The sequence below is a fragment of the Xanthomonas sp. NCPPB 1132 genome (assembly GCF_056629235.1).
This window is the reverse complement of the sequence record NZ_CM152819.1, coordinates 2,242,933-2,298,235: the sequence shown is the minus strand read 5'-3', so window position 1 is coordinate 2,298,235 and position 55,303 is coordinate 2,242,933. Positions and strand designations below refer to the sequence as shown.

Sequence of the window (55,303 nt, the reverse complement as noted above, 5' to 3'; positions counted from 1 at the left end):
CCACGCCACGTGCAGGCCGACGTAGCCGCGTGCCGTCTTCACCGGGCCTCGGCAGAGGGGCCACTACCGTCGGGCTGCCCTTCCCTTCGCACCTGCCCCCATGCTTCCTCGACACGTCATGCTGGAATCGACGACGCCCCAGCGCGGCCTTGGCACGTGTTGGCGTGGAGCCTGAGCACGTGCCGACGACCGCCCGGCCACGCCGCTCGACCTCCAACGTCGACCGCAGCGAGGGCGTACTGCCGATCGAGCAGTACGGCGCACTCGGCGAAGGACGCTCGGTCGCCCTGACCGGGACGGACGGATCGATCGATTGGTGGTGCGCACCCAACATGGACAGCGCGCCACTGTTCGACCGGCTGCTGGATGCCGAACAAGGCGGCTACTTTGTCCTCGCCCCGGACCAGCCGTTCCGCACCGAGCGGCGCTATCGGAAAGACAGCAATGTCCTGATCACCACCTTCACCACCGCCTCCGGGCAGGCAACGCTGACCGAGTCGCTCAACAGCGGCCATGCGGGGCGCCTCCCCTGGTGCGAGCTTGCACGCCGCATCGAATGCCAGCGCGGGAAAGTGCGCTTCCGGCTGGAGCTGAAATTCAGCTTGCGGGCGCAGAACGCCAGCCCCTACTGCGCGGCGATCGGCCCGCATACCGTGTTCCATGTCGACCGCCTGCTTGGCGTCATGATCCACGACGACAGACTGCGCTGCGTGTGGTCGGACCATGGCGTTCGCGGCGACATCACCGTCGCGAAGGGACAACGCGCGACGATCGCCCTGGTCGTCGGCGAGGACGAGCCGCTGGTTGCGCCCACCATCGAGGAGATCGACAGCCGCATCGATCTGACCGACAAGGAATGGCGGGCCTGGTCGAAGAACGTGACCTTTCCGCGCGAGGGCCGGGATTTTTTCGTACGCAGCGCGCTTGCGCTCAAGTTGCTGCTCTACTCGCCCTCCGGTGCCATCGCCGCTGCCGCGACGACCTCACTACCCGAACGCATCGGCGGCGACAAGAACTTCGATTATCGCTACGCCTGGGTCCGCGATGCCGGCTACACCATCCAGGCGTTTCTGGCCGCGGGTCTGGAAGCGGAATCGAAGGCCGCGTTCACCTGGCTGATCCGGCAACTGCGCCAGCACGGGCCGAAAGTGGTGTTCACCCTGGATGGCGGACTGGTGCCCGACGTCACCGAACTGGAGGCCGCGGGCTACCGCAACACCGTGCCGGTGGTGCGCGGCAATCTCGCCGGTGGGCAGCACCAGCACGGCATCTACGGCGACATCTTCGAGACCGCCTATTGCTTCGTGAGCCGCGGCAACATCCTGGACGCCGCCAGCGCCGAACTGCTGTCCCGGCTTGCCGACCAATGCGCCGATCACTGGCGCAAGGCCGATTCGGGGATCTGGGAGTTGCCCGAACTGCAGCACTACACCATGTCCAAGGTCAGCTGCTGGCAGGCGCTGGCCAGGGCCGTCGAACTGGCCGACCAGGGACAACTGCCAACAACGTGTCGCGATCGCTGGGAACGCGAGCGCGACAGGATCAAGGACTGGATCGAAGTCCACTGCTGGTCGGATGCGCAGCAGGCCTTCGTGATGTACCCGGGCAGCGACAAGCTGGATGCGTCGGTGGCGCTGGCTGCACGCTTCCGCTTCGACGGCAAGGAACGCCTGCTGGCGACACTGGACGCGATCGACCGCGCATTGGGCGCCGGCGCGTTCCATTACCGCTACTCCGGCATGGCGCAGGAAGAAGGCTGCTTCGTCGCCTGCTCCTACTGGATCGCCGAAGCCTATGCCCGCCTGGGACAGAAAGCCAAAGCCAAAAAACGGCTGACGCAACTCAACGACGCGCTCGATCGCTGCAATGGCCTGTTGAGCGAGATGGTCGATCCGCACTCCGGCGGATTCCTCGGCAACTTTCCGCAAGGACTGAGCCATCTCGCGCAGATCATGGCGATGTCGAGCATCGAGAACACGAAAACCAACCCGGTAAAACTGCAACCACACGCCAAGAAGAGGAAGACGCGATGAACGATCGACTGAAGATGCAGGACCCGCGCGAACAGTACCCCAAGCCGCCTTTCCCGCCGCAGCCGCAACCGGTGCCGGGCAAGGCCTCGGAGATGGACCCGGTGCCAGACCACGGCGAGACCAGCTATCGCGGATCGGGCAAGCTGGCCGGTCGCCGGGCGCTGGTGACCGGCGGCGACAGCGGCATCGGCCGCGCCGCGGCAATCGCGTTTGCGCGCGAGGGCGCCGATGTGGCCATCTCCTTCCTTGACGAGGAAGCGTCGGACGCACAGGAGGTCATCGCCCTCATCGAGGCCGAAGGGCGCAAGGCAATCAGCCTGCCGGGCGACATCACCGATCGGCAGTGGTGCGCGGAATTGGTCGATAAAGCGGTGGCCGGCCTGGGCGGCCTGGACATCCTGGTGATCAACGCGGGGCGGCAGCAATATCGGGAAGAGATCGGCGACGTGAGCGACGAGGATTTCGACAAGACGCTCAAGACCAATCTCTATGCCATGCACTGGATCTGCCGCGCCGCGGTGCCGCACCTGCCGCCGGGCGCGGCGGTGATCACCACCGCGTCGATCCAGGCGTACGATCCGTCGGCGATCCTGCTCGACTACGCGACCACCAAGGCCGGCATCGTCGCCTACACCAAGGCGTTGGCGGCGCAGTTGAGCGAAAAGGGCATCCGGGCGAACGTGGTGGCCCCGGGTCCGTTCTGGACCGCACTGCAGTCCTCCGGCGGCCAACCGATGGAGGCGGTCACCCAGTTCGGCTCGAAGACGCACTTCAAGCGCCCGGGTCAGCCGGTCGAAATCGCGCCGCTGTATGTGCTCCTCGCCAGCCAGGAAGGCAGCTACCTGACCGGCGAAGTGTTCGGCGCGACCGGTGGCGCCGGCGTCGCCTAGCGCCTGGCGGCACCGACGCATCCCCCACGCCATGGCGCGCCTGTACGTGCCATGGCGTGTCCAGCCGCCAATCCCTTCGCGCGCTGCAAAAGCGCGCGACGCAGGCAGCACGCCTTCGCCTGCAATGGCGGCAGCCGATCCACCCGACCCGATGGTCTGCATCTTCGAGGGCGAGGCCGCAAACCACGGCCCTGTCTACGCGCAGCGTGAGGGTTGCCGCCCACCCTGCATTGCAGCAACGCGCTGACGCACAAACACATCGGCAGGCCAGTGGGCCTGCCGATGTGTCGATAAAGTGGTCCAGCCGCGGATGCCTGCATCCTTGAAGCAGCCCCAGGCATCGCCCCGGCCGCACAGCTGGTAGGCGCATCATGCGTGGGGGTCCGTTACGCCGGCGTCCTCGAGGCGTTGCGGAATGATGTCGGCGGCGTCGTGGCGGTGCGACGACAGGCGTGCGGCGGCGTTGGTCCTCGCCGCGATCACGTGCAGCGGCATCGGCGCGACATCCGGCGCCGCGCCGACATGCCCGTCACCCGCGGCCTGTAGGGTGGAATGCCCTTTCCGATCCGAGACGGCACGCCATGCCCCTGACCCAGGAACAACTGCGCATCCTGCAGGACATCCACGCCACCACGCCGGTCAGCGAGGCGGAAGCGAACTGGGCGGTGCGCGAGAATTACGCGGCGCAAGGCGAGGACGGCGATCTTGCGCTCAGCCAGAAAGGGCTGAAGGCCATCGACGGCAGCGAAGCGTAGCCGTCCCTGGCGGGCAGATTGCGCTCATCCCCTCGCTGCTAACGTGACCGGTGCCGGCGTGGCACGCCAGCGCCGCAGCCTGCACCGTCGTGCATGCAATCGACCCCGATGCGACCGCGGCATGCATCCCGGTGCACGCCAGGCTTCGCCCGAACGCTCCACCCGGCGATGCACGGCGCTTCTCACGCGGGAAAAGTTTGGGAAAAAGCACCAGGCGAGCTTGCTTCAGCAACGCTGCCCTGTTCGTCGCGGCCAGACACCGCCTGCCGCGTGACGCAGGGCCATCGGTACGACCCCACTCCCTGAGCCAACGTGACGCCGTTGCGGCGCCCTTGGTGTGGGTACTGTCGCCTTTCCCGGGTCAGCACGGGATACACACCACAAAAGAAATCCAGGCATGGAACTTGCCTCTGGCATTGCAACACTCTTCCGCCATTCTGACGTCGCCATGTTCGTCGCCCGCCCCGCTTCACCCGCCCGCCATGACCGTGCGCCGTGCCGGAGCGCTGCTCCGTGAGCGCGGGCCTGACCCTGCGCCGGCACTTCCGGCTCGGCATCATCAAGGTCCTGGGCCCGTCCACGGCGGCGGTGCTGCTGCTGTTCGCCGTGTACCAGATGGCGATCGGCGCGCCGGCGATCGCCCTGGCCGGCACCGCGCTGGCCGGATTGGCCGCGCTGGCCACCTGGCTGGCACTGCAACGCGGCGATGGCCGCATGGATCCGTTGCTGTCGCTGAGCTGGCTGCTGGGCAGCGCCCTGGCCTGCCATGCGCTGCGCCATGCCGCGGTGCCGTGGCTGTATCTGGTGATGATGAGCAACTTCTTTGCGGTGACGCGCCATGTCGCGCTGGCCTGCAACGCCACCCTGATCGCGGTGCTGCTGGTGGTCACGCCGAGCACGCTCGGCGCCGAGCATTTCTTCTCGATGGTGTCGGTGTCGCTGTTGATCACCGGGCTGGGCTACATGCTGGCGTTACGGGTGGAAGGCGACCGCGTGCAACTGGAACAACTGGCATCGCACGACTCGCTGACCGGGCTGCCGAACCGACGCATGCTCGAGCGTAGCCTGTCGCAGCGGGTGGCCGATCCGCGCCGCGCGACCCGCCGGCATGGGTTGATCGTGCTCGACATCGATCACTTCAAGGAAGTCAACGACCTCTACGGCCATGCCGAGGGCGACCGGGTGCTGGTCGAGCTGGCGGCGCTGCTGCGCGCACAGGTGCGCGCACCGGACGAGGTGTTCCGCTTCGGCGGCGAGGAGTTCGTGGTGGTGGCGCGGCTGCAGTCGGCGACCGAACTGTCGGCCTTCGCCAGGCGCCTGCACGACGCGGCACGCACCACGTTGCAAGGTCCCAATGGCACGATCACCGTGTCGCTGGGCGCGGCCATGCTCTGCGACGAGGCGCAGTGGCACGACTGGTTCTCGCGCGCCGACACCGCGTTGTACCAGGCCAAGAACAACGGACGCGACCGCTACGTGATCGCCGAGGATGTGGCGCAGGATTGAGCGACCGGCATCGGCAGCGATCTGCCGCGTGCCCGGCTGGTCTGCGATCCGGTCGCCGCAATCAGGAGAGCTCTAATGGCAGGAAACCCTCTGTGGGCGTCAACTGTCATGCCGCGCGGAAGTGGAGCGCGTTCCGATGGCGCAATGCGTCGGGACTGAAGTCCCTCCCACAGTGCACACGGAGGGCTCGCCGCAAGCCGTTGGAGTCAACTGTCATGCAACCGCGACGGGCTTCACCGGGAACGCCCGTCGCGGCTGAAGCCGCTCCTACAGGAAACCCGCACCGGCCTGATGCTGACAAAAAGCAGATGAAGTGAGGCGCCGAGAAGGCCGCGGCGCGTGCAGTCGGCCCGCACCGCGGCCTTTGAGTACCCTGCCCGCTCAGCGCGCCTGCACCGCCGATGCCGCCCCCGCGGTGGTCGCGATGTCCCTGCTGCCGGCGTCCGTGCCCGCATCCTGGCCCCAGCCGCCGAGCGCCTTGTACACCCGCACCACGCCGATGTTCACCGCCGCCTCGGCGTCGGCCAGGGCGGCCTCGGCGGTCAGTTGCGTGCGCTGCGCATCGAGCAGGGTCAGGAAATCCTCCGAACCTTCGCGATAGCGGATCTGCGCCAGCGCTTCGGCCCGCTGCGCGGCCTGCGTCTGCTCGGCCACGATCGCCAGCCGCGCCTGCTCGTGGGCGTACGCCGTCAAGGCGTTCTCGGTGTCCTCCAGCGCGCCGAGCACGGTCTTTTCGTAGTCGGCGGCGGCGCCGTCGGCCTGCGCCTCGCTCGCGCGCAGGCGTGCGCGCACGCTGCCCAGGTCGAACGCCGCCCACTGGATCGAGGGCGTCAGCGACCACGCCTTGCTGCGACCGTGCAGCAAGGCGCCGGCATCGCCGGAGAGGAAGCCGACGAAGCCGGACAGGCTGATCCGCGGGAACAGATCGGCGGTGGCCACGCCGACCTGCGCGGTCGCCGCTGCCAGGCGGCGTTCGGCGATGCGCACGTCGGGACGCCGGCGCAGCAACTGCGTGGTGTCGCCCAGCGGCAAGGCCCGCGCATAGGCCGGGGTCGGCTGCGGCGCCAGCAACGGGTCGAGCGTGCCCGGCGGCTTGCCCAGCAGCACCGCCAGCCGGTGTCGCGCCTGCGCGGCATCGACTTCCAGCAACGGGATGTCGGCCTCGATCGCCTTCAGCCGCGCACGACTGCTCTGCACGTCCAGCTCGCTGCCCGCGCCCAGCCGCCAGCGCGTCTCGGTCAGGCGCTGTGTATCGCGCAGGTTGTCCAGCGTGGTGCGCGCCAGGGCGATGCGCTTCTGCGTGCCGCGTAGCGCAAAGTAATTGCGTGCGATCTCCGCGGCCACGGTGACCTGGGCGTCGGCCAGGCCGGCCTGCTCAGCCTCCAGGTTCGCGCGCGCGGCCTCGCTGGCACGGCGCTGGCGCCCGAACAGGTCCAGCTCCCAACCGGCATCGAAGCCGAGCCGGTAGCTCTCGGTGAGCACGCGCGCGCCGCCGGCATCGGCATCCGGGGCCTTGCCGCGGGTGTAGTCGCCGCCGGCGGTGACGTGCGGCGCCTGGTCCAGGCGCTGCTCGGCGAAGACCGCGCGCGCCTCGTGCACGCGCGCCAGGGCGATGCGCAGGTCGAGGTTGGCGACCAGTCCGTCGTGCACCAGTTGTTCCAGCACCGGATCGTCGAACTGCGCCCACCAGGACGCGACCGGCGACTCGGTCGCGAACACCGGCGACGCCGCGCCCTGCAGCGTCACCGGCGGCTGCGCCGGTGCATGGTAGTCGGGGCCGACGCTGGCGCAGGCGCTGAGCAGCGCCAGCGCCAGCGCGCCGAGTGCGGGCCGGATCACCATGGCAGCACCTGTCCGACATGGGTGTAGCTGCCGGTGGGGCCGTCCGCGTCGAGCAACGCCATCATCACGCTGCTGCGGGCGCCGTCGGCCACTTCCAGCTCGCCCTCGCCCGCGTTCATGTCGGTCTTCACGTAGCCGGGGTGGATGGTGTTGACCTTGATCGGGGTCTCGCGCAGTTCGTAGGCCAGCTGGATGGTCCAGGCGTTCACCGCGCTCTTGGACACGTTGTACGCGGGCACCTTGAAGTCGTAGATCGGCGAGCCCGGCTGGCTGTGCAGCGTCAGCGAGCCGAGCAGGCTGGAGACGTTGACGATGCGCGCGGCCGGCGCCTCGCGCAGCAGCGGCAGGAACGCCTGGGTGACGGCGATCAGGCCGAACAGGTTGGTGTCGAAGGTCTCGCGCCAGGACTCCAGCGACTGCTGCGACACGCTCAGGCGCAGGTCGTCGCGCAGGATGCCGGCGTTGTTGACCAGGATGTCCAGCCGCCCGTGGCGTGCGCGCACGGTCTCCACCGCGGCGGCGATGCTGGCGGCGTCGATGACGTCCAGGGTCAGCGGCTCCACCGGCAGGCCCTCGCCCTGCAGTTCCAGCGCCGCGGCGCTGGCACGGGTCGCGTCGCGCCCGGCCAGCAGGGTGTGCACGCCGGCTTCGGCCAGCTGCCGCACGGTGTGCAGGCCGATGCCGCGGGTGGCGCCGGTGACCAGGGCGATCTTGTGTGCTGCGTTCATTGCGAAACTCCTGAGAAGGATGGAAAAGGAATCAGCCGTGCGCCGGCGCGTCGGCGTGGGCCGGCGCATGCGAGACCAGCGGCCGCCCGGCCAGCTTGCGCAGGGCGACATAGAACACGGGGGTAAGGAACAGACCGAACAGGGTCACGCCCAGCATGCCGGCGAACACGGTGATGCCGGTGGCAGAGCGCACTTCCGCGCCGGCGCCATGCGAGAACACCAACGGCACGGTGCCGGCGATGAAGGCGATGGACGTCATCACGATCGGGCGCAGGCGCAGGCGGCAGGCCTGCAGCGCCGATTCGACGATGCCCTTGCCCTGCAGCTCCAGTTCGCGGGCGAACTCGACGATCAGGATCGCGTTCTTGCACGCCAGGCCCATCAGCACCACCAGGCCCACCTGCACGAACACATTGTTGTCGCCGCCGCTCAGCCACACCCCGAACAACGCCGACAGCAGGGTCATCGGCACGATCAGGATCACCGCCAGCGGCAGCGTCCAGCTCTCGTACAGCGCAGCCAGCACCAGGAACGCCAGCAGCACCGCCAGCGGGAACACCACCAGCGCCGCATTGCCCTGGGTCGCCTGCTGGTAGCTCAGGTCGGTCCACTCGATCTCCATGCCGTTGGGCAGCACCTGCTTGGCGATCTGGGTGATCTTGGCCATCGCCTCGGCCGAGGACAGCGCACGCGCATCGGCTTCGCCGGCCAGGTCGGCGGCCGGATAGCCGTTGTAGCGCAGCACCGGATCCGGGCCGTAGGTCTGCTTGATGGTGACCATCGAGCCGATCGGCACCATTTCGCCGTTGGCATTGCGGGTGCGCAGCCGGGCGATGTCCTCCACGCTCTCGCGGAACGGCGCATCGGCCTGGGCGATCACCTGCCAGGTGCGGCCGAACTGGTTGAAGTCGTTGACGTAGGTCGAGCCCAGGTAGGTCTGCAAGGTATCGAACAGATCGGTCAGGGCCACGCCCTGGGCCTTGGCCTTGACCCGGTCGACCTCGGCGTCGAGCTGCGGCACGTTGGCCTGATACGTGCCGATCGGGAAGCTCATGCCCGGGGTCTGCGCCACCGCACCCTGCATCGCGCTGACCGCGTTCTGCAGCGCGCCGTAGCCGAGGTTGGCACGGTCCTCGATGAACAGCTGGTAGCCGTTACCGTTGCCCAGGCCGAGGATCGGCGGCGGCATGAAGGCGAAGGACATGCCCTCGCCCAGCTGCGAGATGCGCTGGTTGATCTCGGCATTGATCTCCAGCGCGCTGCGGTGGCGCTCGGCGAACGGCTTCAGCGGCAGGAACACCACGCCGGTGTTGGGCGTATTGGTGAACTGCAGCGCGTTGAGGCCCGGGAACGAGATCGCGTGGGCCACGCCGTCGGTCTGCATGGCGATGGTGGCGACCTTGCGCAGCATCGCGTCGGTGCGCTCGATCGAGGCGCCTTCCGGCAGCTTCACACCGGCGATCAGGTACATCTTGTCCTGGGTCGGGATGAAGCCGCCCGGCACCGCCTTGAACATCAGCCCGGTGACCAGCAGCAGCACCACGTACACCGCGAACACCGCGCCGCGGCGGCCGAGGATGCGCGACACCGCGCCCTGGTAGCGGTCGGAACTGCGGTGGAAGAAGCGGTTGAACGGGCGGAACAGCCAGTTGCCGAACAGCCGCTCCATGCCGCGCGACAGGCGGTCCTTGGGCGCGTCGTGGCTTTGCAGCAGGCGCGCGGCCAGCGCCGGCGACAGGGTCAGCGAGTTGATCGCCGAGATCACCGTGGAGATGGCGATGGTCACCGCGAACTGCTTGTAGAACTGCCCGGTCACCCCGGACAGGAACGCCATCGGCACGAACACCGCGCACAGCACCAGCGCGATGGCGATGATCGGTCCGGAGACCTCGCGCATGGCTTGGTGCGCCGCCGCCAGCGGGCTCAGCCCCTCCTCGATGTTGCGCTCCACGTTCTCCACCACCACGATCGCATCGTCGACCACGATGCCGATCGCCAGCACCAGCCCGAACAGGGTCAGCGTGTTGATCGAGAAGCCCAGCAGGTACAGCGCGGCGAAGGTGCCGACCACCGACACCGGCACCGCGATCAGCGGAATGATCGAGGCGCGCCAGGTCTGCAGGAACAGGATCACCACCAGCACCACCAGCAGCACCGCCTCCACCAGGGTGTGCACCACCGCGCTGATCGAATCGCGCACGAAGATGGTGGTGTCGTACACCGCCTCGTACTTCACGTCGTCCGGGAACTGCTTGGTCAGCTCGTCCATCTTGGCGATGACCTGGTCGCGGATCTGCAGCGCATTGGCGCCCGGCGCCTGGAAGATGCCGATGCCGACCGCGTTCTTGCCGTCCAGCTGCGCACGCAGGGTGTAGTCGCCGGCGCCCAGTTGCAGACGGGCGACGTCGGACAGGCGCACGGTCTGGCCGTCGGCACCGACCTTGAGCACGATGTCGCCGAACTCCTGCTCGGTGCGCAGGCGGCCCTGCGCGTTGATCAGGGTCAGGAACTTGCTCTGCGGCATCGGCTCGGCGCCGAGCTGGCCGGCGGACACCTGCACGTTCTGCTCGCGCATGGCCGCGACCACGTCGCTGGCGGTGAGGCCGCGTGCGGCCACCCGTTCCGGGTCCAGCCAGGCGCGCATCGCGTAGTCACCGCCGCCGAACACCTGCGCATCGCCCACGCCCTGGATCCGCGCCAGCGCGTCCTTGACGTGCAGGCGCGCGTAGTTGCGCAGGTACAGGCTGTCGTACTTGCCCTTGGGCGAGGTCAGGTGCACCACCATCAGGAAGGTCGGCGACTGCTTCTGCGTGGTCACGCCCTGCCGGCGCACGTCCTCGGGCAGGCGCGCCTGCGCCTGCGCGACGCGGTTCTGCACCTTCACCGCGGCATCGTCCGGATCGGTGCCCGGGCGGAAGGTCACGGTCATCTGCAGCACGCCGTCGGAGCCGGCGACCGACTTGATGTACATCATGTTCTCCACGCCGTTGATCGCTTCCTCCAGCGGCGTGGCGACGGTCTCGGCGATGACCTTGGGGTTGGCGCCCGGATACACCGTGCGCACCACCACCGAGGGCGGCACCACGTCCGGGTATTCGCCGATGGGCAGCAGCGGGATGGCGATCAGGCCCGCGGCGAAGATGACGATCGACAGCACGGCAGCGAAGATCGGCCGGTCGATGAAGAATCTGGAAAAGTCCATGGGTGGTGGTCCTGGAAACGGTTGAAACGGGGGCCGGGCGCGGACGCAGGCATGCCGGTGGCGGCGCCGGGCCATGGCGGACCCGGCGGAGACGGCCGGCACTGGCCAGCCGGTGCTGCGTCGGCGCCCGCGACTCAGTCGAGGGCGACGGCCTGACGCGGTGCGGCCGGGGACGTGGTCTGCAGCGCGATCGGCTTGGCCTGCACCGGCATGCCGGGCATGAACACCTTCTGCACGCCGTCGACGATGACCTTGTCGCCGGCGGACAAGCCGCTCTGCACGATGCGCAGGCCCTCGGCGCTGCGGCCGAGCTGCACGTCGCGCCGCTGCGCCTTGCCGTCCTTGTCGACCACGTAGACGTACTTGCGGTCCTGGTCGGTGAGCACCGCGCGGTCGTCGATCAGCACCGCGTCGAAGCGGCCGCTGCCGAGCAGCCGCACCCGCGCGAACAGGCCCGGGGTGAAGCGGCGGTCGGCGTTGTCCAGCAGCGCACGCACGTGGATGGTGCCGGTGCTGCGCACCAGCTGGTTGTCGAGGAAATCGACCTTGCCGGCATGCGGATAGCCATCCTCGCCGACCAGGCCGACCTGCACCGGCAGGCTGCCGTCGCGTTCGCTCGGGCGCTGGCCGTCGCGCGCCATCTGCGCATAGCGCAGGAAGGTGCCTTCGTCGGCATCGAAGTACACGTGCACCTTGTCCAGCGACACCAGCGTGGTCAGCACGCTGGCGCTGTCGCCGGCGGTGACCAGGTTGCCGGCGGTGACCATTGCGCGGCCGGCGCGGCCGTCGATCGGCGCGCGCACCTGGGTCCATTCCAGGTTCAGGCGTGCGCTGTCCACCGCCGCCTGCGCGGCCAGCACGTCGGCCTGCGCCTGCTCGGCGGCGGCGCGTCGCTGCTCCCAGCTCTCGGTGGAGATGGCCTGCTGCTCGGACAGGGTCCTGGCACGCGCGGCCTCGCTGGCGCTGAGCTTGGCCTGGGTGCGCGCACGCGCCAGATCGGCCTCGGCGCGCGCCAGCTCGGCGCGGTAGCTGCGCGCGTCGATGGTGAACAGCACCTGGCCCTTCTTCACTTCCTGGCCTTCGACGTAGGCGACCTTGTCGATGTAGCCGGACACGCGCGGGCGCAGGTCGACGTGCTCCACCGCCTCGACGCGGCCGCTGAACTCGTCCCACTGGCTGATCTGCTTCTGCAGCGCTGGCGCCACGCCCACGCTCGGCGGCGGCGGCGCGCCCTGTTCGTTGGCCTGGCTGCCGCAGGCGGCCAGCGTGGCGACCAGCAGCGCCACCGCCAGCGGGCGCAGGGCGCCCGGCAGCAGGCGCGACGGCATCGGAATCGGATTCATGGAGAGACCTCGTGGGTGGAGAAGGAAAACGGCAAGGGGGTGAGCAAGGCGCTGCGCGGCTGGGCGAAGTGGCGGCGGTCGATCTCGACCAGCGCACGGTCCGGCCGCTGCGGTTCTGCGAGCAGGTGGACCACGGCGCGGCCGACGCCGAGGGTGGTGAACCACTCCGGGCAATCGTCGATGGCGGCGTCGCTGCGGCACACCGGTTCGGACAGCGACAGCAGATGCACGTGCACGCCGAGCGGCTTGGCTTCCTCGTGCAGCACCTGGGCGAGCATGCGGATCGCCGACGCCGCCACCGAACTGTCGCCATGCCCGGACCAGGCGCGCAGCGCGCAGGGACTGCCCAGCAGCACGTAGCGGGCGCCGCGCTCGTGCTGCGCCAGCAGCGGCACCAGATGCCGGGCGGCAGCCAAGTGCGGCAGCAGGTCGGCATCCAGGCGCTTGCGCAGCGCGCCCAGCGGCCGCTCCAGCAGGCGCCCCGGCCGCAGCGGGCTGCCGAGCGCGGCGACCACCCCGGCCAGCGGCCGCGGCCGCTGCGCGACCTCGGCGACCAGGGCCGCGGCGGCCGCATCGGTGGCGACCGAGCCGGACAGCACGTCCAGGCCGGGTTCGTCGCGGTGGCGTTCGCGCAGCGCGGCCAGACGGGCGCGGTCGCGCGCCACCGCCAGCACCGGGCTGCCCGCTTCCAGCAGCGCCTGCACCACGCCCTGCCCGACCGTGCCGCTGCCGCCGAGGACCAGAACCTCGGGGGCCAACGTCCCGCTCACGGGACTTTTCCTCCCGCGGACGGGACAATCGCGATTCGACCCAGCCGGTCGTTGCCGGACGCGCCCAGGCGCAGGCTGCTGCCGCCCTGCCGCCGCGGCGGCGGCGTGAACTCGCGAAACGCTTTCGGATAAAGGGATTGCGCCGTCGCCACGGACGCGGAACGGCGCCGCAGCTGGCGATCGGGGCAGGCGAAAAACTGGAACAGGGTGCGCATCGACATGGGCAAACACCGTCGGTGATGGCGAATGCGGACAAATTAGGCGCCAAAGCCGCACTTGATTAGTCCGAATTAAGGGGAATAATCGTCCCGCTACCGGTCCAATCGTCTCCACCTCAAGGAACCGCCATGAGCCACGATCTCAACGACACCCTGATCTTCGTCAAGGTGGTCGAGCAAGGCAGCTTCATCGCCGCGGCCAATGCCCTCGGCCTGCCCAAGACCACCGTCAGCCGCAAGGTGCAGGACCTGGAGGCGCGGCTGGGCGCGCGCCTGCTGCACCGGACCACGCGCCGGCTCGGGCTGACCGAGGCCGGCGCGGTCTACCACGAGCATTGCCAGCGCATCGCCCGCGAACTGGAGGAAGCCGAGAGCGCGGTGGGCCAGTTGCAGGCCGGCCCGCGCGGCTGGCTGCGCTTCAGCGTGCCCTATTCGGCCGGCATCTCGTGGGTGGCGCCGATCCTGGGCGAATTCCACCGCCAGCACCCGGAAGTGCGGCTGGAGATGATCATGACCAGCGACAAGGTCGACCCGATCGCCGAAGGCGTGGACGTGGCCCTGCACATGGGCACGCTGCCGGATTCGACCATGGTCGCGCGCAAGCTCGCCACCTTCCGCACCCAGGTCTTCGCCAGCCCCTATTACATCGAACGCCACGGCGAACCACTGCATCCGGACGATCTGCAGCACCACCGCACGCTGGCGCTGAGCAACGGCCGCGGCGGCGGCAACCGGCTGTGCTGGCCGCTGCGCAACGGCAAGCAGAGCGGCGAGTTCCTGGTCCAGCCGATCCTGCTGGCCAACGATTCGGCAGCGCTGATCGGCGGCCTGGTCTGCGGCGAAGGCCTGGTGCTGGCCAGCGATGCGACGATCAAGCCGCTGATCGAGGCCGGCAAGGCGCGGCGCGTGCTCGGCGGCTGGGTCGGGCCGGACCTGGACTTCAACGCGGTGTTCCCGGGCGGGCGCATGCTCTCGCCGAAGGTGCGCGCCTTCGTCGACTTCCTGGTCGACAAGCTCAACTTCGACGTCAGCTACATGATGGCGCAGTGCCCGGCCAAGCTGGCCACGCAGCAGGCCGAGGACGGCGCCGAGTTCACCCTGTGCAGCGGCGTGGCGATGAACACGCAGTCGCTGGCCACCCTGCCGCGCGTCGCCGCCGCGCCTGCGCCCGTTCCTGCGGACGCGGCACTGGAAGCGGAAGCCGAGGACGAAGAGGACGCGGCGCTGGTCTGAGCCGCGTCGCGCACGGCCCTTCGCATCGGTACGACAAAAACGCGAACGGGCCGCAGTGCGGCCCGTTCGTCGTCACCATTGCCAGATCGGTCAGCCGGCCGAGGAGCGCAGCGGCACCACGCGGATCTCCACGCGGCGGTTCTGCGCGCGGCCGGCCTCGGTGCTGTTGTCGGCGATCGGATACTTCTTGCCGGCGCCGAGGGTCTGGATGCGCTCGGGCTGTACGCCCTGCGCGGTCAGGTACGCGGCCACCGAGGACGCGCGCTGTTCGGACAGGCGCTGGTTGACCGCATCGCTGCCGATGCTGTCGGTGTGCCCGACCACTTCGATCATGGTCTGGTTGTATTCGCCCAAGGTCTGCGCCACGCCGTTGAGTGCCGAATAGAACTGCGGCTTGAGCGTGGACTGGTTGAAGTCGAAGGTGATGCCGTCGGGCAGGTTCAAGGTGATGTTGTCGCCGTCGCGACGCACGTCGATGCCGGTGTTGGCGGTGCGCTCGCGCAGCGCGCGTTCCTGCCGATCCTGGTAGTTGCCGATCGCCGCGCCGCTGAGCGCGCCGATGCCGGCGCCGATCATCGCGTGCTGGCGGCGCTCGGTGGCGCTGCTGCCGCTGAGCAGGCCGGCGGCCACGCCGACCGCGGTGCCGATCAGCGCGCCGCGACCGGTGCGGTTCTGCTGCTCGGTGGGATTGCCGTACTGGTCGCGCTGCACGTAGGAGCCGCCGGTGGCGCAGGCGGACAGCACCAGCGCACTGGCCAGGGCCACGGATATGCCGCGAATGGCGGTCGTTTTCATCATGTTCTCTCCGAACCTGGATGGACGTGGTGGCAGCATAAACAGCGCCACGCGAGGCGCGGATGAACGCGGCGCGGCGCGCGATGCGCCAGGTTCAGGAAGACGGCAGCAGGGTCTCGGCGTCGGCCGCGCTCAACGGCTGCTCCCAATCGCTCATCAGCGCCAGGTACAGCAGCTTCTCGAATTCGGCGCCGACCCGCCGCATCACCGCGTCCGGATCCGGAATCAGCCGCGCATCGCCGATCAGGCCGAAGTGCACGCGGTGGTTGTAGCTCATGATCGACACGCCGACGCCGATCGAACCGGTCTGCGGCACCCAGAACATCATCTCGCGCACGCGGCTGCCGGCCAGGTACAGCGGCTGCTGCGGCCCCGGCACGTTGGTCGCCACGGTGGTGGCTTTGCGGCTGAACAGGTCCAGCGCCGCCGACTGCAGCGCCGCCGGCGCCATGCCCACCGCCGCGAGCAGACCGAACACCACCATCGCCTGCCGCGACTGCTTGAGCTGCTGCATCGATTCGGCCACGCATTGCAGCCGCCGCACCGGATTGGCCTCGCCCACCGGCAGGTCCAGGAACACCAGGCCGAAGTGGTTGCCGAGCTTGCGCGCGTGCTCCAGCGGGCGCAGGTTGACCGGCACGGTGGCGCGCAGAGTCACCCCGTCCAGGCGTTCGCCGCGCTCGAGCATGTAATCGCGCAACGCGCCGGCCATGGTCGCCATCAGCACATCGTTGACCGTGCAGTCGCAGGCGCGGCCGACCGCCTTGACCTCGTCCAGGTCCAGCGGTTCGGCCCAGGCCACGCGCTTGCTGACGCCGAGGCGGCCGCGCAGCAGCGTCGGCGGATCGTCGGCCAGCAGCAGCGCATTGACCAGTTCGCGGCCGATCAGCCCACCTTCGCGCGCCAGCATCTGCGGCAGGTTCGGGTCTTGCGCCATCGCCCGGCCCTTGTCGAGCATGCGCCCGCCGAGCTTGAGGTAGCGGTCCACCGCGCCGACCCGGCGCACCACTTCCTTGCCGTCGTCCTTAAGCCAGGCGCGCTCGAGCTGCGCCGACGGCTCCGGGGTGCGCTGGGTATCGGTCAGCGACAGCAGCACCTGAACCAGGGCGATGCCGTCGGCGTAGCTGTGGTGGATCCGCGCCACCAGCGCCGAGCCGCCTTCGTAGCGCTCGATCAGGTGGAACTGCCACAGCGGCTTGGTCTTGTCCAAGGGCGTGGACGCCATCTGCCCGGCGAAGCGCTCCAGCGCCTTCTTCTGCCCGCGCCCGGGCAAGGCCGACAGGCGCACGTGCCAGTCCAGGTCGAAATCGTCGTCGCGCTGCCAGTAGGCGCCGGTGGCGGTCTCCACCGGCTTCTGCAGGAATCGCGGAAACGCCAGGAAGCGCTTGCGCACCAGTTGCTTGAGCGCAGACAGGGTCAGCGGCTCGTCGAACATCAGCACGCCGGTGATCATCATCGGATTGGTCGGCCGGTCCATCCGCAACCAGGCGGTGTCCACGCGCGACATCGGTTCGCGCTGCGGCTTGCGGCGAGCTGAGCTGGTGGCCATGCGGGCTCCTGTCCGAGCCCGGAGTGAATCATGGCCCCGCGAAGGGCGTCAATCGCGCCTGCGGCCGTGCTGCGCCGCGCAACACGGCGCGATGTTCAACCGGCAGCGGTCTCGCGGTACGCGGCCAGCGCCGCGTCGCGGCCGGCGGCCAGGTCCACGATCGGCTGACGCGGATACTGCGGCGCAGCCTGCGCCAGCCGCTGCGGCGCCTGCCAGGGCGCGAAGCGATCGGCCACCGGCAGCGCTGCCAGCTCCGGCACCCAGCGCGCGATGTACTCACCCTTCGGATCGAACTTCTGCGCCTGGGTCACCGGATTGAACACGCGGAAATAGGGCGCGGCGTCGGCGCCGGTGCCGGCCACCCACTGCCAGCCCAGGGTGTTGTTGGCCAGGTCTGCATCGACCAGGGTGTCCCAGAACCAGCGCGCGCCCTCGGACCAGTGCACGCGCAGGTGCTTGCACAGGTAGCTGGCGACGATCATGCGCACGCGGTTGTGCATCCAGCCGGTGTGCCACAGCTCGCGCAGGCCGGCATCGACGATCGGCACGCCGGTGCGTCCACGCTGCCAGGCGTGCAACTGCGCGGGATCGGGCGTGGCCCAACGGAAGCGCTCGAAGCGCGGATTGAGGTTGCGCTCGGGCGTGTCGGGAAAATGGTGCAGCAGGTGATGGGCGAAGTCGCGCCAGCCGAGCTGGCGGATGTAACCGTCGATGGCCGCGGCGGTGGCGGCGCGGCGCTGCTGTTCCAGCGTCGCGACGATGCGCCAGGGCGCGATCTCGCCGAAATGCAGGTGCGGCGACAGCCGCGAGGTGCCGACCTGGTCCGGGCGGTCGCGGCCGTCGAGATAGTCGCGCAGCGCGCCATCGACGAACACCTCCAGCGCCTCGTGCGCGCCCGCCTCGCCCGGCTGCCAGACCTCCCAGAAGCCGCGATCCCAGTCCAGCGCCGGCGCCAGGCCGAGCCGCTCCAGCGGCAGGCTGTCCAGATCCGCGGGCGGCGGCGGCAGCGACTTCGGCGCGGCCTGCAACGCCGGCACCTGCCAATGGCTCAGCGCGCTGCGCCAGAACGGCGTGAACACCTTGTACGGGCCGCCCTGCTGCGTCGCCAGTTGCCAGGGTTCGAACAGCAGCGCGCTGTTGTGGCTGTGCACCTCCAGCCCCTGTTCGCGCAGTTCGCGCTTGAGCCGCGCGTCGCGCGGTTGCGTGGCCGGCTCGTAGCGGCGATTCCAGTACACCGCCTCCGCGCCGCAGTCGGCGATCACCTGGCGCAAGGCGACCTCGGCCGGACCCTGGCGCAGGATCAGACGCGAACCGCGCGCGCGCACTTGCGCGTCCAGCGCCGCCAGCGAGCGCTGCAGCCAGCTGCGCGAGGCCGCGCCCGCGGCCCATGCGCCCTCGTCTTCCGGACTGTGCAGGTAGACCGGCACCGGCGTATGCCCGGCATCCAGCGCGGCCTGCAGGGCGGGTTGATCGTGCAGGCGCAGGTCGCGCCGGAACCAGACGATGGCGTAGCTCATGCGAGGAGACGCAGCGAAGGACGCGCCATGATACGGATCGGGTGCAGCGGCCAGGTGAGCATGCGGCGACGCGACCCGCACGTGCCTGCACTTTGACTTCCCTGGCCCGATGCGGGTCGCACTGACCGGATTTCGTAGACATCGCCGCGCGCCGCGCGCGTGTGCCGCACCCGCCCTGCTATAACGCCTAGGCGGGCGCCGTCATGTCGAAGCGGCGCCGCGACCGCTGCTGTTGGACGACGTTCCGGGGAAGGACGTCATCCGTGCTCTCGCTGCACCGCGCACGACACGGCCACGGCCGTCTCGCGCGCACGGGGAACATCCGCCATCGCTTCTGCGACCTCACGGCCACCACGGCCGGCGAGCGCGGCTGCGTGCGGCCCGAACCGCCCGCGCCCGGACCTGCATCGACAGGGCCGCGCCGCGCTGCGGGCAGCCGACGGCGCAGCACGGTCATGCCCATCGCCGACATCCGCAACACCCTCAGGAGAGCAAGACCCATGGACAAGCGCATCGCAAAAGCCGCCCTCACCCTCGCGCTGTGCCTCACCGCCCCGCTGGCGATGGCCTGCAGCACCGAGATCGAGGAAGGCCCGGGATCGTGCGGTTATCAACCGCCGGGCAGCGGCGGCAGCAGCACGCCGGTCTACACGCTGCAGGGCGTGATCCAGAACCAGGGCTACGAGTCCGACAACCGTCCGGCCGGTGGCAAGCGTCTGAAGATCCGCGCCTACTCGCGCTTCGCCAACGCCAACAACGACCGCGTCGACGCCAACTACATCAACGTGCGCTGCAACGCCTACGACCCGTACGGCAACGGCTACACCACCGATTACGACGAGGAAGGCAACGGCGCCCTGGTCGACGTGCACTTCACGTCGAACTTCGTCTACGGCGCATACCGCAAGATCACCGTGGTCTGCACCCATCATGCCGAGTACGGCGCCAACACCTACGACACCACCAGCAACGCCCAGATCGACATTCCCTACTGATCCTCGCTGCCTCCGCCCGCACGCCGGCGTCCGCAGCCTTGCGTGCGGGCGTCGCGCGTCGCGACCGCTGCCCGCAGGTGCGGGCTGCGGATCACTCGAACGCGCCCACCGAATCGTGGGCGAGATTGTCGAAGCGGGTGTATTCGCCGAAGAACTTGAGCTTGCACGACCCGGTCGGGCCGCCGCGGTGCTTGCCGATGATGATTTCGGCCAGGCCCTTGTCCGGCGAGTTTTCCTTGTTGTAGTAGTCGTCGCGGTAGATGAACACGATCATGTCCGCGTCCTGCTCGATCGCGCCGGATTCGCGCAGGTCGGCCATCACCGGGCGCTTGTCGGTGCGGGTTTCCAGCGAGCGGTTGAGCTGCGACAGCGCGATCACCGGCACACCCAGCTCCTTGGCCAGGCCCTTGAGCGAGCGCGAAATCTCCGAGATCTCGGTGGCGCGGTTCTCGCTGTTGCCGGGTACCGACATCAGCTGCAGGTAGTCGATCACGATCAGGCCCAGGTCGTGCTCGCGCTTGAGCCGGCGCGCCTTGGAGCGCAGCACTTCCGGCGACACGCCCGGCGTGTCGTCGATGAAGATCTTGGTCTCCTTGAGCATCTTGATCGCGCCGGTGACCCGCGCCCAGTCCTCGTCCTCGAGCTGGCCGGTACGCAGGCGCTGCGCGTTGATGCGGCCGTTGGAGGAGATCAGGCGCATCGCCAGCTGCGAGGCCGACATTTCCATCGAGAACACCGCCACCGCCTTCTTCGACTTGATCGCCGCGTACTCGGCGATGTTCAGCGCGAAGGTGGTCTTGCCCATCGCCGGACGCGCGGCGAGGATGATCAGGTCGGTCGGCTGCAGGCCGGCGGTCATCGCATCGAAGTCGGTGTAGCCGGTCGGCAGGCCGGTGATGTTGCCGCCGTTCTCGAAGCGGTTGCGCAGTTCCTCGAACGCGTCCTTCAACGCACCTGGCATCGCCACGAAGTCGCTACGCCCGCGCGCACCGGCCTCGGCGATCTGGAATACGGCCTTTTCCGCCGATGCCAGCAGCTCCGAACTCTCGCGCCCTTCCGGCTGGAAGCCGTCGTTGACGATGGTGGTGCCGACCTCGATCAGCTGCCGCAGCACCGCCTTGTCGCGGACGATTTCGGCGTAGGCGACGATATTGGCCGCCGACGGCGTGGTGCTGGCCAATTCGATCAGGTAGGCGCCGTCGCCGACCATCTCCAGCTTGCCCTGCGACTCGAACCACTCGCCGAGGGTCACCGCGTCGAACGGGCGCCCCTTCTCGGCCAGCTCGCGGATCGCGCGGTAGATCAACTGGTGATCGCGCCGGTAGAAATCGTTCTCGGTGAGCTGGTCGTTGACCCGGTCGTAGGCGTCCGGCGCCAGCATCAGGCCGCCGAGCACGGCCTGTTCGGCCTCGATCGAGTGCGGCGGCACGCGCAACTGGTCGAGACGCGGCTCGCTGCGTTCGCTGCGCTCGCTCTTGCGATCGCCGCGGTAGCCGGGACGGGCGGACATAGGCTGGGTCTTCTCTGTGGGGCGCGGGCGCCGGGCGCGGCCTCACCGCGGCCCGGGCACCGATTTTAGTCGCCGCGCCCGGCCGGGGCTAGGGCGGGACGCCTGCCGAACGACAGCGCGCCTCACCGCGATCGGCACTCGCTGGGGACAAGTCTGGGGACAACCGGTTGAGAACCTCGCCGAGACCTTGCGGCACAAGGCCCGCCCTGCCCGATCCAGGCGTCACCGACCGCGATTGCAGTGGCAGCGCTTCAGGCCTGCAGCTCGTCGATCCAGGCAATGAACTTGTCGACGAAACCGGAGAGGAACTTGCGGGTGCGCTCGTCGTCGATCGCGCCGTCCTCGGCGATCAGCCCCTCCTTGAACTGCAGAAAGATCTCCGGCTGCCCCAACACCGGCATGTCCAGGTAGGCCAGCACGTTGCGCAAGTGCTGTTGCGCCAGGGCGGTGCCGATCGACCCGGGCGAGGTGCCGCACACCGCCGCCGGTTTGCCGGCGAAGGCGCTCTCGCCATACGGACGCGAGCCCAGGTCGATGGCGTTCTTGAGCACGCCGGGGATGGAGCGGTTGTATTCGGGGGTCACGAACAGAACCGCGTCGGCGCCGCTGACCTGCGTCTTCAGGCGCCGGCCCTGCGCCGGATAGTCGTGGTCGTGGTCCTGGTTGTACAGCGGCAGGTCGCCGATCTCGACGTACTCGAAGCGCGCACGGTCGCCGGCGAGGCGCTCCAGCGCGTGCGCCAGGCGCCGGTTGAACGATTCCTTGCGCAGGCTGCCGACGAACACGGCGATACGGTACTGGCTCATGGCGTAGCTCCAGACTGAATGGATCTTCAGGCTAGCCGCCGCCGCGCGGCAGTCAGGTGAACGCCACGTCTGCACCGGCCTGCGCCAGTCGCGCGCGCACCTCGTCCGGCAGCGGTGGCAGCGCCACGAAGCCCGGCGTCGCGCGCACCCGCTGCAGCCAGTCGCACAGCGCCGGATACTGCGTCAGCGCGATACCGGCATCGCCGGCACAATGGGTGTAGGCGAACAACGCGATATCGGCAATGCCGTAGGCCGGGCCGGTGAACCAGGCCTGCGCCTGCAGGTGCTGCTCCATCACCGCCAGCGCCCGCACTGCGCCCTCGCGCAGGCGTGGCAGCTCGGCGCGCCGCGGCGAATCGGGTGGCGTCCAGCCGCAGACGAAGCGCGCCACCGCCACGTAGGGCTCGTGGCTGTACTGCTCGAAGAACAGCCAGCTCAGCGCCTGCGCGCGCTGCCAGGGATCGGCGGGCAGATAGCCGGTGCCCTCGGCCAGCCAGCACAGGATGGCGTTGGATTCGGCCAGCACGCGCCCGTCCTCGCGCTCCAGCAGCGGCACCTTGCCGTTGGGATTCTTGGCCAGGAAGGCCGGGGTCCGGGTCTGGCCGTTGGCGCTGTCGATCTCGACCCAGCGGTAAGCGCAGCCGAGCTGGTCCAGCAGCAGCCGCACTTTGTAGCAGTTGCCGGACAGGGCCATGCCGTACACGGTCAGGGGAAAACGTTCGGATGCCATGCGCCGCTCCTGTGTGGACGTCTGCTGTCGTTGGGGTTCAGCGCCGCGCCTGCCATTGCGCGCGCGACTGGCCCCAGACCTCGATCGGTTCCTGCGGCAGCGGCTCCGGCAATTGCCCGGGACGCAGATACCGCGAGCCCAGCTTGCTCGCCACCGCCTTGGAGTTGGCGTTGTCCGGGGCGATGACGTGGATCACCTCGCTCCAGCCCAACTGCGCGAACGCCCAGTCGATCGACGCCGCGGCCGCCTCCGGCGCATAACCCTGGCCCCAGTGCGGATGCGCGATGCCCCAGCCAACCTCCGTGCCCGGCCAGCCGTGCGGCTGCCAGGGGCCGACCCGGCCGATCCACTGCCCGCTGCGCTTCTCGATCACCGAGAACATCGCAAAGCCCTGCAACTGCCAGCTGCCGACCATCGTCGCCAGGCCGCGCCAGACGACCGACGGCGCCTGCACGCCGCCGAGGTGATGCATGGTCTGCGCATCGGCGGAAAACGCGCAGAACGCCGCGAAATCCTCGGCGGTCGGCGGGCGCAGCAACAGGCGCTCGGTTTCCACGCGCACATCGAAGACGCTCATCGTCGGGTCTCCTGCAAAACGGGCCCGCGCCGCGCGCGGGACATGGGTTCAAAACGCGTTGATGCCGGTCAGCTCGCGACCGACCACCAGTTGGTGGACGGTCTCGGTGCCTTCGTAGGTGATCACCGATTCCAGATTCAGGGCGTGCCGGATCGCGCCGTAGTCGGTGGTGATGCCGGCGCCGCCGAGCAGGTCGCGGCACTCCCGCGCGATGTCCAGCGCCATGCGCACGTTGTTCCACTTGGCCAGCGAGACCTGCGCCGGCTGCAGGGTGCCGGCGTCCTTGAGCCGGCCCAGTTGCAGCGCGAGCAACTGTGCGGCGGCGATACGCCGCGCCATGTCGGCCAGCTTGATCTGCGCACTCTGCGTCGCCGCCAGCGCCCGTCCGAACAGCATGCGTTCGCCGGCATAGGCCAGCGCCTCGCGCAGGCAGGCGATGGCCGCGCCGATCGCGCCCCAACTGATGCCGTAGCGGGCCTGGGTCAGGCAGCCCAGCGGGCCCTTCAGCCCGCGCACGCCGGGCAGGCGCTGGCTGTCGGGCAGGCGCACGTCATCGAAGAACAGCGCCGAGGTCACCGAGGCGCGCAGGCTCATCTTGTGCGCGATGTCCTGGGTGCCGAAGCCCGGCGTGCCGGCCTCGACCAGGAAGCCCTGGATGCCGTCGTCGGTCTGCGCCCACACGATCGCCACGTCGGCGATGCTGCCGTTGGTGATCCACATCTTGCTGCCGCTCAGGCGCCAGCCGTCGCCGTCGCGCACGGCACGGGTCTGCATCGCCGCCGGGTCGGAGCCGCCCTGGGACTCGGTCAGGCCGAAGCAGCCGATCGCGGTGCCGGCGGCCATCGCCGGCAGCCAGCGCTGGCGTTGCGCGTCGCTGCCGTAGGCGTGGATCGGGTACATGCACAGCGAGGACTGAACGCTGACGAAGCTGCGCAGGCCGCTGTCGCCGCGCTCCAGTTCCTGGCAGATCAGGCCGTAGCAGACCGCGTTGAGGCCGCCACCGCCATCGGCTGCGGGCAGGCTGGCGCCGAGCAGCCCCAGTTGCGCCAGTTCCGGCACCAGCTCGCGCGGGAACCGCGCCTGGTCGAAGGCATCGCCGATCACCGGCAGCACCTTGGCGTCGACGAAGCGCGCCACCGCCTGCTGGATCGCGCGCTCCTCCTCGCTGAGCAGCGCGGCTACGTTGAACAGGTCGTCGCAAGGCAGGGGCATGGCGGTGTCCACGGCGAAAGCCGCATTGTATCGGCCCTGCCTGCGCCACCGCCCTCAAATAGAAGAAGGCCGGCGCAAGCGCCGGCCTTCGGAGGTACAACCGCGCTGCGATTCAGCGCTGGCTGACGGTGGTGTCGCCGGCCGAGGCGGTCTGGGTGACCAGGCGGCCGTCCAGCACCGGCAGGCGGTCGCTGTTCGGACGGTCGTCCATGCGCACGGTCTTTTCCTGGCCGTCGTAGCGGTAGGTCACGTCGTAGCCCTTGACCACGTCCTGCGACCCCATGGCGATGCGGTTGCCCGGCTTGCTGTCCATGCGCATGGTGCCGGTGGTGCCGTCGTCGTTGCGGTAGGTCACGTTGTAGCCGGTGATGGTCGAGAACTGCGCGGTGCTGTTCTCGGTATGGCACTGGCGCTCGGTGCGGTCGACCACGCGGCCGCCGACGTGGTTCTGGTCGATGCGGTTGCCGATGAAGCCGCCGGCCACCGCGCCGGCCGCGGTCGCGGCCTTGCGGCCGTTGCCGTGGCCGATCTGGTTGCCGAGCAGGCCGCCGACCACCGCGCCGACCACGGTGCCGCCGACGTTGCCGTCGCGCTCGGGCAGGCGCTCCTGCACCACCACGTCGTTGCACACCTGGCGCGGCGTGGTCGTGGTGGAGGTCTCGCGCAGCGGCTCGGTGCCGATCACCTCGGCGTAGCGCTGCTGCTTCTGGGTGATCGGATCGACCCGCACCACGTCGGCATACTCGAGCTTGCCGCCGACGCTGTTGTCCATCGCGCTGTCGCCGCGCGTGTTGTCCAGGGCCGGGCGCACGTCGCTGCTGCCGACGTCCACCGGTTTGTCGCGATTGTTCATGAAGGCCGCGGTGGCGACGCCGCCGACGAGCAAGGCGCCAGCCGCGACCAGAACGGTTGTCGTAGTGCTTTTCATGTGTGCTCTCCTGCGGGCTGACCGCGTTGTCTACGGTGCTGTGATTACCATGCCGAAGCTGAACCGATCCGCTCCCTATTCAGTAACGTGGCGTACACATGGCTGGTAACGCCCGCGGAACGTCGCCATATCGAGGCTGTTAGCGTTTCCACCGCTCCCCGGAGGACGTGCCGTGCCCAATCCGATCGTGTATCCGCTGCTGCGCTGGGCGGGCAAATTGCGCTACCCGACCCTGTTCAAGATCACCGCCGGCCTGTTCGTGCTGAGCGTGCTGCTGCCCGACCCGGTGCCCTTCATCGACGAGATCGTGTTCGGCCTGGGCACGCTGCTGCTGGCCAACTGGAAGACCCGCACACCGGCGCCGGCTACCGAGCCGTTGACCTCCACCGCCCGACGCGTGCGCCGCTGAGCGCCGATGCAGTTGATCGACAGCCATTGCCACCTGGACGCGGCGGAGTTCGACCCGGACCGCGCCGCGGTGATCGCACGCGCGCAGGCGGCCGGCGTGCAGGCGCAGGTGGTGCCGGCGATCACTGCGGCCTCCTGGCCCAAACTGCGTGATGTATGCGCGGCCGCGCCCGGCCTGTATCCGGCGTACGGGCTGCATCCGTTGTTCCTGGATCAGCACCGCCCCGAACACCTGCCCTTGCTCGGCGAGTGGATCGAACGCGAGCGTCCCTGCGCCATCGGCGAATGCGGCCTGGATTTCTTCGTCGAAGGCTTGGACGAAGCCGAGCAGCACCGCTACTTCGTCGGCCAGTTGCAACTGGCACGAGAGTTCGACCTGCCGGTGATCGTGCATGCGCGGCGCGCGGTGGACGCGGTGATCCTGGCGATCCGCAAGGTCGGGCGCCTGCGTGGCGTGGTGCACAGTTTCTCCGGCAGCGCCGAACAGGCCGCACAGTTGCGATCGCTGGATTTCCTGATCGGTCTCGGCGGGCCGGTCACCTACGAACGCGCGCAGCGCCTGCGTCGGCTCGCCGCCACGATGCCCCTGGAGCAATTGCTGCTGGAAACCGATGCGCCGGACCAGCCCGACGCGGCGATCCGCGGGCAGCGCAACGAACCGGCGCGGCTATGCACGGTGCTGGACACCATCGCCGAACTGCGCGATGCACCTGCCGCCGCCATCGCCGCGCAGACCACGGCCAACGCGCGGCGCCTGTTCGGCCTGCCCGACACGCGCGCCGGCACGCCCGTCATCGCCTGACCCAACGCGTTTCTGCACACCGCACATTCCGACGCTGCGCGTCGCTTTTTGACGCACTGACACAGGAACAGACGCCGCACGTCGGCCGCGCAATGCGTGATTGCAAGGCGGTCGACGCGGCACATCGCCTGGCAAAACGGCTTTCGTCCGAAACTGTGACCTGGGCAGGCGGATGCACGCCTTTCGACCGGGTTTCGGCGCACTTGCTTCTGCTACTGTGCACCGCGCTGAAACGGCGAGCGGCGCTTTATCCGCCAGGTACCGGAGTGTGAACCCGTTCGCTCTCAGCGAAGGCTCGGCGGCCGGCTCGATGGCACGCGTTCTGGCAGATCGGATCATCCTGGCGTGAAACAGTCGGCAAGCCGCATTCCCTACCCGCTTCTCCCCAGCGCGCGGCGCCCGCGTGCGATCGCCTCTTCCGCGGCCGCTCGGGCGCGAACGGCGCCGTCGCGCATGCGAGCGCTGCGGCAATGAAGAGCGGCGCAGCTTCGGAAAAACATGCCTCCAACGGCGAAAGCTGGGTCTCGCTGAAATTCCGCGACAGCAATCGCAGCCGCAAGATGCGCAGCACCATGACCCTGGCCGGGGTCTCGTGCACCTCGCTCGGCGCGTTGTGGACCGTGTGCTACCTGTACTACGGCCGGCCGGAACTGGCGATCGCCTTCGTCGGGCTGACGGCGGTCGGCCTGCTCGCGCTGGGCCGCCGCCGCCACTGCGACGAGGGCTCGCTGTCGCTGGTCGCGCACGGCGTCTTCGTCGTGGTCCTGGTGATCTCGATCATCGACGCGCCGATCGGCACGGTGCCGCGGTCCGTGCACACCTTCTTCCTGCCGCTGGCGGCCGGCGCACTGTTCGTGTTCGATCGCAGCCGCCGCTACCGCGCGCTGGTGTTTCCCATGGCGTGCCTGGCCGCCTTCGTCGCCTTCGGCTCGGGCGAACTGGACTGGCTGGCGCCGCATGACTCGCCACCGCAGCGGATGCGCCGGCTCGGCGCCATCTGCAACATGGCCTGCGCCGCCGGCCTGTTGGCGGCGATCCTGCACATCTACCGCAACGACGTGAACGCACGCATCTCGCTGGAGCGGGAACTGGCGCGCGCGGTCGGCAACGGCGAGATCGAGGTGCTGTACCAACCGCAGGTCAACGCGAACGGCAGCATGCTCGGCGCCGAGGCGCTGGTGCGCTGGCGCCACCCCAACGGCAAGCTGCTGACCCCGGACAAGTTCATCCCGCTGGCAGAAGAGAGCCAGCTGATCCGCGACGTGGGCCTGGAAGTGCTGCGCCAGGCCTGCGCTACGCTGCGACGCTGGTCGCACGACCCGGACCTGCGTGCGCTGGTGGTCGCAGTGAACGTCAGCCCCGTGCAGTTGCTCGATCCCAATTTTGTGTCCACGGTGAAGCAGGTGATCACCAGCGAAGGCGTGGCGCCGGCGTCGCTGGAATTCGAGCTGACCGAATCGGCGCTGTACGTGGATACGGCCGGGGTGCGCGCCAAGATGCACGAACTCAAGGCGTTCGGCATCGGCTGGGCGCTGGACGACTTCGGCACCGGCTTCTCGTCGCTGGCGATGCTCCGGACGCTGCCGGTCACCAAGCTCAAGATCGACCGGCAATTCGTCAACGACGCCAGGGCCGACGAGTCCTCGCGGCGCCTGCTGGCCAAGATCGTGGAGATCTCCGAGGTGATGGGCATGGTCGCGCTGGCCGAAGGCATCGAGGATGCGCAGCAATGCGAGATGCTCTCGGCGATGGGCTGCCGGCACTTCCAGGGCTTCCTGTTCGGCCGGCCGCAGCCGGCGCAGGACCTGGAACGGCTGGCGCTCCTGCAGGCCAGCACCGAGCGCAACCTGATGAGCGGCGCGGCGGCCCACCCAGCGGATGCGCCGCAGCCGCACACCGGCAGGCGCTAGGCGGCTGCGGCCTCGCGCGCCGCGGCGCGCTTCAACAGCATCTCCAGCGCCTTGCCGACCGCGGCGAAGGCGAACGCCCCGGTGATGTGGGTGGCCGCGCCCAGCCCGGCGCCACAGTCCAGGTTCAAGGCCGCATCCGGCCCCAGCGCCGGCCGCAGTCCGCAGACGCTGCCGTCGGCCTGTGGGTAGCGCACGTTCTCCAGCGAGTACACCGCCGGCACGCCGAAATAGCGCTGCGCGTTCTTGGGGAAGTTGAATTCGCTGCGCAGCTTCTTGCGGATCAGCGCCAGCATCGCGTCGTGCTCGGTCCGCGACACGTCGCGGATCCGCACCAGGGTCGGATCGGTGCGCCCGCCGGCCGAGCCGACGGTCAGCAGCGGCAGCTTGCGCCGGCGGCACCAGGCGATGGTCTCGACCTTGACCCGGAAGCTGTCGCAGGCGTCGATCACCAGGTCGAAGCCGGCGTCGAGCAGCTCGGCGATGTTGGTCGGGGTCAGGAAGGCCTCGACCGCCACCGCCTCGATCTGCGGATTGATCGCCACGCAGCGCTCGGCCATCGCCACCGCCTTGTTGCGCCCGTACTGCCCGGCCAGCGCCGGCAGCTGCCGGTTGGTGTTGGACACGCAGATGTCGTCGGCGTCGATCAGGGTCAGATGCCCGACCGCCGAGCGGGCCAGCGCCTCCACCACCCACGAGCCGACCCCGCCCATGCCCACCACCGCCACGCGGCACTGCGCCAGCCGCGCGATCGTGCCTTGTCCGTAGAGCCGGTCGATGCCGGCAAAGCGCTCGCGCCATTGTTCGTTCATCCGTGCATTTTAGGGGATTGCCGGTGGGGCCGGGATTGGGGATCGGGGATTCGCGCCGCGGCTTGGTCGCCCGCGCGCGACGCGTTGCCGCAGGCGTACCATCAGGGTTCCATCCCGCCGTGCATGCCGCCCATGGCCAAGCCGCCCCCGCCCGCCTCCACGTCCCGCTATCTGTTCGTGTTGCTGGCCGGGCTGCTGCTCGGCCTGGTCCTGACGGTGATGGCGTTGCGCGCGGTGCAGGCGCGCCAGGATCCGTTCCCGCGCAGCCTGATGCAGGTCATGGGCAAGCAACTGGTACTGCTCGAACGCGACGCCGCGCACCGGCAATGCAGCGGCGCCGGTCCGCAGGCGCGACTGCGCACGTTGCGCCTGCTCGGCGACGAACTGGACACCGCGTTCCCCGACCTGGCCGACGACAGTCGCTTCCGCGAGCATGCCGATGCGCTGCGCGCCGGCGTGGACGCGACGCTGGCGCAGCCGCCGGCCGACTGCGCGGCACTGGCGCAGGCCCGCCAGCAGATCGACGAACGCTGCGACGCCTGTCACCGCGATTTCCGCTGAGCTTCCGGCGACGCTCGGCGCCGACGGTCCAGCGGGCGGTGTCGCTGCATGCCAGCGCACGCGTCGCCGATGACCTATCGGCGGACTTTTCCAGCGGCGTGCCATCGCAACGCTCGATGCGCTGCCAGCACCGCGTTCGTGCCGACCACGGCAGTCCGCCTGGATGAATTGGCGCTGAGGCCAGCCGCCGCGAGCCTGAACGGCGCCTGCCAGGGTTGGCGTTGCATTCACGCAGGGATGGACAGGATGCGTGCGAACGCGGCGCTGCCGCCGCGCTCCACCACTGTCTGTCGAGGAGAGCACCCATGAAGATCCAACTGATGGCCACCGCTGCCGTGGCGACCCTGGCGCTGGCAGGCTGCGCCACGTCCCCCGGCTATGGCGGCGGTTACGGCGGCGGCTACAGCCAGCCGGCGCGCGGCGGTTACACCCAGACCCGCTGCGCCGACTGCGGCATCGTCACCCGCATCGACACCGTGCCGTCGGGCCGCACGGCGCCGTCGGCCACCGGCGCCATCCTCGGCGGCATCGTCGGCGCAGTCGCCGGCCACGAGATTTCCGACCACACCGGCGGCAGCAAGGGCAACCAGAACGTGTCGGCCGTGGCCGGTGCGGCGGCCGGTGCGCTGGCCGGCAACGAGATCCAGAAGAACGTCACCAGCGACACCTACGACGTGCACGTGCAGATGGACGACGGCCGGGTGATCGTGGTCAACCAGCGCGACCTGGCCGGCGTGCGCGAGAACACCTACGTGCGCGTGGTCAACGGGCGCGTCGTGCCGCGCTGATCGGCCTCGCCGACCTGCCCTGAAACGCAAAAAGGCCCGCACCGCGGGCCTTTTTGCTGCGCTGCGCGCGATGCAGCGCGGCAACACTCAGAGCGGCTGCACCGCGTCGGCCTGCAGGCCCTTCTGGCCCTGCACCACGGTGAAGCTGACCTTCTGGCCTTCCTTCAGGCTCTTGAAGCCCTGGGTCTGGATGGCCCGGAAGTGCACGAACACGTCCTCGCCGTTTTCGCGGCTGATGAAACCGAAACCCTTGGCGTCGTTGAACCACTTCACGACGCCGTTTTCGCGATTGCCAGTACCGGTCATGATCGACTTACTCCTTGGAACACGTCTCAGGGGTGGGTACGCCGTGGGGTGCGGCGGCTGGTTGCAAGGAGGAAGCGAGGTATAACGATGTAGCGGATCGATGGATCTACCGCATCAGGCCACGATTCACGGTGACCTTTGCAAACGCAGCGGCTGCAACTTACCCCGGTCAAAATGAAAATGCAATCAGCAAAAAGACCCCATCTGTCAACCCCCAAATCTCCCCCGCGGTGAGCCACGTGGACCCTGCGTTCATCTATTACGTCTGTGCCGGTCTCCTGGTTCTGGTCGGGCTGGCGGGGGTGCTGCTGCCGGCCCTGCCCGGCACCCCGCTGATGTTCGCCGGGATGCTGCTGGCGGCCTGGGCCGACGGCTTCCAGCGGCTCGGCTGGCCGACGCTGACCGTGCTCGGCGTGCTCACCGCGCTGTCGCTGCTGGTCGACCTGCTGGCCACCGCGTTCGGCGCGCAGCGCGTCGGCGCCAGCCGCAAGGCGCTGTGGGGATCGGTGCTGGGCGGGATCGCCGGCATGTTCTTCATGCCGATCGGGCTGTTCGTCGGCCCCTTCGTCGGCGCCCTGGCCGGGGAGTACTGGCATGGGCGCGAGCTGCGCCAGGCGACGCGGGTCGGCGTCGGCACCTGGCTGGGCATCGTCCTGGGTACCGCCGCCAAGCTCGGCCTGGCGCTGGCGATGCTGGCGGTGTTCGCGGTGGCCTGGCTGCTCTGAAGCAGCACCCCTGAAGACGACGTCGCGGCGGCAGCATGAACGTGTGATGACCCTGTTGTCGTCACTTCCTGTATTTTCCCTGCCGGCCATTCACCCCGGCAGCGCACCACCCGCCCGCGCCGCCCGTTGCAGCGAGAACCGCATGTCCCATCGTCAGGTCCGTCCCCTGTTGCTGCTGTCGATCGCGGCCGTGCCGCTTGCGCACGCGCAGGAAGTCCTGCCCACCCCCGCCTCGCCGGAAGCCTGCGTGGCCATCTCCAGCGACGCCGCCCGCCTGGCCTGCTACGACCAGGCGCTGTCGCGCCGCACCGCCGACCCGCAGGCGGCCGACGCCGCGGCGCAGGCCGCCAGCGAACGCCAGAAGCAACAGCTGGACGCCAGCGTGCCGGAGGATGCCGGCGTCGCCGAGCGCACCCGCCAGCGTGCCGCCGCGATCTTCAAGCAGGACCGCTACGACAGCACCATCGCCAATGCCGGCAAGGGCTCGCTGCTGGACAGCCGCTGGGAACTGGCCAAGGACTCCAAGCTGGGCACCTTCCAGCTGCGCGCCTACAAGCCGGTGTACCTGCTGCCGGCGTTCTGGACCAGCAAGAAGAACGAGCTGCCGTCCTCGCCGAACCCAGTCAATACGGTGACCACCGCCGAGCCGCTGGACAGCGTGGAGGCGAAGTTCCAGCTGAGCTTCAAGACCAAGATCGTGGAGAACATCTTCGGCGACAACGGCGACCTGTGGGGCGCCTATACCCAGAGCTCGCGCTGGCAGGTCTACAACGCCGAGCAGTCGCGGCCGTTCCGCGAGACCAACTACGAGCCGGAACTGATGCTGGTGTTCCGCAACAACTACAGCCTGTTCGGCTGGAAGGGACGGATGACCGGCATCCAGCTGACCCACCAGTCCAACGGCCGCAGCGATCCGCTGTCGCGCAGCTGGAACCGGGCGATGCTCAACATCGGCCTGGACCGCGACAACTGGGCACTGGTGCTGCGCCCCTGGTACCGCATCCCGGAGAGCCGCAAGCAGGACAACAACCCGGACATTGAGGACTACATGGGCCGCGGCGACGCGACCCTGATCTACAACCGCAACGGCCACGAGGTGGCGCTGATGGCGCGGCATTCGCTGCGCGGCGGCGACCGCTCGCACGGCGCGGTGCAACTGGACTGGGGCTTCCCGATCAGCAACCTGCTGCGCGGCCATGTGCAGGTGTTCGACGGCTACGGCGAGAGCATGATCGACTACAACCACCGCGCCACCTACGTCGGCGTCGGCATCTCGCTGCTGGAATGGTTCTGATCGGCCACGCCTGAGCGACGCGCGCGACGCCCGCCTGGGCGTCGCATGCGCTAGCCGCGGTTGCGACGCGACCGCGCCCACCAATCGCCGATCGCTCAGAACCGGTAGTTGCCCTTCAGCCACAGGTTGCGGCCCGGTTCGGCGATGCGCACCGGGTCGGCCGGGAAACCGAAATCGGCGCTGCCGGCCAGGTTGAGATGTTCGCTGTAACGCCGGTCGAAGACGTTGTCGATGCCGGCGCTCAGTCGCAGCCCCTCGCTGACCCGGTAGCCGGCGCTCAGCCCCAGCGTGGCGAAACCGGCGCTGCGACCAAGATCGCGGCCGACCACGTTGCCTTGATCCAACGCCACCCGTCCCTGTCGCGCGACCGCGCGCAGCAGCGCCCCGGCCGACCAGCGCTGCCCTTCCCACTCCATGCGCCACCGCGACTCCAGCGGCGGCATCTGCGGCAGCGGCGTGCCGTCGCTGCGGTTCTCGCCCCAGGCATAGGCCAGCGTGCCGCCGAGGGTGAGGCCGTGCAGCGGCTGCCAATCCACGCCCGCCTCAGCACCGGCGATGCGCGCATCGACGTTGTCGACGCGGGTGGTGGTGCCCATCATGCCGCCATCGGCATAGGTGAACAGGATGAAGTCCTGCACCCGCCCGGCGTACGCCGAGACCCAGCCCTGCACGGTCGCGCCGCGGTACTGCAGGCCGAGATCGAGCTGGGTGGTGCGCTCCGGGCGCAGCCCGGCGAAGGCGTTGGCCGCGCCCATCGGGCCCATGTCGGCAGAGAACAGTTCCCAATAGTCCGGCATGCGTGCGCTGCGGCCCAGGCCGGCATACCAGATGGTGTCGGCCGAGAGGCTGCGCTCCACGCGCAGGAAGCCGCTGCCCAGGTCTTCGCGGCGCGTCTGTCCGGCGGTGGGATTAGGCATGCCCATCATGCCGATGCTGCGGCGCGTGTCCTCGACCTGCGCGCGGTCCAGACGCAGACCCGCGATCCAGCGTTGTGCGCTGCCGGCACCGAAGGTGAGTTCGGTGAAGGCCCCCAGGTTGTCAAAGCGCGCGTCGGTGCGCCACGGCACGCTCCGGTACGCGCCCTCGCCGCTGGCGCTGCGGTCGCGGTGGCGACTTTGCTGGGTATCGACGCCGGCCTGGACCACGACCTGGTCCCAGCGCCACTCCGATTCCACACGTCCGCCGCGGGTCCGCCGGTCGACGTTGGAGGCCATCGGCATCGGCATCGCCGACTGCGGATTGGGCCGGCGCAGCGTGTAGTTGTCCATGACGTGGTCGGCGTCGTTGACATAGGCATTGGCGCGCAACGCCTCCCAGGCGCCGGGCAGATCGCTGCGCTCGAAGCGCGCGGCATAGCTGGTGCGACGGAACTGGGTGCCGTCCATGCTGCGCCCGGCGTAGCGCGCCAGGCCGTCGCCGCTGCCGGCGGAGAATTCCAGCACGGTATCCGGGTCCGGAGTCCAGCCGACCGCGGCATCGGCATTCCACTTGCGCCAGCGCGACGGCACCACCGCGCCATCGCCGTCGCGGTAGTCGCCGGACTCGGAGCGGTTGGCGTCCGCGCGCGCGTAGCCGCTGCGGTTGCCGCCGCGCAGGTCCAGGTTCTGGTCGTTGCGGTTCCAGGAGCCTACCAGCGCACTGGCCTCGCCTTCCAGGGTCGGCGCGGCGTAGTGCGGGGTGTCGCGTTCGAAGCGCACGGTGCCGGCGGAGGCACCCGGCCCCCAGCGCACGGTCTGCGGGCCCTTGACGATGGTGAGCCGGTCGAAGGTTTCCGGGGCGATATAGGACAAGGCGTTGTCCATCCGCGCCGGACACGCACCGACCAGGGTGCCGTCGTTGCTGAGCACGTTGAGCCGCGAACCGAACATGCCGCGCAGCACCGGATCGCCATTGGTGCCGCCGTTGCGGATCGCGGCGAAACCGGGGACGGTCTTCAGGTAATCGGCGCCGTCGCTGGCCGGCACCGGCTGCCGTGGCAGTTTCGGATCGACCGTCCAGGTCAGCGGCGCGACCGGCGCGGTGGCGGTGACCTGCATCCGGTCGAGGGTGGTGGCATCGGGCGCCTCGGCATGGCCGGACGCGGGAAACAGACTGGCGAAAATGCAGCACGACAACGCCGCCCGCGCGGGCGACGGCAGGAACTGGGACATGGATTGGACTCCAGAAAAGAACGGCGCCGGCGCGCCTAGCGCACCGGAAACAGGAGGGCGTTCTGGAGATTGGGTGGCGGTCCGCGTGCCGCGTGCGCGCGCCAGCGCACGGCCGCGTGGACGCGATGACGCAGCGGCGTGGTGGCCGCCGGCGCCGGCAGCGCCGCCGCCAGCAGCAGGACGATCGCCAGCCACGGCAGCAGCCGCGCGGCGAGCAGGCAGTAGTCGCAGGCGGCGTGCGCCTGACCACGGTCGCGCTGCGTGCCCGACGCGTCTTCGTGGCCGGCATGGACGGCGCCGTGCTGCGGCGGCACATTCGCGTCGGCCTGCAATCCGGCAGCGGTGCACAACGGCACCGGCAGCGTCGCCGCTTCGAGCAGGCGGCTGGCCACCGGCGCGACCACCAGCAACAGCGCGGCCAGCAAGGCGGGCCAGCGCATCAGGCGGCGCAGTCGGGCGGGAGCACGGAGGGCGGACACCGCGCCATTCTAGGTGGCACTGGCGGCAGTGAACGGACCGGGGAAGCGGGTGCGACAACGTGACGCAGGCGGCAAGGCCGTGCTCAGCGCTGCTCGCCGCTTCCAAGCGTGCGGTGCAAACCATGCAAAAGGTCAGCGCGCCCGCCTTCGATACATGCGGCGTCGGTGCGACTCCCACGAAGGCCAGGAAAAAGCGCGCGCCAGTGCGGATGGTGCGAGTGCCGGCGCGATACCCCGAGAGCGCCGCAAAGAAGCTTGGCAACCGCGACAACAGGCAACGCGGTCGCCGACATCCGGCGCGACGCCCCGCGCCGCCACTCACATCCAGTCGGTAATGCCTTCCCGCCGATAAGCCTCGTGGAACGCCGGGCGCGCCTTCATCCTGTCAGCCAGCGCCTTCAGCGCCGGCCAGGTGTCGGTGGGCCGCGGCATGTTGCGCGACCAGCGCATCAACATGACCAGCACGAAGTCGGCGGCGCTGCAGTGCTCGCCCAGCAGATACGGGCCGCCCTGCTCCAGGTGAGCCGCCACCTCGTTCCAGGCCTTTTCCAGGAACGCGCGGGCACTGGCGCGCACGCGCTCGGCATTGTCGGCGCCGGCCGGTTCGTCGGGATAGAACCAATCGCGGTAGGCCGGCATCAGGGTGTAGGCGCCGAACAGCATCCAGCGGTAGTAGGCCGCGCGCTCGGGCGTGCCGGGCGGCGGCGCCAGGCCGGCGTGCGGATACAGGTCGGCCAGGTGCATGGCGATGGCGACCGATTCGGTCAGCACCTGCCCGTCCAGCACCAGGGTCGGCACCCGCCCCTGCGGGTTGAGCGCCAGGTACTCGGGGCTTTTCTGCTCCTGGCGGTCGAAATCGAGCATGCGCAGTTCGAAATCGACCTGCAGTTCGATCAGCAACCAGTGCACGACGAACGAGGCGGTACTGGGCGAACCGTAAAGCACGATGGACACGACGCTTTCCCCGGAGACGGAACCAGCGCCGATTATTGCCGCGCCGCCGGCACGCCGCCAGCGCGGTGCAGAACGCCGGCACTCGCGCCGGCGTTCGCGCTGCGGCCGATCAGGCCTCGACCACCACCGGGATCTTGCCGATGCGCGCCTGCCACTCGCGCGGGCCGGTCTTGTGCACCGACTCGCCGCTGGCATCGACCGCCACGGTCACCGGCATGTCCTTGACCTCGAACTCGTAGATCGCCTCCATGCCCAGGTCTTCGAACGCCAGCACCTTGCTGGCCTTGATCGCCTTGGACACCAGGTAGGCGGAGCCGCCGACCGCCATCAGGTACACCGCCTTGTTGTCGCGGATCGCGGCGATCGCCGCATCGCCGCGCTCGGACTTGCCGACCATGCCCAGCAGGCCGGTCTGCTCCAGCATCTGCCGGGTGAACTTGTCCATGCGCGTGGCGGTGGTGGGACCGGCCGGGCCGACCACTTCGTCGCGCACCGGATCGACCGGGCCGACGTAGTAGATGAAGCGGTTGGTGAAGTCCACCGGCAGCGTCTCGCCGCGGTTGAGCATGTCGATCATTCGCTTGTGCGCGGCGTCGCGGCCGGTCAGCAGCTTGCCGTTGAGCAGGATGGTCTCGCCCGGCTTGAAGCTGGCCACTTCCTCGCGGGTGATGGTGTCCAGGTTCACCCGGCGCGCATTGGTCGGGTTATAGGTGAGCGTGGGCCAGTCTTCCAGCGAAGGCGGATCCAGCATCACCGCGCCGCTGCCGTCCAGGGTGAAGTGCGCATGGCGGGTGGCCGCGCAGTTGGGGATCAGCGCCACCGGCAGGTTGGCGGCGTGGGTCGGATAGTCCTTGACCTTGATGTCCAGCACCGTGGTCAGGCCGCCCAGGCCCTGCGCGCCGATGCCCAGCGCGTTGACCTTCTCGTACAGTTCCAGGCGCAGTTCCTCGGCGCGGTTGGACGCGCCGCGGGCCTGCAGGTCGACGATGTCGATCGGCTCCATCAGCGCTTCCTTGGCCAGCAGCATCGCTTTCTCGGCGGTGCCGCCGATGCCGATGCCGAGCATGCCCGGCGGGCACCAGCCGGCGCCCATGGTCGGCACCGTCTTGAGCACCCAGTCGACGATGGAGTCGGAGGGATTGAGCATGGCGAACTTGCTCTTGGCTTCCGAGCCGCCGCCCTTGGCCGCGACGATGACGTCGACGGTGTCGCCGGGGACGACCTTCACGTTGACCACCGCCGGGGTGTTGTCCTTGGTGTTCTGGCGCTTGCCGGCCGGGTCGGCCAGCACCGAAGCGCGCAGCTTGTTGTCCGGATGGTTGTAGGCGCGGCGCACGCCCTCGTTGACCATGTCCTCCACGCCCATGGTGGCGTCGTCCCAGCGCACGTTCATGCCGATCTCGAGGAACACGGTGACGATGCCGGTGTCCTGGCAGATCGGCCGGTGGCCCTCGGCGCACATGCGCGAATTGATCAGGATCTGCGCGATGGCGTCCTTGGCCGCCGGCGACTGCTCGCGCTCGTAGGCTGCGGAGAGATTCTTGATGTAGTCGACCGGATGGTAGTAGCTGATGTACTGCAGCGCGTCGGCGACGGACTGGATGAGGTCTTCCTGCTTGATCGAGGTCACGGCTGGCTCTGCGGCTGGCGGGGGGAAACCCACCCATTTTAGGGCAAAGTGGCGGCCCCGCCCGCTGTCACGCCGGCACGCCCTGTTCCGTCCTGGTGGTCATGACCCACGATCCGACCTTTGAATCCCACAGCCCCCGGCTGTTCGGCCTGGACTACCGCCTGCTCGGCAGCCGCGCCGACGCCGAGGACACCGTGCAGGACGCCTGGCTGCGCTGGCAGGCCAGCGACCGCGGCACGATCCGCGACCCCGAAGCCTGGCTGGTGACCGCCACCACCCGGCTCGGCCTGGACCGGCTGCGCGCGGCACGCAGCGCCCGCGTCCACTACGTCGGGCCGTGGCTGCCCGAGCCGCTGGAGATCGCCGACGCAGAAGACGCCGACCCGGCCGAGCGCCATGACCGCGCGGAGCAGGTGTCGCTGGCCTTCCTGGCGTTGCTGGAGCGGCTCGGCCCGCACGAGCGCGCGGCCTTCCTGTTGAAGGAAGCGTTCGACTACGACTACGCGCAGATCGGCCGCACCCTGGAGCGCAGCGAGGCCGGCTGCCGGCAACTGGTGCACCGGGCGCGCGAGCGGCTCGGCCAGGGCCAGGCGCGCTTCGCGGTCACGCCCGAACGTCACCGCCAGTTGCTGGAGCGCTTCCTGCACGCTTCGCAGCGCGGCGACCGCGCCGCCATCGCCGCCCTGCTGCATGCCGACGCGCAGTTGCGCTCCGACGGCGGCGGCAAGGTCACCGCCAGCCTGCGCCCCTTGCACGGCGCGGAGCGCATCGGCCGGCTGTACTGGGCCGTGGCGCGGCGTGGCCTGGGCGTGCAGGCGCGGATCGGCACGGTCAACGGCGAACCGGCGATCCTGCGCTTCCTGGGGCCGCGGCTGCACTCGGCGACCGTGCTGGTGATCGACGGCGAGCGCATCGCCGAGGTGCTGACGCTGATGAACCCGGACAAGCTGCCGACGCCGACGGCGCCCCCTGCAGTCAGCCGAGCCTGACCTGCGCCGGTGCTGTCACGCCGGGACGCGCCGCCGCGTCCTGGAGGGGAAGGCGGCCATGGTGGCCGCCATGTTCGGACCCACCATGCCTTTCCATCGCATCGACTACAGGGCACCTCTAAAAACCCCACCTTTGGCATCATTGGTCTGGAGAACACGCCGAGGACGCCACGATGATCAGCCTGTTTGCCGGCCACGAACGCGAAGCCAAGCGGCAGCAGATCGGCGATCCTCTGGCTCTGCTGTCACGGCATATCGACTTTGCCGGGATTGCTCACGCCGTAGACGCGAAGCTGTCCTTGGGTACCGGCAAGCGCGGCGGCCGTCCGGCTTGGCCGACGCAGATGATGATCAAGCTGCTGCTGTTGCAGCAGTTGTACAACCTCTCCGACGATGCGCTGGAGTATCAGGTGCTGGATCGGCGCAGCTTCCAGCAATTCCTTGGACTGGAACACAGCGGCAAGGTGCCCGACGCCAAGACGATCTGGGTGTGGCGCGAACGGCTCAAGACCAAGGATCTGATGGGCGACATCAGCACGGCGATCGGTGAGCAATTGCAACGTGCTGGGTTCATTGCCCGCGGCGGTCAGATCATCGACGCCAGCATCGTCAGCGCTCCGATCCAGCGCAACACGCGCGAGGAGAACGCGCAGATCAAGCAGGGCGATGACGTCGGCCAGGACTGGAGTGATGCCAAGCGTGCGCAGAAAGACGTGCAGGCACGCTGGACCAGGAAGCATGGGGTGACGTTCTACGGCTACAAGCTGCACGCCAGCACGGACCGCCGCTGGGGTTTCATCCGCCGCTACGACGTGAGCGCGGCCAACGTGCACGACAGCCGCCACTTCGAGCAGGTGCTGGACCCGGACAACACCGGCCGCACGGTATGGGCCGATAGCGGGTATGCCGATGCAGCGCGAGAAGCAGACCTGAAAAAGCGTGGTTACCGCCCCGCGATCCAACATCAAGGGCAGGCACGCAAGCCCTTGAGCGAGGCAGCAAAGCGCCGGAACCGTCGCATTGCCAAGGATCGGGTGTTCGGCGAGCACCCGTTTGCGCGCTTGGCCCAACAAGGCGGCAAGTTCGTACGCTGCATCGGCTTGGCGCGGGCAAAGGTGGTGATCGGGCTGAAGGTCGCCAGCCATAACGTGATGCGGCTGGCACGGCTACAGGAGCGGGCCATGGTGCCGGCGTGATCGGCTGAGGTGGCCGAGCGGCCACCTCAGCCTCCCAACCACCACGATCAGGCGCCGCTCTGGTGCCGTTGCGACAGATGCTGCCCCTGGCTCCAGGTCGTGGCAGGTTGTTCGAGGTGCCCTACACCCGCCACGAACCCGAGGCGTACCGCGCCCTGCTCGGCGCCAGCCAGCAGGTCCACGACGGCACGCTCGGCAGCGCCCTCACCGAACTGGTGTTCCTGCGCGTCTCCCAGCTCAACGGCTGCGCCTACTGCATCGACATGCATGCCACCGCCCTGCGCAAGGCCGGCACCGAACCACGCAAGCTCGACACCCTCGCCGCCTGGCGCGACAGCCGCTTCTTCGATGCCCGCGAGCGCGCCGCGCTGGACTGGGCCGAGGCGCTGACCACGCTACCCGCCGGCGCGCCGCCGCAGGCCGTGTACGACGCACTGACGGCGCAGTTCGACCCGGCCGGGATCAGCGCGCTGACCATGGCGGTGGCGGTGATCAACGCCTGGAACCGATTGGGAGTGGGCCTGCAGCCGACGCTGCCGTAAGGGCGCTGCGCGCCGGGATTGGGGATTCGGGACTGGGGATTCGGAGGCAGGATCGCGTAGTCGGCAAGGATGCGTAGCATTTCAAAACTCCCGAATGCTCACCGCTGGACGCACGACCACGCATGCCAACACCAGGCAAACCCAGCGCGCGCGGCTCTGCTTGCACGAATCCCCAATCCCGAATCCCCGGCTTTTCAGCAGCCGAATGGCTGATCATCCCGCTGGCGTACGCCACCAGTCCACCGACATGTCCCCGCAACACGCCGCCGCTAGCGTGGCGCGCATCCCCGACGCGGAGCGCGCGCATGATCGAGAACGTCCTTGCTGTCGGCCTGGCCGATGAGACCGACCTGGCCCTCGCTTCCCCCGAACCGCACTCCCGCGCCAGCGCCCGCTACCGCCACCGCCTGCTGATGTGCGCGCCGCAGCACTTCGCGGTGGACTACGTGATCAACCCCTGGATGGAAGGCAACGTGCACGCCGCCAGCCGCGAGCGCGCGCAGGCGCAGTGGAATGCGCTGGTGGCTGCCGCCGAGGCGGCAGGCGCCCGCGTCGACTGCATCGCTGCCGCGCCCGGCCTGCCGGACATGGTGTTCAGCGCCAACGCCGGCCTGGTGCTCGGCGACCGCTTCGTGCCCAGCCGCTTCCGCCACGCCGAACGCCGTGGCGAAGAAGCCTTGTTCACCGCCTGGTGCCGCCAGGCCGGCCTGCGCATCCAGGAACTGCCCGAGCAGGTGTATTTCGAAGGCGCCGGCGACGCGCTGCTGGACCGCGGCGCGCGCCGGCTGTGGATGGGCCACGGCCACCGCAGCGACCTGGCCGCCGCGCACGAGCTGACCGACCTGCTGGACATCGAGGTGGTGCCGCTGCGCCTGGTCGACGCGCGCTTCTATCACCTGGACACCTGTTTCTGCCCGCTGCGCGATGGCTACCTGCTGTACTACCCGGCCGCGTTCGACGCCGCCGCGCAGCAGGCGATCGCCCAGCACATCCCGGCCTCGCGGCGCATCGCCGTCGGCGAGGCCGATGCCCTCGCCTTCGCCTGCAACGCGGTGGACCTGGACGACACCCTGCTGCTCAACCGCGCCTCGCAGGCACTGTGCAAGGCCCTGGCCGCGATCGGCTACCGCGTGGTGCAGACCCCGCTGGACGAATTCCTCAAGGCCGGCGGCGCGGCCAAGTGCCTGACCTTGCGGCTGGACGAGTAGGTCGAGCGCGGCGTCATTGGATTGGCCGTTGCACTGCGCAGTGGACTTACGCTCATGGGTTCATGTGAGTACAGGCTGTCGCGGCTGAAGCCGCTCCTTAGAAAGCCAGCAAATCCCCTGTAGGAGTGGCTTCAGCCGCGACAGGCATTGCCGACACGCCCGACGGGCAGATTTTCTGCAGCAACACCATGTCGAACGTCGGCAAGGGCTCTGGCGTAACAGCACGGTGCGCGGAATGGGCGAATGGGAGTACAGGCGACGCCTGGTGCACCCAACTTCGCGAGACGCTTCGCGCCGTACCCTCACCCCAACCCCTCTCCCGGGGGGAGAGGGGCTAGTCGTTCCCTTCTCCCCTCGGGAGAAGGTGCCCCGAAGGGGCGGATGAGGGTACGGGCGCAGCCTCGTGCACTCGAACTCCGCGAGACGCTTCGCGCCGGACCCTCACCCCAACCCCTCTCCCGGTGGGAGAGGGGCTTGATCCCCACACTCCCCGCCCACACCCGCCCCCGGCACAATGCGCCGATGGCATCTTCTTCTCCTTCTCATGGCGGCGCCCGCGCCGCGTCCCGCACCGGTCCGAGCCTGCGCGAACGCTTCGACGCGATGCGCAACCTGCCGCCGTTCCTGCGCCAGATCTGGCAGACCAGCCGCTGGCTGACCCTCAGCAGCATCGGCCTGCGCGTGCTGCGCGCGCTGCTGCCGGTGGCCTCGCTGTACGTCGGCAAGCTGATCATCGACGAGGCCATCCACCTGGTGGCGCAATCGCCCGGCTTCGATTCGCTGGGCCAGGCCCTGGCCAGCGGCCGCCTGAACCGGCTGCTGGAACTGCTGGGCCTGGAGCTGGCGCTGGCGATCGCCTCGGACCTGCTCGGGCGGCTGGTCAGCTACGCCGACACGCTGCTGTCGGAGTTGTTCAACAACACCACCAGCGTGCAGTTGATGGAGCACGCCGCGCAACTGGACCTGGAGGATTTCGAGGATCCGGAACAGCAGGACCGGCTCGACCGCGCGCGGCGCCAGACCATGGGCCGGATGAACTTGATGAGCCAGTTGTTCGGCCAGGTGCAGGACGCGATCACCGTGGTCAGCTTCGCGGTCGGCCTGCTGGTCTACGCGCCCTGGCTCATCGCCCTGCTGGCGGTGGCGCTGGTGCCGGCCTTCATCGGCGAGGCGCACTTCAACGCGCTGGGCTACTCGCTCAACTTCCAGTGGACGGCCGAGCGCCGCCAGCTCGACTACCTGCGCCAGCTCGGCGCCAGCGTCGAGACCGCCAAGGAAGTGAAGATCTTCAACCTGCACAACTTCCTGATCGCGCGCTACCGCGCCCTGGCCGACCGCTACTTCCAGGCCAACCGCGCGCTGGCGCGCAAGCGCATGCTGTGGGGCACCGTGCTGGCGGCGCTGGGCACGCTGGGCTACTACGGCGCCTACGGCTACATCGCCTGGCGCACCGTGCGCGGCGACTTCAGCATCGGCGACCTGACCTTCCTGGCCGGCAGCTTCCTGCGCCTGCGGCAGTTGCTGGAAGGCCTGCTGATCGGCTTCTCGCAGGTGGCCGGGCAGGCGCTGTACCTGGACGACCTGTATTCGTTCTTCCGCATCGTCCCGGAGATCCGCACCCGCCCCGGTGCGGTGCCGGTGCCGCGGCCGATCAGGCAGGGCTTCGTGTTCGAGAACGTCGGCTTCCGCTATCCGGACGCCGAACAGTGGGCGGTGCGGCACCTGGACTTCGCCCTGCGCGCCGGCGAGGTGCTGGCCCTGGTCGGCGAGAACGGCGCCGGCAAGACCACCCTGGTCAAGCTGCTGGCGCGGCTGTACGACCCGGACGAGGGCCGCATCCTGCTCGACGGGCGCGACCTGCGCGATTACGACCTGGACGACCTGCGCGCCAACCTCGGGGTGATCTTCCAGGACTTCGTGCGCTACCACTTCAGCGCCGGCGAGAACATCGGCGTCGGCCAGGTCGACGCACTGGACGACGCGCCGCGGATCCGTGCCGCCGCGCAACGGGCGATGGCCGCCGAGCTGATCGACGGCCTGCCGCAGGGCTACGCGCAGGTGATCGGGCGCCGCTTCAAGACCGGCGTGGACCTGTCGGGCGGGCAGTGGCAGAAGATCGCCATCGCCCGCGCCTACATGCGCGATGCGCAGGTGATGATCCTCGACGAACCGACCGCCGCACTGGACGCACGCAGCGAGTTCGAGGTGTTCCAGCGCTTCAAGGAGCTGTCCGACAACCGCACCGCGGTGCTGATCTCGCACCGCTTCTCCAGCGTGCGCATGGCCGACCGCATCCTGGTCCTGGCCGACGGCCGGATCGAGGCCAGCGGCACCCACGACGAACTGATGGCGCAGGGCGGCCGCTACGCAGAACTGTTCGAACTGCAGGCCGCTGGGTATCGTTAGCCCGTCCGCCCCTTCCGACGCCGCCATGCTCCGTACTCTGCCCTGCCTGTTCGCCGCCGCCCTCGCCGTCCCGGCGCTCGCCGCTCCCGCCGCGGACACGCCGGCGCCGTCCGACTACGCCGCGGCCAAGGCCCTGGCCGACCGCGACGAAGCCGGCCTGCCGGCGGCGATGGAGGAACGCCTGCAGACCCTGCAACGCGCGGCGCTGGACGAGGGCGTGGCCAGTTGCGCCACGCCGCGCCCGGATACCTCGCCGTTCACCGTGGTGGTGCAGGTGCAGGCCGACGGCAGCGTCGGCGCCAGCTGGCGCAACGGCACCACGCCGCTGGCCCTGTGCCTGGAGCGTTTCCTGCGCCAGCGCCCGCTGCTGGCGCCGCCGCAGGCACCGCTGTACCTGTCCTACGAGGTTTCGTTCGAGAAGTGAGCCAACGCCGTGATCGGCCTCGCCCTCAAATGAGATTTGATCTCATTTGAACCGGCATGGGGTAGAATGGCCGCCGTTCCTTCCCCATCACGATCAACGGCATGTCTTCCGCTTTTGGCCCCGAAACGGTGCTCGATGTCCGCCACTGGACCGAGGACTACTTCAGCTTCACCACCACCCGCAACGACGGCTTCCGTTTCGACAACGGCCAGTTCGTGATGATCGGCCTGGAGACGGAGACGCGGCCGCTGCTTCGCGCCTATTCCATCGCCAGCGCCAACTGGGAAGAGCAACTGGAGTTCTTCAGCATCAAGGTGCCGGACGGCCCGCTGACCTCGCGCCTGCAACACATCAAGCCCGGCGATTCGGTGCTGGTCGGCAAGAAGCCCACCGGCACCCTGCTGATCAGCGATCTGCACCCGGGCCGCCACCTGTATCTGCTGGGCACCGGCACCGGCCTGGCGCCGTGGCTGTCGGTGATCAAGGACCCGGAAACCTACGAGCGCTTCGACAAGGTGATCCTCACCCACGGCGTGCGCTTCGAGAAGGACCTGGCCTACCGCGACTATTTCGAGAAGGAACTGCCGCAGCACGAGTTCCTCGGCGAGACCATCCGCGAGAAGCTGCTGTACTACCCGGCGGTGACCCGCGAGGACTTCCGCAACCGCGGCCGCCTCACCGAGTTGCTCGAGAGCGGCCAGATGCAGCGCACCCTGGGCCTGCCGCCGCTGAACCCGGAACACGACCGCGCGATGATCTGCGGCAGTCCGCAGATGCTGGCCGACCTGCGCCAGACCCTGGACGCCCGCGGCTTCGTCGCCTCGCCGCGCATCGGCTCGCCGGGGCATTACGTGTTCGAGCGCGCCTTCGTCGAGAAGTGACGCCGCTGTGCATCTCCCGTCGTAGGAGCGGCTTCAGCCGCGACGGGCGTTACCGGTAAAGGTCGCGGCGGAAGCCGCTCCTGCCGGCATAAGCGATACGGCGACAGGTCAAAGCGAAATAGTGGGGAGTATTTTGTGGGAGGGACTTCAGTCCCGACGCCTTTAACTCGAACGCGTCGGGACTGAAGTCCCTCCCACAAGAGCAAGCATCCAGCATTCAAGACCACGCCTAGCGTCCTCGGCCGAATCGTTATCCCAGCGCCCGCTCGATAGCGTCGGCCAGCGCCTCCGGCTTGTCGGTCGGCGCATAACGCGCCAGCACCTGGCCGTCGCGACCGACCAGGAACTTGCTGAAATTCCACTTGATCGCGGCGATGCCGAGCAGCCCGGATTTCTGCTGCTTGAGCCAGCGCCACAGCGGATGCGCACCGTCGCCGTTGACCTGGACCTTGGCGAACATCGGGAAATCGACGTCGTAGCTGAGCGAACAGAACTGGCGGATCTCCGCGGCATCGCCCGGCTCCTGATGGCCGAACTGGTCGCAGGGAAAGCCCAGTACCACCAGCCCGCGCTCGCGGTAGCGCTGCCACAGCGCCTGCAGCCCCGCGTACTGCGGGGTGAAACCGCACTTGGAGGCGACGTTGACGATCAACAGCACCTTGCCGGCGTACTCGTCGAGCGGCTGCTCCTGCCCGTCCAAGGTGGTCGCGGTGAAGGCGTAGGCAGTGGTCGGCGTGTCCATGGGTCCTCGTGGCGCGGCGCGCCACAGCGGCGCTGGTTCGACGCGATGCTACGCGGTGGCCGCAGGCGTCGCCAGCAGGCCGGAGCCAATGTGCGAGGCCGCCTGGCAGACGTCCGCGCGAACCAGCCAACACACCGCCAGCGCACCACCGATGCGTGCCTGCACAGGCACAACCACGCAGGAGAGCGCACTGCATCAAGGTTCACGCCAGATGCCGCAAAGCCCTGGGAAACAAGCGCCTATGCTGCAGCGCTCCCATGGCTTTCGTCACGGGTCACGCCTGCCGGCCTGGGGTAGCCTGCCCGATCACCATGATTGCGGATACCGCTTGATGACCTCTCGCCTCGCCCTTGCCCTCGCCGCCACGCTCGGACTCGCCATGCCCGCCTACGCCGCTCCGGCCACCACGCCCACCGCTGCAACCGCCGCCACGCAGGCCAACCCGTTCTTCGCCGAAAGCCCGCTGCCGCTGCACTACCCGCAGTTCGACAAGATCAAGGACAGCGATTTCGCGCCCGCGTTCGACGCCGGCATGGCGCAGCAGTTGCAGGAAGTGCAGGCCATCGCCGACCAGACCGCCAAGCCGACCTTCGACAACACCATCGTGGCGATGGAGAAGAGCGGGCAGGTCCTGGACCGCGCCACCACCGTGTTCTTCAACCTGGTCGGCGCCGACACCAACGACACCCGCAAGAAGCTGCAGGCCGAGTACGCCGGCAAGCTGGCCGCGCACCGCGATGCGATCGCGCTCAATCCCAAGTTGTTCGCGCGCATCCAGACCCTGTACGACACCCGCAACCAGCTCGGCCTGGATGCGGAAGGCGTGCGCCTGATCGAGAAATACCACAGCGACTTCGTCCGCGATGGCGCCAAGCTCAACGACGCCGACAAGGCCAAGCTCAAGGCGATGAACGCCGAGCTGGCCGAACTGGGCACCAAGTTCAGCCAGAACGTGCTGGCCGAAGTGAACGCCGCGGCGGTGGTGGTGGACGACGTCAAGCAGCTCGACGGCCTGTCCGACGCGCAGATCGCCGCGGCCGCCGAAGCGGCCAAGGCGCGCAAGCTCGATGGCAAGTACGTGATCGCCCTGCTCAACACCACCGGCCAGCCGCCGCTGGCCCAGCTCAAGGATCGCGCCCTGCGGCAGAAGATCTACGAGGCCTCGGTGTCGCGCGGCAGCCACGGCGGCCCCTACGACAACACCGCGCTGGTGTCGCGGATCATGACCCTGCGCGCCGACCGCGCCAAGCTGCTCGGCTATCCGAACCACGCCGCCTACTCGCTGGAAACCCAGACCGCCAAGACCCCCGAAGCGGTCAACGCCATGCTCGGCAAGCTGGCCCCGGCCGCGGTGGCCAACGCCAAGCGCGAGGCGGCCGACCTGCAGGCGATGATCGACCAGGAGCAGAAGGCCGCCGGCAAGCCCAGCTTCAAGCTCGAGGCCTGGGACTGGGCCTACTACACCGAGAAGGTGCGCCAGGCCAAATACGACTTCGACGAGTCTCAGCTCAAGCCTTACTTCGAACTGAAGAACGTACTGGAAAACGGCGTGTTCTACGCCGCCAACCAGGAATATGGGCTGACCTTCAAGCAGCGTACCGACCTACCGACCTACCGCGACGACGTGCTGGTCTACGACGTGTTCGATGCCGACGGCAGCCAGTTGGCGATCTTCATCGCCGACATGTACGCGCGCGAATCCAAGCGCGGCGGCGCCTGGATGAGCTCCTACGTGTCGCAGTCGGCGCTGACCGGCGACAAGCCGGTGGTCGCCAACCACCTCAACATCCCCAAGCCGCCCGCCGGCCAGCCGACCCTGCTGACCTGGGACGAGGTCACCACCGCGTTCCACGAGTTCGGCCACGCGCTGCACGGCATGTTCTCGAACGTGAAGTACCCCTACTTCGCCGGCACCAGCGTGCCGCGCGACTTCGTCGAGTTCCCGTCGCAGGTCAACGAGATGTGGGCGGACGATCCGGCCATCCTCAAGCACTACGCCAAGCACTACCAGAGCGGCGCGCCGATGCCGCAGGCGCTGCTGGACAAGGTGGTGGCCACCGCCAAGTTCAACCAGGGCTTCGCCACCACCGAGTACCTGGGCGCGGCCATGCTCGACCAGCGTTGGCATCAACTCAGCCCCGGCCAGGTGCCGCCGGCCTCGGGCGTGATGGACTTCGAGGCCAAGGCGCTGGCGGCCGACGGCATCGCCTACCCGCCGGTGCCGCCGCGCTACCGTACGCCGTACTTCAGCCACATCATGGGCGGCTACGCGGCCGGCTACTACGCCTACATCTGGGCCGAGGTGCTGGACGCCAACACCCAGCAGTGGTTCAAGCAGCACGGCGGGCTGAGCCGCGCCAACGGCGACCGCTTCCGCAAGACCCTGCTCTCGCGCGGCGGCAGCGTCGACGCGATGCAGTTGTTCCAGGACTTCGCCGGGCACGCGCCGCAGATCGAGCCCTTGCTGGAGAAACGCGGCCTCAACGCCGCGCCGGCGGCGACGCCGAGCGCACGCTGAGGCGCACTGCGGCACCGCCCCGGCCGTGCCGCGACGTCGCGACGACGTCGTTGGGACGCTCCCACGACCAACCCGCATGACGCGAAACGCACGACGCCCGGCTCAGCCGGGCGTCGTGTTTTTTCAGCCAGTGGCTTCGATGGCGACGCGCGGTACGCCGCGCGTGGCCGTCAGCGGCTTACTGGCCGTCGCTGGAGGCGTTGATGCTGGCACCCAGCGAGGCATTGCCGCCGGCCTGCCCCTGCGCCTGACCGCTACCGGCCTGCGCACCGCCCTGGCCGCCCGCACCCGCCTGGCCCGACACCGACCCGCCATGCGTGCCCGCGCTGTGCGAGGCGCTGCCGCTAGCCGCACCGTTGGCACTGCCGCTGCCGGACAGCGCCGGCACCGTCGGCAGGCTGCCGCCGCTGGCGGCGCCGTTGCCGCTGCCGTTACCGGCCGCGCTCGACGCAGCACCGTGACCGGTCACGCCATTGACTGCACCGGCGGCAGTGCCGGCGGTCGACAGCGCCGCAGTGGGATTGGCCGCGCTGGTCGCCGCGCCGAGCGCGCCGTCGGCCTGGCCCATCGCGCTGGCGGCCGCGCTGCGCGCCGCCGCACTGCCACTGGCGGCGGCATTGCCGGCCAGCGTGCGGCCCTGGTTCACCGCAGCGCCGGCGGTCTGCGCCGCACCTTCGGCGGTGGCCGCGCCACGCGCCGCCGTCCGCTGCGCCGCCATCCGCGCACGCTGCGACGACTGCTCGATGCCACTACGCGCGGCATCCAGCGGCACTCCGGCGTCCAGGCGGCCGGCGCCCATGCCGTTGCCGCCGAGGCTGCCGCCCCCCAGGCCGCCCAGGGTGCCATTGACGGCACCGCCCACGCTGCCCGCACCGCCCAGCAACTGCGCGCCGGCCACGCCCGGGATCAGCGCCACCGACGCCACCAGCACCGCGCTTGCCAACAGAGTCTTGCCGTTCATCGCATTCTCCTCGTGTCGCCGCAGGCCATCTGCGGCTCTCATGTCTCCCTACGAATCGAGCGACGCAGAACATCCCGTGCCGGCGGGACGCAGACAGAATGCGTTCAGCCGCCCGGCGCGCGCTGCAGCGCCAGGTCCGCACCGAGCAAGCCGGCGCCATACACCGGATCGGCGCCGGGCGCACCGAGATCGCGCGCCTGCGCCTGCAACTGCGTGCGCACCTGCGCGGCCGCCTGCGGATTGGGCTGCGACAGCGCCTGCGCCGCCAGCCGCGCCACCAGCGGCGCCGCGAAGGAGGTGCCGCGCTGCGTCTGCCAGCGGCCCTGCGGCGCGGCGGCGATCAATTCGCCGACCGCGGCGAAGGCCACCTGCGGCCCACGCCCCGCCTCCGGCAAGACCCGCCCACGCGCATCCACCGCGGTGACGCCGATCACCCCGGGATAGGCCGCGGGATACAGCGGCGGGGCAGCCGGACCGTCGTTGCCCACCGCCGCGACCAGCACGTGGCCGCGCGCGAGCATGCGCTGCACGGCAAGTTGCAGCGCGCGGTTGGGGCCGCCGATCAGGCTGATGTTGATCACCGGCACCTGCTGCTGCGCCATCCATGCCAGTGCCCCGACCAGTTCGACCACGGTGCCGCCATCGGCCTGGCCGCAATAGATGTCGGCCGCATACAGGGTGCGCGCGAACGGCCCGTGCGCCACCGCGCGTCCGGCCAGCAGCGAGGCGACGGCGGTGCCATGCGGCTGCGGGCGTACCTCCCCGTCGCAGCCCCAGGTCTGCACCTGCACGCCGGCCAGCGCCGGATGCGCCGCGTCCACGCCGCTGTCGATCAGCCCGACCACGAAGCTGCCCGTCGCGGCACCCTCGGCTACGCGAACGGCGGACGCGCTGGCTGGCGCCGGCGGCGCTGCCGCCGATCCGCTGTAGACGTGGTTGTAGTCGTACTCGCCCTGCGGATCGCGCTCGCGCAGTTGCTGCAGGGCGCGGCGCGTGGACAGGCCCAACGGTACCTGCAGCACCACCAGGCGCAGGCCGAATTCGCCGAAGCTGCGCTGCTCCAGTACCACGAAGCCGGCCGCCTGCGCCGCCTGCAGCGCCGCCGGCTCCGGCTCCAATGCCACCACCTGCCCGCGCATCACCACCGCGCCGCCTTCGTCGCGCTCCAGCCCGCGCGGATCGCTGCGCAGCAGCGCCTGCAGGCGTTTCAGCCGCAGCCGTTCGAGATCGCCGCGCGCATCCTGCAGCGATTCTCCCAACCGATTCATGCCGCCCTGCATGCCCTGGGTCACGTCCTGCACCAGCCCGCCCGCCGACGGCAACGCCAGTTGCGCCAACGCCGGTGTCGCCACCGCCAGCCACGCCACGGCCATCCAGCGCACTCGCCTGCCCGTCGCCATGTCCCGCTCCGTTGTCCGCCCCTGTTGGCGTGCCACACTAATCCTGCCATCCCGACCCGCCGTGAACGCCGCGCCGCGCCCATGGAAGAAAACGCCTCCGCCGAACGTATCCCCCACATGCACGCCGATCCCACGGCCGCCGTCGGCGACGGCATCTGTACCCTGCTGCCGCAGTTGCGGCGCTTCGCGCGTGCCGTCGCCGGGCATCGCGAGGACGCCGACGACCTGCTGCAGATCGCGATCGAACGCGCCCTGCGCCGCGCCGCGCAGTGGCGGCCGGAGACGCCGCTGCAGTACTGGCTGTACGGCATCATCCGCCACGCCTGGATCGACGAGGTGCGGGCGCAGCGGCGACGGCGGCAGGTGTTCGTCGATGCCGCCGAGGGCGAACACGTCGGCGACACGCCGCTGGAGCGGCAGCAGGACTGGATGGCGGTGCAGGCCGCGATGGCCAGCCTGCCCGAGGAACAACGCCTGGCGATCGCGCTGGTGCTGATCGAAGGCCTGTCCTACAAGGATGCCGCGGCGGTGCTGGAGATTCCGCTGGGCACACTCACCAGCCGGCTCGCGCGCGGACGCGAAGCCCTGCAGGCGTCACTGGAGGCGACCGCATGACCACCACGATCGATTCACTCACCCTGCAGGCCTACGCCGACGGCGAACTGGACGCGGCGCAGGCCACGCAAGTGGAAGCGGCGCTGCGGACCGACCCGCAGTTGGCGCAGGCCCTGGAGCGGCTGCGCAGCCTGCAGGCGCGGCTGCGTGCCGGCTTCGCGCCGGTGCTGGACGAACCGGTACCGGCGCGCCTGCTCGCCGCGGCGCGCGCACGGCCGGCCGACGCGCCCGGCCAGGACGCCGCTGTCGCCGCGCTGCCGCCCTCGCCCATCCATGCGACGGCGCAGGCAAGCCGGCCGACGCCGCTGCGGCCGCGTGCGCGCCGCCGCTGGGCGCTGCCCGCGGGCTTGGCGGCGGCGCTGCTGCTGGGGCTGTGGATCGCGCAGCGGCAATTGCCGCAGGGCGCCGCGCCGGGCCCCACGGTCGCGGCCACCCAGGGTGGCGTCGCCGAGGGCGCGTTGGCGCAGGCGCTGACGCAGCAGTTGTCCGGCCAGCCCCAGGGCAGCGTGCGCATCGGCCTGAGCTTCCGAGATCGCGACGGCCATTACTGCCGCACCTTCGCCATGCCACGCGCCAGCGCCGGCCTGGCCTGCCAGCGCGACGGCGCATGGCGGGTGGAATTGCTGGTGCCCGCCGGCGAAAACAACGACGGCGGCGGCATGCGCATGGCGGCCAGCCCAATGCCGGCCGCGGTGCTGCAGGCGGTGGATGCGCGCATCGCCGGCGAAGCGCTGGATGCCGACGGCGAACAGCAAGCACGCGCGCACGGCTGGCGCTAGCAATAGCTCGATGCCGTGCCTGCTTTGGGAGCGACAACGCGCCTTCGCACCGCTGGATCATGCCGGAACGCGTCCCGTAGGAGCGGCTTCAGCCGCGACGCGCGTTTCCGAGGAGCCCGTCGCGGCTGAAGCCGCTCCTGCGGCGCACATCGCATCCCGCTCGATTTCCGCGGACGCAATGTCTCCGAGGTGCCCTCAGGGCAGCGCGGCCGGCGTCTTCGCGCCGGCGGCAGCGTCGAGGCCGTCGATGCCGGCCAGCATCTTCTTCAGCAGCGTCTCCAACTGCTGCTGCTCGCCCGCATCCAGTGCCGCGGTTTCCGCATCGAGGAACGCGCACACGTCCGGCAGCAGCCGCTCGATCAGGGCGATGCCGGCCGGCTGCAGGGTCAGCGTGACCTTGCGCCGGTCTTCCGGGCTGGCTGTGCGCAAAAGCAGCCCCTTGCTGCACAGGCTGTCGGTGAGGCGGGTGATGTTGGCCGGCTTCTCGCTGGCGGCCTCGGCCACCTCGGTGGGGGTGATGCACTGCTCGGGCGTGCCGTACAGCATCATCAGGATCTCGTACTCCGGCGGGCTGATGCCGTACGCCTTGAGCATGCCGCTGGCGTTGGCATGCACGCGCTTGTACAGATGCTTGACCAGGCGGACCAGGACGGCGGGCTCGCGCGGGAACGCGGGATAGCGTGCGCAGGTGTGCGCGACACGCCGCTCGGTCTGATCAAAACTGCCCATGAGGAAATCGCGTGCAAGTGGGGTAGCCGCCAATGCTACCCATTGCGCATCGCCCCGACGAGGGCATGCGTTGCGTTCCGGCACGCTGTCGACGCGATGCACCGCACGCCGTTGCCGACGCGCGCGTGCGCGCCGGCGACCGCTCAGGTGGCGAACAGCGGCGCGTACTCCGGCGCCACCAGTTCGCGCAGCACGCTGGCCGGCACGTCCACGGTCTGCGTGCCATCGGCATACGGCCCCACCTGGTACGGCGGAAACACGAAGCGCAGCGCAGTGATCTTGCCCGCCGCATCGACCAGCGGCTGGAACTGGCTGAAGTTACCGGGCTGCGGCTCGGTGCCCTCGGCGATCATCTTGCTGGCGCTGCGCACCTGCTCGTCCTGGTCCTCCGGCGGCACCTGCTCGGCACCGACCCGCGTCTGCACCGCCTGGCGCAGTTGCGCGGCGACATAGCCGGCCACCGGCTTCCAGTGCGACGCATCCGGAATGAGTGTTTCGGCGGTGAGCATGCGCTGCTGCTGCGGCAGCCACACCCAGCGCGCCACCAGCGGTTCGCCGTGGGCGCCGCCGGTGTAGCGGCTGCCGTCGGCGCTCAGCGCGACCAGGTCCGGGCGCTCCAGCAGCATCTCGAACTGCAGCGAGAGTTCGTAGGGCGCGCGCGGACGATCGTTACCAAGCCCGTCGACCGCTTCCATCAGTTCGCTGCGCGCGCTCTGCGCGTAGCGGTTGGCCGCGTCGGCCAGGCCCGGGTAACGGTTGATCGACGGCGGGAAAGTGATCCCGACCACATAGCTGGGGCTGTGCTCGACGATGTCCTTCAGTTCCGGCGGCGCGGTCTGCGCCTGCTCCGGCGCCGCCGGTGCGGCAGCCTCGGCCTGTGCCGGTGCCGCCGCGGGCGCCGGTGCGGCAGCCGGTTCCTCGCGCTTGCAGCCGGCCAGTGCCAGTGCTGCCGCGACCGCCAGTGCCGTCCATGCCATCCGCCCGTTGCCCATCGTCTCTGCCCTGCTCACGTCGACTGCCCCTGTTCCTGCAATGCCTATGGAAGTGGCGCGCATTATCGCGCCGTTGCGATGCCGCCGGCTCAACCGAGCAGCGCCGCGTACTGCGGATGCCGCTGGATGAACACCGCCGCGTACGAACACGCCGGCACCACCTTCCAGCCTTGCGCCTGCGCGTGGTCCAGCGCAGCGGTCACCAGTTGCGCAGCCAGGCCGCGCCCGCCGATCGGACCAGGCACCCCCGTGTGGGTGATGACCATGCGGCCCTGTTCCAGCACGTAGTCGAGCTCGGCACGGTGGCCGTCGACCTCCAGGGTGAAGCGCCGCTGTTGCGGATCGTGCGCGATCGGGACGTTGGCTGCGGACATGAGGAACTGGGTGTGGCGCGGAGCACGCAGTGTCCGCTGCCGCTTGCCGCGGCCGTGTGAAGCACCTGCCCCAGCGCGTCACGCCGCCGACGCGGCGCGTCAGCCGTCCGCCGCTCGCATCGTGCCGCTCAAGTCGTGCCGCGCGCCGCCGATAACCCGAGACAGGTCGAAAACCTGGCATGGGAGTTGCACCTCCCATCACGCAGCAATCCAACAGGGAGCCACGCGCATGAGCGAGAACGAGAGCAAATACGACCAGGGCGACCACAACGCCTCCCTGCTGGAAGGGCTGTTCCAACTGTCGGTCAGCGGCGATCACCAGGGCGGCGAGTTCCAGCAGCTCGACGACGAGGTCTACCAGCGCCTCAAGCGCACCTACGAGAATGCCGCCATCGGCAGCGCCAAGGTGCAGTTGCGCGGTCAGCAGACCCGCTGAACCCGAAGGGCGGCCCGACGGACCGCCACCTGCCCAGGCGCGATGCGTGCCCACGACCGCATCGACGCCACAGCGCCCGGCCCGCGCAGCGAACCAGGTGCGCACCGACCCGGCGCCGCACTCCCGCGCGGGCGCCGCGGCGCCACGGATCAGCCG

The 55,303-nt window shown here is 69.4% G+C and carries 53 protein-coding genes (1 of these 53 cut by a window edge); 24 read left to right on the top strand and 29 right to left on the bottom strand.

Annotated elements, in window-relative coordinates; genetic code table 11:
• The first annotated feature begins 179 nt into the window (after positions 1-179).
• Positions 180-2,033: a glycoside hydrolase family 15 protein gene (locus tag AC1G9L_RS09745; RefSeq protein WP_019799308.1), complete on the top strand. Its 1,854-nt coding sequence runs from the start codon at positions 180-182 to the stop codon at positions 2,031-2,033.
• Positions 2,030-2,923 carry an SDR family oxidoreductase gene (locus tag AC1G9L_RS09740; RefSeq protein WP_019799307.1) on the top strand — a complete coding sequence of 298 codons (894 nt, stop codon included), beginning with the start codon at positions 2,030-2,032 and terminating at the stop codon, positions 2,921-2,923. The genes AC1G9L_RS09745 and AC1G9L_RS09740 overlap by 4 nt, the downstream gene beginning before the upstream one ends.
• Positions 2,924-3,292: 369 nt before the next feature.
• Here the strand turns inward: AC1G9L_RS09740 and AC1G9L_RS09735 are convergent, their stop codons facing one another.
• Positions 3,293-3,418, bottom strand: coding sequence for a hypothetical protein (locus AC1G9L_RS09735; protein ID WP_019799306.1), 126 nt, complete (start codon positions 3,416-3,418; stop codon positions 3,293-3,295).
• Positions 3,419-3,504: 86 nt separating this feature from the next.
• On the opposite strand from AC1G9L_RS09735, the gene AC1G9L_RS09730 reads away from it, so the two are divergent.
• Together AC1G9L_RS09730 and AC1G9L_RS09725 are read left to right on the top strand one after the other, a co-directional pair.
• The gene (locus tag AC1G9L_RS09730) at positions 3,505-3,678 is read left to right on the top strand and encodes a hypothetical protein (protein WP_010344278.1); all 174 of its coding nucleotides are present in this window, start codon (positions 3,505-3,507) and stop codon (positions 3,676-3,678) included.
• A 513-nt stretch (positions 3,679-4,191) separates the two neighbouring features.
• Complete coding sequence (locus AC1G9L_RS09725; RefSeq protein ID WP_019799305.1) at positions 4,192-5,184, top strand: diguanylate cyclase; 993 nt, start codon at positions 4,192-4,194, stop codon at positions 5,182-5,184.
• A 381-nt stretch (positions 5,185-5,565) separates the two neighbouring features.
• Here AC1G9L_RS09725 and AC1G9L_RS09720 read toward each other — a convergent pair whose 3' ends face one another.
• From AC1G9L_RS09720 to AC1G9L_RS09695, 6 genes are all read right to left on the bottom strand, one after another.
• Positions 5,566-7,026 carry an efflux transporter outer membrane subunit gene (locus AC1G9L_RS09720; protein ID WP_481070872.1) on the bottom strand — a complete coding sequence of 487 codons (1,461 nt, stop codon included), beginning with the start codon at positions 7,024-7,026 and terminating at the stop codon, positions 5,566-5,568.
• Positions 7,020-7,754 carry an SDR family NAD(P)-dependent oxidoreductase gene (locus tag AC1G9L_RS09715; protein ID WP_019801587.1) on the bottom strand — a complete coding sequence of 245 codons (735 nt, stop codon included), beginning with the start codon at positions 7,752-7,754 and terminating at the stop codon, positions 7,020-7,022. The genes AC1G9L_RS09720 and AC1G9L_RS09715 overlap by 7 nt, the downstream gene beginning before the upstream one ends.
• Before the next feature lie 31 nt (positions 7,755-7,785).
• Entirely contained in the window at positions 7,786-10,956 is a 3,171-nt protein-coding gene (locus tag AC1G9L_RS09710) for a multidrug efflux RND transporter permease subunit (RefSeq protein ID WP_019801586.1), read from the bottom strand.
• A gap of 134 nt (positions 10,957-11,090) precedes the next feature.
• The gene (locus AC1G9L_RS09705; protein ID WP_481071084.1) at positions 11,091-12,284 is read right to left on the bottom strand and encodes an efflux RND transporter periplasmic adaptor subunit; all 1,194 of its coding nucleotides are present in this window, start codon (positions 12,282-12,284) and stop codon (positions 11,091-11,093) included.
• Positions 12,285-12,295: 11 nt separating this feature from the next.
• A complete protein-coding gene (locus AC1G9L_RS09700) occupies positions 12,296-13,069 on the bottom strand; it encodes an SDR family NAD(P)-dependent oxidoreductase (RefSeq protein WP_481070870.1) in 774 nt (257 codons plus the stop codon).
• Positions 13,066-13,290 (bottom strand): hypothetical protein, encoded by a 225-nt coding sequence (locus tag AC1G9L_RS09695; RefSeq protein ID WP_019800184.1) that lies wholly within the window; start codon positions 13,288-13,290, stop codon positions 13,066-13,068. The genes AC1G9L_RS09700 and AC1G9L_RS09695 overlap by 4 nt, the downstream gene beginning before the upstream one ends.
• 126 nt (positions 13,291-13,416) lie before the next feature.
• Here AC1G9L_RS09695 and AC1G9L_RS09690 point away from each other — a divergent pair, with 126 nt between their 5' ends.
• Complete coding sequence (locus AC1G9L_RS09690; RefSeq protein ID WP_019800183.1) at positions 13,417-14,520, top strand: LysR substrate-binding domain-containing protein; 1,104 nt, start codon at positions 13,417-13,419, stop codon at positions 14,518-14,520.
• Positions 14,521-14,610: 90 nt separating this feature from the next.
• On the opposite strand, the gene AC1G9L_RS09685 is transcribed toward AC1G9L_RS09690, so the two are convergent.
• From AC1G9L_RS09685 to AC1G9L_RS09675, 3 genes are all read right to left on the bottom strand, one after another.
• Positions 14,611-15,315: a YiaD family glycine zipper/OmpA-like lipoprotein gene (locus tag AC1G9L_RS09685; RefSeq protein WP_481070868.1), complete on the bottom strand. Its 705-nt coding sequence runs from the start codon at positions 15,313-15,315 to the stop codon at positions 14,611-14,613.
• A 94-nt stretch (positions 15,316-15,409) separates the two neighbouring features.
• Complete coding sequence (locus tag AC1G9L_RS09680) at positions 15,410-16,864, bottom strand: wax ester/triacylglycerol synthase family O-acyltransferase (RefSeq protein ID WP_019800181.1); 1,455 nt, start codon at positions 16,862-16,864, stop codon at positions 15,410-15,412.
• Between the two features lie 95 nt (positions 16,865-16,959).
• Complete coding sequence (locus AC1G9L_RS09675) at positions 16,960-18,381, bottom strand: FAD-binding domain-containing protein (protein WP_019800180.1); 1,422 nt, start codon at positions 18,379-18,381, stop codon at positions 16,960-16,962.
• A gap of 500 nt (positions 18,382-18,881) precedes the next feature.
• Between AC1G9L_RS09675 and AC1G9L_RS09670 the strand changes: the two genes are divergently transcribed.
• On the top strand, positions 18,882-19,376 hold the full coding sequence (locus AC1G9L_RS09670) for a hypothetical protein (RefSeq protein WP_019800179.1): 495 nt from the start codon (positions 18,882-18,884) through the stop codon (positions 19,374-19,376).
• A 91-nt stretch (positions 19,377-19,467) separates the two neighbouring features.
• Here AC1G9L_RS09670 and AC1G9L_RS09665 read toward each other — a convergent pair whose 3' ends face one another.
• The 6 genes from AC1G9L_RS09665 to AC1G9L_RS09640 all read right to left on the bottom strand — a co-directional run bounded on the left by AC1G9L_RS09665 (position 19,468) and on the right by AC1G9L_RS09640 (position 25,139).
• Positions 19,468-20,886 (bottom strand): replicative DNA helicase, encoded by a 1,419-nt coding sequence (locus AC1G9L_RS09665; RefSeq protein ID WP_010344425.1) that lies wholly within the window; start codon positions 20,884-20,886, stop codon positions 19,468-19,470.
• A 251-nt stretch (positions 20,887-21,137) separates the two neighbouring features.
• On the bottom strand, positions 21,138-21,692 hold the full coding sequence (locus AC1G9L_RS09660) for an NAD(P)H-dependent oxidoreductase (RefSeq protein ID WP_019800178.1): 555 nt from the start codon (positions 21,690-21,692) through the stop codon (positions 21,138-21,140).
• Between the two features lie 52 nt (positions 21,693-21,744).
• Positions 21,745-22,422 carry a glutathione S-transferase family protein gene (locus AC1G9L_RS09655; RefSeq protein ID WP_481070866.1) on the bottom strand — a complete coding sequence of 226 codons (678 nt, stop codon included), beginning with the start codon at positions 22,420-22,422 and terminating at the stop codon, positions 21,745-21,747.
• A gap of 37 nt (positions 22,423-22,459) precedes the next feature.
• The gene (locus AC1G9L_RS09650) at positions 22,460-22,999 is read right to left on the bottom strand and encodes a GNAT family N-acetyltransferase (RefSeq protein WP_019800176.1); all 540 of its coding nucleotides are present in this window, start codon (positions 22,997-22,999) and stop codon (positions 22,460-22,462) included.
• A 48-nt stretch (positions 23,000-23,047) separates the two neighbouring features.
• Complete coding sequence (locus AC1G9L_RS09645; RefSeq protein ID WP_481070864.1) at positions 23,048-24,211, bottom strand: acyl-CoA dehydrogenase family protein; 1,164 nt, start codon at positions 24,209-24,211, stop codon at positions 23,048-23,050.
• A gap of 112 nt (positions 24,212-24,323) precedes the next feature.
• Complete coding sequence (locus AC1G9L_RS09640) at positions 24,324-25,139, bottom strand: glycine zipper 2TM domain-containing protein (protein WP_481070862.1); 816 nt, start codon at positions 25,137-25,139, stop codon at positions 24,324-24,326.
• Between the two features lie 172 nt (positions 25,140-25,311).
• Between AC1G9L_RS09640 and AC1G9L_RS09635 the strand changes: the two genes are divergently transcribed.
• From AC1G9L_RS09635 to AC1G9L_RS09625, 3 genes are all read left to right on the top strand, one after another.
• Positions 25,312-25,548 carry a DUF6116 family protein gene (locus AC1G9L_RS09635; RefSeq protein ID WP_010344418.1) on the top strand — a complete coding sequence of 79 codons (237 nt, stop codon included), beginning with the start codon at positions 25,312-25,314 and terminating at the stop codon, positions 25,546-25,548.
• A 6-nt stretch (positions 25,549-25,554) separates the two neighbouring features.
• Positions 25,555-26,349, top strand: coding sequence for a TatD family hydrolase (locus AC1G9L_RS09630; protein WP_019800173.1), 795 nt, complete (start codon positions 25,555-25,557; stop codon positions 26,347-26,349).
• Positions 26,350-26,819: 470 nt separating this feature from the next.
• Complete coding sequence (locus AC1G9L_RS09625; protein ID WP_019800172.1) at positions 26,820-28,259, top strand: putative bifunctional diguanylate cyclase/phosphodiesterase; 1,440 nt, start codon at positions 26,820-26,822, stop codon at positions 28,257-28,259.
• Here AC1G9L_RS09625 and AC1G9L_RS09620 read toward each other — a convergent pair.
• A complete protein-coding gene (locus tag AC1G9L_RS09620; RefSeq protein WP_019801736.1) occupies positions 28,256-29,068 on the bottom strand; it encodes a tRNA threonylcarbamoyladenosine dehydratase in 813 nt (270 codons plus the stop codon). The genes AC1G9L_RS09625 and AC1G9L_RS09620 overlap by 4 nt on opposite strands.
• A 132-nt stretch (positions 29,069-29,200) precedes the next feature.
• Here AC1G9L_RS09620 and AC1G9L_RS09615 point away from each other — a divergent pair, with 132 nt between their 5' ends.
• Both AC1G9L_RS09615 and AC1G9L_RS09610 read left to right on the top strand, forming a co-directional pair.
• Positions 29,201-29,629: a hypothetical protein gene (locus tag AC1G9L_RS09615; protein ID WP_019801735.1), complete on the top strand. Its 429-nt coding sequence runs from the start codon at positions 29,201-29,203 to the stop codon at positions 29,627-29,629.
• 305 nt (positions 29,630-29,934) lie between these two features.
• Positions 29,935-30,417 carry a glycine zipper 2TM domain-containing protein gene (locus AC1G9L_RS09610; RefSeq protein ID WP_010344410.1) on the top strand — a complete coding sequence of 161 codons (483 nt, stop codon included), beginning with the start codon at positions 29,935-29,937 and terminating at the stop codon, positions 30,415-30,417.
• An 87-nt stretch (positions 30,418-30,504) separates the two neighbouring features.
• On the opposite strand, the gene AC1G9L_RS09605 is transcribed toward AC1G9L_RS09610, so the two are convergent.
• The gene (locus tag AC1G9L_RS09605) at positions 30,505-30,723 is read right to left on the bottom strand and encodes a cold-shock protein (protein WP_019801734.1); all 219 of its coding nucleotides are present in this window, start codon (positions 30,721-30,723) and stop codon (positions 30,505-30,507) included.
• 239 nt (positions 30,724-30,962) lie between these two features.
• On the opposite strand from AC1G9L_RS09605, the gene AC1G9L_RS09600 reads away from it, so the two are divergent.
• Positions 30,963-31,448, top strand: coding sequence for a DUF456 domain-containing protein (locus AC1G9L_RS09600; RefSeq protein WP_010344408.1), 486 nt, complete (start codon positions 30,963-30,965; stop codon positions 31,446-31,448).
• A gap of 142 nt (positions 31,449-31,590) precedes the next feature.
• The gene (locus AC1G9L_RS09595; RefSeq protein WP_048491344.1) at positions 31,591-32,742 is read left to right on the top strand and encodes a phospholipase A; all 1,152 of its coding nucleotides are present in this window, start codon (positions 31,591-31,593) and stop codon (positions 32,740-32,742) included.
• Positions 32,743-32,837: 95 nt separating this feature from the next.
• On the opposite strand, the gene AC1G9L_RS09590 is transcribed toward AC1G9L_RS09595, so the two are convergent.
• The 4 genes from AC1G9L_RS09590 to AC1G9L_RS09575 all read right to left on the bottom strand — a co-directional run bounded on the left by AC1G9L_RS09590 (position 32,838) and on the right by AC1G9L_RS09575 (position 37,955).
• Complete coding sequence (locus AC1G9L_RS09590; RefSeq protein WP_019801288.1) at positions 32,838-34,892, bottom strand: TonB-dependent copper receptor; 2,055 nt, start codon at positions 34,890-34,892, stop codon at positions 32,838-32,840.
• Positions 34,893-34,927: 35 nt separating this feature from the next.
• A complete protein-coding gene (locus AC1G9L_RS09585) occupies positions 34,928-35,371 on the bottom strand; it encodes a DUF2946 family protein (RefSeq protein WP_481070859.1) in 444 nt (147 codons plus the stop codon).
• A gap of 318 nt (positions 35,372-35,689) precedes the next feature.
• Entirely contained in the window at positions 35,690-36,325 is a 636-nt protein-coding gene (locus AC1G9L_RS09580; protein ID WP_019799127.1) for a glutathione S-transferase N-terminal domain-containing protein, read from the bottom strand.
• 109 nt (positions 36,326-36,434) lie between these two features.
• On the bottom strand, positions 36,435-37,955 hold the full coding sequence (locus AC1G9L_RS09575; protein ID WP_019799126.1) for a fumarate hydratase: 1,521 nt from the start codon (positions 37,953-37,955) through the stop codon (positions 36,435-36,437).
• A 101-nt stretch (positions 37,956-38,056) separates the two neighbouring features.
• On the opposite strand from AC1G9L_RS09575, the gene sigJ reads away from it, so the two are divergent.
• The 7 genes from sigJ to AC1G9L_RS09540 all read left to right on the top strand — a co-directional run bounded on the left by sigJ (position 38,057) and on the right by AC1G9L_RS09540 (position 45,601).
• A complete protein-coding gene (gene sigJ, locus AC1G9L_RS09570) occupies positions 38,057-38,944 on the top strand; it encodes an RNA polymerase sigma factor SigJ (RefSeq protein WP_481070857.1) in 888 nt (295 codons plus the stop codon).
• A gap of 173 nt (positions 38,945-39,117) precedes the next feature.
• Positions 39,118-40,140 (top strand): IS5 family transposase, encoded by a 1,023-nt coding sequence (locus tag AC1G9L_RS09565; RefSeq protein WP_019798968.1) that lies wholly within the window; start codon positions 39,118-39,120, stop codon positions 40,138-40,140.
• 77 nt (positions 40,141-40,217) lie between these two features.
• Positions 40,218-40,682, top strand: coding sequence for a carboxymuconolactone decarboxylase family protein (locus AC1G9L_RS09560; RefSeq protein ID WP_481070855.1), 465 nt, complete (start codon positions 40,218-40,220; stop codon positions 40,680-40,682).
• 305 nt (positions 40,683-40,987) lie between these two features.
• Positions 40,988-41,890 carry a dimethylarginine dimethylaminohydrolase family protein gene (locus AC1G9L_RS09555; RefSeq protein WP_481070853.1) on the top strand — a complete coding sequence of 301 codons (903 nt, stop codon included), beginning with the start codon at positions 40,988-40,990 and terminating at the stop codon, positions 41,888-41,890.
• A gap of 522 nt (positions 41,891-42,412) precedes the next feature.
• The gene (locus tag AC1G9L_RS09550; RefSeq protein WP_481070851.1) at positions 42,413-44,296 is read left to right on the top strand and encodes an ABC transporter ATP-binding protein; all 1,884 of its coding nucleotides are present in this window, start codon (positions 42,413-42,415) and stop codon (positions 44,294-44,296) included.
• Positions 44,297-44,321: 25 nt separating this feature from the next.
• Positions 44,322-44,720: a hypothetical protein gene (locus AC1G9L_RS09545; protein ID WP_209244665.1), complete on the top strand. Its 399-nt coding sequence runs from the start codon at positions 44,322-44,324 to the stop codon at positions 44,718-44,720.
• Positions 44,721-44,821: 101 nt separating this feature from the next.
• Positions 44,822-45,601 carry a ferredoxin--NADP reductase gene (locus AC1G9L_RS09540; RefSeq protein WP_010344393.1) on the top strand — a complete coding sequence of 260 codons (780 nt, stop codon included), beginning with the start codon at positions 44,822-44,824 and terminating at the stop codon, positions 45,599-45,601.
• Between the two features lie 250 nt (positions 45,602-45,851).
• Here AC1G9L_RS09540 and AC1G9L_RS09535 read toward each other — a convergent pair whose 3' ends face one another.
• The gene (locus tag AC1G9L_RS09535; protein WP_010344392.1) at positions 45,852-46,343 is read right to left on the bottom strand and encodes a glutathione peroxidase; all 492 of its coding nucleotides are present in this window, start codon (positions 46,341-46,343) and stop codon (positions 45,852-45,854) included.
• A 331-nt stretch (positions 46,344-46,674) separates the two neighbouring features.
• Here AC1G9L_RS09535 and AC1G9L_RS09530 point away from each other — a divergent pair, with 331 nt between their 5' ends.
• The gene (locus AC1G9L_RS09530; protein ID WP_481070849.1) at positions 46,675-48,861 is read left to right on the top strand and encodes a M3 family metallopeptidase; all 2,187 of its coding nucleotides are present in this window, start codon (positions 46,675-46,677) and stop codon (positions 48,859-48,861) included.
• A 178-nt stretch (positions 48,862-49,039) separates the two neighbouring features.
• On the opposite strand, the gene AC1G9L_RS09525 is transcribed toward AC1G9L_RS09530, so the two are convergent.
• Positions 49,040-49,822, bottom strand: coding sequence for a hypothetical protein (locus AC1G9L_RS09525; RefSeq protein WP_481070847.1), 783 nt, complete (start codon positions 49,820-49,822; stop codon positions 49,040-49,042).
• A 104-nt stretch (positions 49,823-49,926) separates the two neighbouring features.
• On the bottom strand, positions 49,927-51,222 hold the full coding sequence (locus tag AC1G9L_RS09520) for a S8 family serine peptidase (RefSeq protein WP_481070845.1): 1,296 nt from the start codon (positions 51,220-51,222) through the stop codon (positions 49,927-49,929).
• 81 nt (positions 51,223-51,303) lie between these two features.
• Between AC1G9L_RS09520 and AC1G9L_RS09515 the strand changes: the two genes are divergently transcribed.
• Together AC1G9L_RS09515 and AC1G9L_RS09510 are read left to right on the top strand one after the other, a co-directional pair.
• Entirely contained in the window at positions 51,304-51,837 is a 534-nt protein-coding gene (locus AC1G9L_RS09515; protein WP_019802506.1) for a sigma-70 family RNA polymerase sigma factor, read from the top strand.
• Complete coding sequence (locus tag AC1G9L_RS09510; RefSeq protein WP_481070843.1) at positions 51,834-52,616, top strand: anti-sigma factor family protein; 783 nt, start codon at positions 51,834-51,836, stop codon at positions 52,614-52,616. The genes AC1G9L_RS09515 and AC1G9L_RS09510 overlap by 4 nt, the downstream gene beginning before the upstream one ends.
• 195 nt (positions 52,617-52,811) lie before the next feature.
• Here AC1G9L_RS09510 and AC1G9L_RS09505 read toward each other — a convergent pair whose 3' ends face one another.
• From AC1G9L_RS09505 to AC1G9L_RS09495, 3 genes are all read right to left on the bottom strand, one after another.
• Positions 52,812-53,345, bottom strand: coding sequence for a MarR family transcriptional regulator (locus AC1G9L_RS09505; RefSeq protein WP_019802549.1), 534 nt, complete (start codon positions 53,343-53,345; stop codon positions 52,812-52,814).
• Between the two features lie 143 nt (positions 53,346-53,488).
• Positions 53,489-54,322: a DUF3298 domain-containing protein gene (locus tag AC1G9L_RS09500; protein ID WP_019802550.1), complete on the bottom strand. Its 834-nt coding sequence runs from the start codon at positions 54,320-54,322 to the stop codon at positions 53,489-53,491.
• A 104-nt stretch (positions 54,323-54,426) separates the two neighbouring features.
• Entirely contained in the window at positions 54,427-54,711 is a 285-nt protein-coding gene (locus AC1G9L_RS09495; protein ID WP_019802551.1) for an N-acetyltransferase, read from the bottom strand.
• 229 nt (positions 54,712-54,940) lie between these two features.
• On the opposite strand from AC1G9L_RS09495, the gene AC1G9L_RS09490 reads away from it, so the two are divergent.
• Positions 54,941-55,147, top strand: coding sequence for a hypothetical protein (locus AC1G9L_RS09490; RefSeq protein ID WP_019802552.1), 207 nt, complete (start codon positions 54,941-54,943; stop codon positions 55,145-55,147).
• A 149-nt stretch (positions 55,148-55,296) separates the two neighbouring features.
• On the opposite strand, the gene AC1G9L_RS09485 is transcribed toward AC1G9L_RS09490, so the two are convergent.
• Positions 55,297-55,303: the end of a rhomboid family intramembrane serine protease gene (locus AC1G9L_RS09485; RefSeq protein WP_010343836.1), read on the bottom strand. 629 nt of this gene lie beyond the right edge of the window; 7 of the gene's 636 nt are visible here — the last part of the coding sequence; the start codon falls outside the window, past its right edge; its stop codon occupies positions 55,297-55,299.

Excerpts from the sequence above, each read along its gene's own strand:
- AC1G9L_RS09590 (WP_019801288.1), bottom strand. The coding sequence starts at position 34,892 with ATGTCCCAGTTCCTGCCGTCGCCCGCGCGGGCGGCGTTGTCGTGCTGC.
- AC1G9L_RS09655 (WP_481070866.1), bottom strand. The coding sequence starts at position 22,422 with ATGGCATCCGAACGTTTTCCCCTGACCGTGTACGGCATGGCCCTGTCC.
- AC1G9L_RS09625 (WP_019800172.1), top strand. The coding sequence starts at position 26,820 with ATGAAGAGCGGCGCAGCTTCGGAAAAACATGCCTCCAACGGCGAAAGC.
- AC1G9L_RS09675 (WP_019800180.1), bottom strand. The coding sequence starts at position 18,381 with ATGAGCTACGCCATCGTCTGGTTCCGGCGCGACCTGCGCCTGCACGAT.
- AC1G9L_RS09685 (WP_481070868.1), bottom strand. The coding sequence starts at position 15,315 with ATGAAAACGACCGCCATTCGCGGCATATCCGTGGCCCTGGCCAGTGCG.
- AC1G9L_RS09705 (WP_481071084.1), bottom strand. The coding sequence starts at position 12,284 with ATGCCGTCGCGCCTGCTGCCGGGCGCCCTGCGCCCGCTGGCGGTGGCG.
- AC1G9L_RS09615 (WP_019801735.1), top strand. The coding sequence starts at position 29,201 with ATGGCCAAGCCGCCCCCGCCCGCCTCCACGTCCCGCTATCTGTTCGTG.
- AC1G9L_RS09735 (WP_019799306.1), bottom strand. The coding sequence starts at position 3,418 with ATGCCGCTGCACGTGATCGCGGCGAGGACCAACGCCGCCGCACGCCTG.
- AC1G9L_RS09525 (WP_481070847.1), bottom strand. The coding sequence starts at position 49,822 with ATGAACGGCAAGACTCTGTTGGCAAGCGCGGTGCTGGTGGCGTCGGTG.
- AC1G9L_RS09595 (WP_048491344.1), top strand. The coding sequence starts at position 31,591 with ATGTCCCATCGTCAGGTCCGTCCCCTGTTGCTGCTGTCGATCGCGGCC.
- AC1G9L_RS09530 (WP_481070849.1), top strand. The coding sequence starts at position 46,675 with ATGACCTCTCGCCTCGCCCTTGCCCTCGCCGCCACGCTCGGACTCGCC.
- AC1G9L_RS09510 (WP_481070843.1), top strand. The coding sequence starts at position 51,834 with ATGACCACCACGATCGATTCACTCACCCTGCAGGCCTACGCCGACGGC.
- AC1G9L_RS09710 (WP_019801586.1), bottom strand. The coding sequence starts at position 10,956 with ATGGACTTTTCCAGATTCTTCATCGACCGGCCGATCTTCGCTGCCGTG.
- AC1G9L_RS09695 (WP_019800184.1), bottom strand. The coding sequence starts at position 13,290 with ATGTCGATGCGCACCCTGTTCCAGTTTTTCGCCTGCCCCGATCGCCAG.
- AC1G9L_RS09680 (WP_019800181.1), bottom strand. The coding sequence starts at position 16,864 with ATGGCCACCAGCTCAGCTCGCCGCAAGCCGCAGCGCGAACCGATGTCG.
- AC1G9L_RS09670 (WP_019800179.1), top strand. The coding sequence starts at position 18,882 with ATGGACAAGCGCATCGCAAAAGCCGCCCTCACCCTCGCGCTGTGCCTC.
- AC1G9L_RS09495 (WP_019802551.1), bottom strand. The coding sequence starts at position 54,711 with ATGTCCGCAGCCAACGTCCCGATCGCGCACGATCCGCAACAGCGGCGC.
- AC1G9L_RS09720 (WP_481070872.1), bottom strand. The coding sequence starts at position 7,026 with ATGGTGATCCGGCCCGCACTCGGCGCGCTGGCGCTGGCGCTGCTCAGC.
- AC1G9L_RS09520 (WP_481070845.1), bottom strand. The coding sequence starts at position 51,222 with ATGGCGACGGGCAGGCGAGTGCGCTGGATGGCCGTGGCGTGGCTGGCG.
- AC1G9L_RS09620 (WP_019801736.1), bottom strand. The coding sequence starts at position 29,068 with ATGAACGAACAATGGCGCGAGCGCTTTGCCGGCATCGACCGGCTCTAC.
- AC1G9L_RS09490 (WP_019802552.1), top strand. The coding sequence starts at position 54,941 with ATGAGCGAGAACGAGAGCAAATACGACCAGGGCGACCACAACGCCTCC.
- AC1G9L_RS09545 (WP_209244665.1), top strand. The coding sequence starts at position 44,322 with ATGCTCCGTACTCTGCCCTGCCTGTTCGCCGCCGCCCTCGCCGTCCCG.
- AC1G9L_RS09565 (WP_019798968.1), top strand. The coding sequence starts at position 39,118 with ATGATCAGCCTGTTTGCCGGCCACGAACGCGAAGCCAAGCGGCAGCAG.
- AC1G9L_RS09645 (WP_481070864.1), bottom strand. The coding sequence starts at position 24,211 with ATGCCCCTGCCTTGCGACGACCTGTTCAACGTAGCCGCGCTGCTCAGC.
- AC1G9L_RS09550 (WP_481070851.1), top strand. The coding sequence starts at position 42,413 with ATGGCATCTTCTTCTCCTTCTCATGGCGGCGCCCGCGCCGCGTCCCGC.
- AC1G9L_RS09605 (WP_019801734.1), bottom strand. The coding sequence starts at position 30,723 with ATGACCGGTACTGGCAATCGCGAAAACGGCGTCGTGAAGTGGTTCAAC.
- AC1G9L_RS09730 (WP_010344278.1), top strand. The coding sequence starts at position 3,505 with ATGCCCCTGACCCAGGAACAACTGCGCATCCTGCAGGACATCCACGCC.
- AC1G9L_RS09505 (WP_019802549.1), bottom strand. The coding sequence starts at position 53,345 with ATGGGCAGTTTTGATCAGACCGAGCGGCGTGTCGCGCACACCTGCGCA.
- AC1G9L_RS09500 (WP_019802550.1), bottom strand. The coding sequence starts at position 54,322 with ATGGCATGGACGGCACTGGCGGTCGCGGCAGCACTGGCACTGGCCGGC.
- AC1G9L_RS09690 (WP_019800183.1), top strand. The coding sequence starts at position 13,417 with ATGAGCCACGATCTCAACGACACCCTGATCTTCGTCAAGGTGGTCGAG.
- AC1G9L_RS09630 (WP_019800173.1), top strand. The coding sequence starts at position 25,555 with ATGCAGTTGATCGACAGCCATTGCCACCTGGACGCGGCGGAGTTCGAC.
- AC1G9L_RS09560 (WP_481070855.1), top strand. The coding sequence starts at position 40,218 with ATGCTGCCCCTGGCTCCAGGTCGTGGCAGGTTGTTCGAGGTGCCCTAC.
- AC1G9L_RS09640 (WP_481070862.1), bottom strand. The coding sequence starts at position 25,139 with ATGAAAAGCACTACGACAACCGTTCTGGTCGCGGCTGGCGCCTTGCTC.
- AC1G9L_RS09650 (WP_019800176.1), bottom strand. The coding sequence starts at position 22,999 with ATGAGCGTCTTCGATGTGCGCGTGGAAACCGAGCGCCTGTTGCTGCGC.
- AC1G9L_RS09610 (WP_010344410.1), top strand. The coding sequence starts at position 29,935 with ATGAAGATCCAACTGATGGCCACCGCTGCCGTGGCGACCCTGGCGCTG.
- AC1G9L_RS09535 (WP_010344392.1), bottom strand. The coding sequence starts at position 46,343 with ATGGACACGCCGACCACTGCCTACGCCTTCACCGCGACCACCTTGGAC.
- AC1G9L_RS09715 (WP_019801587.1), bottom strand. The coding sequence starts at position 7,754 with ATGAACGCAGCACACAAGATCGCCCTGGTCACCGGCGCCACCCGCGGC.
- AC1G9L_RS09540 (WP_010344393.1), top strand. The coding sequence starts at position 44,822 with ATGTCTTCCGCTTTTGGCCCCGAAACGGTGCTCGATGTCCGCCACTGG.
- AC1G9L_RS09740 (WP_019799307.1), top strand. The coding sequence starts at position 2,030 with ATGAACGATCGACTGAAGATGCAGGACCCGCGCGAACAGTACCCCAAG.
- AC1G9L_RS09515 (WP_019802506.1), top strand. The coding sequence starts at position 51,304 with ATGGAAGAAAACGCCTCCGCCGAACGTATCCCCCACATGCACGCCGAT.
- AC1G9L_RS09665 (WP_010344425.1), bottom strand. The coding sequence starts at position 20,886 with ATGTCCGCCCGTCCCGGCTACCGCGGCGATCGCAAGAGCGAGCGCAGC.
- sigJ (WP_481070857.1), top strand. The coding sequence starts at position 38,057 with ATGACCCACGATCCGACCTTTGAATCCCACAGCCCCCGGCTGTTCGGC.
- AC1G9L_RS09555 (WP_481070853.1), top strand. The coding sequence starts at position 40,988 with ATGATCGAGAACGTCCTTGCTGTCGGCCTGGCCGATGAGACCGACCTG.
- AC1G9L_RS09660 (WP_019800178.1), bottom strand. The coding sequence starts at position 21,692 with ATGAGCCAGTACCGTATCGCCGTGTTCGTCGGCAGCCTGCGCAAGGAA.